The following is a 46578-nucleotide window of genomic DNA, read 5'->3' as shown; positions in this document are numbered from 1 at the left end:
CTTGTCGGCCAAGGCGCGCCGCTCATGCGGGATTTTTACCTTGCCTTTGCGCGTCCAAACGTTGCCGCCAGTAAGGCCAAGACAGACCCCGCTGTCGGCATCCACCGCCATCATCGCATGCAACAGCACGCCGCGAGCATTGCCCTTGCCGACTTTGCCCAGCCCGCGCCGCCGTCCCGCCTGGGTCTGGAACTTGACCTCGCTCGTATCCTGGATCGCCAGCACATGACGCCCGCTGACCGCAGTCCGCGTCTGCGCGCTCCAGCCCTCAATCAATTTATCGATCGTGACTTGGGGGTTGTTCACAAACCGCCAGAACGCCATATTGGCAGCCCAATCGCCCCGGGCCATCTGGCGCAAGCAGACGCTGCGCGTGCAAAGCATAGCCCGGAGAAGCGTCGCCCCCTTTTGTCGAGACGAACGTCCCCGAACTCACCCAAAGACAAATCCGGCTGCATCGCTGGCGCTCCTTCGAATCAAAGCGCCAGTGAGAATCATACAACATGCTGCAGAGACGCCACTTCTTGCTGCACCGAGTCAATCTGTCGCGCCCCAAAACCGTGTAGAGACGCTAGTGCTTTCGCAGGGACCCATACGCTGCGGCGGGCGTTACAGACGGGACTCGCCGTTCCAGCATCGCGTAACAATTTGCATTTGTGGTTATGGGTCCCTGCTTTCGCACTAGCGTATATACATATCCTCCGCAGTCTTTCCGGAGTCTTCTCAAAGAGTTGGCCGAAAACCGCAGAGAACTTACTCATCTGCACTAGGGTTGCGCCCGCCGATTTCGGCTCTCGCCTAGTAGCTAACCCCTTGATGATGAGTCGGTTTTCTAGCCTCGAAGAGATGTGTAAATGCCCTAGTGCTTTCGCAGGGACGACGGCTGGAAATAGTTTGCGCTACAGCAGCATTGCGACGAGCGGCAGCGAGCTGTCTTCGCGCAGACGCGCCGCGCCTACTTCACCGCCGAGAAGCGGGTGTCGAACGAGTTGGTCTGCACCACAGGCGCGGAGCCGGTGAGTTGGGTCGACGACGTCGGGGCCGGCGCGGCTGCGGCGGTGGTCACTGGCGGCTTCGGTGCGGGCTTGGCGGCCTGCTTCGGCTCAGCCTTGGGGGCGACGCGAACCACCGATTGCGGCTTGGCCTCGGCGACCTTCGGCTTGGCCGGGGCGGCAGCGGCCGGAGCCGGCGCGCTCGTCTTGCTGGCGTCGGCGGTGCCGCCGATGCCGACCTTGCGCGCGAAGCTGGAGAAGAAGCCTTCGGATTTGTCAGAGGTGGATTTGTCGGAGGCGGATTTGTCGGACGCGTTCGCCGAGGCAACGCGGGTGCTGGCCGACGACGTGGTGGACGACGTCGTCGCCACGACCGGCTCTTCCTGCTGGACCGCGAGATTTGGCTTCGGCGGATTGACCGTACCGGGGATCGTGCCGGGCGCGCGTGCCAGCGACATCGATGCCAGCGCCTGGCTGTCGCCGCCTTCGGAGAGGCCGGTGTTTCCTTCCGGAATCTTCGAGGCGAAGATCGCGTTCATGCCGCCGTCGATGCCGGTGTTGAGGCGCGCAACGGGCGTGCCCTTGGATACCAGCTTGGCGGTCTCGGCGGCGTCCTTCTGCTCCTTCTCGTGCACCGCGCTCGCGATCTCCTCGGGGATCACATAGGCCGGGCACTTCGCGGAGGCGTCGAACACCGGATCGCGTGTCGCGCCCGGCGCCTTCACCGCGTCGAACACATACTTCTTCTCGCAGAAGTCGACCTTCGGCTCCTGCTTCGTCACCTCGAAATGATCGTAGCCTTCCTTGATCATCTTCCAGAACGGCATGTTCGGATTGTTGCGGTGCTTGGCCATGTTCACCGGCGTCATCCGGAACGGATAGGCCTGCAGCTGGAACGCCTTCTGGCCGCCGAAGAAGGATTCGCGGCCGAGCGAGTAGATCTCCGCGATCTGCTCGTCGGTCATCGCGTAGCAGCCGCGCGAGGAGCAATCGCCGTGCACCATCAGCTGCGAGCCGGTGCGGCCGAGCGCCTTGTCGAAGGCGTTGGGATAGCCGGTGTTGAACGACAGGTAATAGGCCGACTGCGGGTTCATCTGGCTCGGGTTGATCGAGTAGAACCCTTCGGGCGCCTGGCGGTCGCCTTCGCGGACCTTCGGACCGAGGTCGCCCGACCAGCGGCAGATCGGATAGGTCTTGAGCAGCGCGAACTGGCCGGAGCGGTTTTGCTTCCAGACCTCGAGCTCGGCCTCCTGCTTGAACAGCCGCACCAGGATCGGCGACTGCATGTCCATGTCCTTTTCGGTCATGGCAGCGACGAGCTTTGGCGGGACCGGCTGGTTGGCCTTGGCGTTCTGCGCGAGCGAGATCTGGTCGCTGTCACAACCGGCGAGCATGACGCCTGCGGCGAGGACCGCCGAGGTCAGAAGCGCGCGTACGAGCGTGCGATGAGTCAAGTCCGAGCTCCACACCCACCGGGCGATTTTCGCGACCCCAACACGGCGAATATGCCCTGAAGCCATTGTCTAAAATATTAGCCTTCGACGACCCCTGCTCGCAACCTGAACCGGGGCGGACAGCCCTCACGGTAGCAGGCATGGTTCAAGGAATGTTAAAGACCCGGCTCGGGGCCCAATTACGGCAAAATTGGTCGATTTGGACGAAAAATCGGGCGGTTTGGCCGTCTCAGCCGAGCTTACGGCCGATATCGAGAAACTTCTGGCGCCGCTGCTTGCGAATCGCGTCCGGATCAAGATTTCGTAGGTCGTTGAACGCTTGGGCGACCGCGTCGCCCGTGGTCGCGATCATCGCGGCGGGGTCGCGATGAGCGCCGCCCGATGGCTCCTTCAGGATCTGGTCGATCACCCCGAAGCGCAGCATGTCCTGGGCGGTGATCTTCATGCTGTTGGCGGCTTCCTGCGCCTTGGTGCCATCGCGCCACAGGATCGAGGATGCCGCCTCCGGCGAGATCACGCTGTAGATCGCGTGCTCCATCATCAGGACGCGGTTCGCCGTGGTGATGGCGATGGCGCCGCCCGACATGCCTTCGCCGGTGACGATCGCGACATTGGGCACGCCGAGCGACAGGCAGGCGTCGGTCGAGCGGGCGATCGCCTCGGCCTGGCCACGCTCCTCGGCGCCGATGCCGGGATAGGCGCCGGCGGAATCGACGATCGACAGCACCGGGATGCCGAACCGGTCGGCCATCTCCATCAGGCGCACCGCCTTGCGGTAGCCTTCGGGGCGCGCCATGCCGAAATTGTGCTTGATGCGGCTCTCGGTGGTGGCGCCCTTCTCCTGGCCGACCACGCAGATGCTCTCGCCGCGGAAGCGGCCGAAGCCGCCGACCAGGGCCTCGTCGTCGGCGAATTTGCGGTCGCCGGCCATCGGCGTGAATTCGGTGATCAGGCCGCCGATGAAATCGGTGAAGTGTGGTCGCTGCGGATGCCGCGCCACCAGCGTCTTCTGCCACGGCGTCAGATTGGAGTAGAGTTCGGTGAGTGCCTGCGCCGCCTTGTCCTCGATCCGCGCGACCTCGTCGCCGATGTCGCTGCCGCTCGCGGCAAGCGCACGCAACTCGTCGATCTTGGATTCAAGCTCGGCGACGGGTTTTTCGAAGTCGAGATAGCTGCGCATCGGGTCGGGCATCAACTCAATATAGGAAGGAACGGTGCGAGGGGCGAAGCGGTTTCGGCGTCGGAAAGAGAAGCTTTGTAACTTCAAACGGTTAACGCGCATCCGGGTGGAATGCACGCTTCGGGATCGCAAGCAGGTGACGCTCTTTCTGCGGAGACGAAGCGGAAGTCAAGGCGGATCAGATGAAGGTATCGAGGTCTCCGGGCTACGGACCGCTACGATTTCTCCGCCAACGGATGCAGGTCGCGGACCAGGCTCTTCAGCCGCTCCTCGACCACATGGGTGTAGATCTGGGTGGTCGAGATGTCGGTGTGGCCGAGCAGGGTCTGCACGATGCGCAGGTCCGCGCCATTGTGCAGCAGATGGCTGGCAAAGGCATGACGCAGCACGTGCGGGGAGACCAGCCGCGGCGCAAGGCCGGAGGCGCTCGCAAGCTCCTTCAGATCGCGGGCGAAATGCTGCCGGGTCAGATGGCCGCTCTCGCCGGAGGACGGAAACAGCCATTTCGACGGCGCGGCCTTCTTCGCCTTCGGCTGCATCACCTCCAGCGCCGCGAGATAGTCCGCCATCGCCTGGCGCGAGGCGTCGTTCAGCGGCACCAGCCGTTCCTTGTTGCCCTTGCCGCGCACCACGATCATCCGCGCATCGCGCCGCGCCGCCGAGACCGGCAGCGACACCAGCTCGGAGACGCGCAGGCCGGTGGCGTAGAGCACCTCGAGCAGGCAGTAGAGCCGCAGCGCGCGCAGCCGCTGCGCCGGCGAGACGTCGGTCTGGGTTAGCTCCTTGGCCCGGGTCAGCATGCGGTCGACGTCGGCGATCGACAGCACCTTGGGCAGGCCGCGGCCGCGCTTCGGGCCGGACAGGATCGCGGCCGGATCGTCGGTCCGGATCCGCTCGTTGAGCAGGAAACGGTAGAGGTGCCGCATCGCCGACAGCCGCCGCGCCACGCTGGTCGACTTGAAGCCGCGGGTATCGAGGTCGGCGAGGTAGCCGCGCAGGGTCTCGGTGTCGGCGCTGGTGAAATCGGCGCCGGCATGGGCGAGGTAGTCGGAGAAATCGGTGAGGTCGCGCCGGTAGGCGTCGAGCGTGTTGGCGCCGGCGCCCTGTTCCGCGGCGAGCATGTCGAGGAACAACGCGGTCAGTCTGGCGTCGGAGGACTTGGCGAGGGTCTTGGCGGGATTTTTGGCAGCAGCGGGCATGCCGGAATCATAGCGTCTATTTCTTGAGGAACTTATCCGGTGGGATGGTCACCGTCATTTCCCGCGGTTTCGGGTGCACGAAATTGGCCAGCGCGAAGACGATGCCGTAGCCGATCCCGAAAATCACGGCGACGACCGTCAGGAAGCGGAACAGGCTGGGCATGGAAGCGACTCGGGCGGCGAATTAACCAATGAAATCATCCAACATGTTCCCCGCGCGGTTGCAAGAGTCGCTGGTAAGGGTGTCGCCGGGGGTAGTATAGGTGGCTCGAATTCTGAACAATTCGTCCCAATATCCGAGCTTTTTGATGTCCGACGCAGCCGTCCCGGCGCCCACCCACCCGACCCTGGAGGCCGACATCGCGGCCGCGCTGGGGACGCGGTCGATCGTGCTGGTCGGCATGATGGGGGCCGGCAAGTCGACCATCGGCCGGCGGGTGGCGGCGCGACTCAAGCTGCCGTTCACCGATGCCGACACCGAGATCGAGGCGGCGGCGGACATGACGATCCCGGAGATCTTCGAGAGCAAGGGCGAGCCGTATTTCCGCGACGGTGAGGCGCGGGTGATCGCCCGCATCCTCGGCAATGGCCCGGTCGTGCTGGCGACCGGCGGCGGCGCCTTCATGCGTGAAGAGACCCGCAACCGGATCCGCGACCGCGCGATCTCGATCTGGCTCAAGGCCGACAGTGATATCATCATGCGCCGGGTGCGCCGCCGCGCCGATCGTCCGCTGTTGCACACCCCCGACCCGGAGGCGACCGTCAACCGCCTGCTCAGCGAGCGCGAGCCGGTCTACGGCACCGCCGATTTGACGATTGCTTCGCGCGACGTGCCGCACGACCGCATCGTCGACGAATGCCTCGAGGCCCTGCATGCGCATCTGTGCGGTGCGCGTCCGGCCGACGAGCAACCACCTGTGATGGATTGAACGCGACCTCATGACTGCGCCCTTGAAACATTCCGCCTCAGTTACCGTCGACGTCGCGCTCGGCGACCGCGCCTATGACATCGTCATCGGCCGCGACGTGCTGCAGTCACTTGGCGAACGTGTCGCGGCGCTGCGGCCCGGCGTGCGCACCGCCATCGTCACCGACCACACCGTCGCCAAGCACTGGCTGGAGCCGACCGAGGCGTCGCTCGCCGCCGCGGGGGTGCCGACGTCGCGGATCGTCGTCGAGGAGGGCGAGGGCTCGAAGAGCTATGCCACGCTGACCGAGGTCAGCGAAGCGCTGATCGCGGCGAAGATCGAGCGCAATGACCTCGTGATCGCGCTCGGCGGCGGCGTGGTCGGCGATCTCGCCGGCTTCGCGGCCGCGATCCTGCGCCGCGGCGTCGATTTCGTGCAGGTGCCGACCTCGCTGCTGGCGCAGGTCGATTCCTCCGTCGGCGGCAAGACCGGCATCAACTCGCCGCAGGGCAAGAACCTGATCGGCGCATTCCACCAGCCGGTGCTGGTCATCGCCGACACCTCGGTGCTCGACACGCTGTCGCCGCGCCAGTTCCGCGCCGGCTACGCCGAGGTCGCGAAATACGGCATCCTCGGCGACGAGGCCTTCTTCGCCTGGCTCGAGAAGAACCACACCGACATCTTCGCCGGCGGCGCCGGGCGCGAGCACGCGATCGCAACCTCCTGCCGCGCCAAGGCGGGCGTCGTCTCGCGCGACGAGCGCGAGACCGGCGAGCGGGCGCTGCTCAATCTCGGCCATACCTTCGGCCATGCGCTGGAAGCCGCAACCGGCTTCTCCGACCGGCTGTTCCACGGCGAGGGCGTCGCGGTCGGCATGGTGCTGGCGGCGGAATTCTCGGCGCAGCTCGGCATGATTTCGTCCGACGATGCGGGGCGCATCGCGCGTCATCTGTCCGCGGTCGGATTGCCGACGCGCCTGCAGGATATCGCAGGCTTCGCGCAGGAAGGCCTTGCCGACGCCGACGCGCTGCTGGCGCTGATGGCGCAGGACAAGAAGATCAAGCGCGGCAAGCTCACCTTCATCCTGCTGGAGGCCGTCGGCCGCGCCGTGATCGCCAACAATGTCGAGCCGCAGCCGGTGCGCGACTTCCTGCAAGCCAAGCTGAAGGCCTAGACCGGGATGCCTCTCCTTCGGATCGTCATCCCGCTCTATCTTTTTGATTTGAGCATGATCTTTTCGGAAAACCGCTACACACTTTTCCGGATCATGCTCTAGCCACGGATCAGTTCAGTGGGATGGTTCACCTTCTCGATCGTGCTGCTCTGCCTGTTCATCTCGGCGTTTTTCGCGGCGAGTGAGACCGCGCTGACCGGCGCCTCGCGCGCCAGCATGCTGCGGCTGTCGAAGCAGGGCAACACCGATGCCGGTGTGGTCTCCAAGCTGGTCAACATGCGCGAGCGCATGATCGGCGCGCTGCTGCTCGGCAACAACATCGCCAATATCGGCGCCTCGGCGCTGGCGACCGGCGTGTTCACCGCCTGGTTTGGCGACGTCGGCGTGCTCTATGCCACCGCTGTCATGACCGTGATGGTCGTGGTGTTTGCCGAGGTGCTGCCCAAGACCATCGCGATCAACGCGCCCGACCGCATCTCGCTTTTGGTCGCGCGGCCGATGCGGCTGACGATCTTCGTGCTGGGGCCGCTGCTCACCATCATCGAGACCATCGTGCTGGCGCTGATGAAGCTGCTCGGCATCAAGGTCGGGGCGCATCAGGCGGTGCTGTCGCCGACCGAACGTCTGCGCGGTGCGGTCGATCTGTTGCATCACGAGGGCAAGGTCGAGAAGCAGGATCGCGACATGCTCGGCGGGTTGCTGGATCTCAGCGAGCTGCAGGTCTCCGACGTCATGGTCCATCGCACCGAGATGACCATGGTCAACGCCGACCTGCCGCCCGAGGAACTGGTGCGCGAGGTGCTGGCGAGCGAATACACCCGCATCCCGCTGTGGCGGGAGAAGCCGGAGAACATCGTCGGCGTGCTCCACGCCAAGGACCTGCTGCGCGCGATGCGCGCCAACGAGGGTGACATGTCGGCGATCGATGCCTCCGCGATCGCGCTGCCGCCCTGGTTCGTGCCGGAGATGCGTCCGGTCTCCGAACAGCTGAAGGCGTTCCGTCGCCGCAAGACCCACTTCGCCCTCGTGGTCGACGAGTATGGCGAGGTCGAAGGCATGGTGACGCTGGAGGACATCCTGGAGGAGATCGTCGGCGATATCTCCGACGAGCATGACGTCGTCGTTGCCGGCGTACGGGCGCAGCCGGACGGATCCGTGGTGGTCGACGGCTCGGTGCCGATCCGCGATCTCAACCGTGCGATGGACTGGCGCTTGCCGGACGAGGAGGCGACCACCGTCGCCGGCCTCGTGATCCACGAGGCGCGCTCGATCCCGGAGCGCGGCCAGAGCTTCACCTTCCACGGCTTCCGCTTCCGCGTGCTCCGCCGCGAGCGCAACCGCATCACCGCGCTGCGCATCGTCGCCGTCCCGCGCGAGGCCGAGCTGGAGGAGAAGAAGCCGAAGCGGGCGGGGACGGCGTTCTAGTTCGAGTTGGCCAGTCTCCTAGCACCGTCACCCTGAGGAGCGCGCATCGCGCGCGTCTCGAAGGGTCGACGGCCCGGCCGGTGGCCGTGCATCCTTCGAGACGCCGCTTCGCGGCTCCTCCAGCGACAAAGGCGCAGCCTTTGCGCGGGGATGACGGATCAGGCAGCGGCGTGGACCTACTCGATATCGATCGAGATGCCCGACAGCTTCCAGGCGCCGTCGGAGGGGATGAAGCCGAGCTGATACTTCACCTGCTTGGGCGTGGTGTCGAAATGTCCCTTCAGCCGCAGCACGCCCTTGTCGTCGATCTTGGCGTCCTCGTCGAGAACGATCGGCTTGGCGACTACGGCGTCGAACACCGCGTGCTTGTCGACCAGATCCTTGAAGATGGTCTTGAGCTTGTCGGGTGGAAACTGGTCGCGGAACGGCTTTGAGATCTTGGCGTGGAACACGGTGAAATTGTTCGCCGCCACCGCATCGTTGAGCGACACCAGGATGCTCTTGATCAGCACCTCCTGGACGAACGGGCTCGGCATATCCAGCGCCGAGGCCGGGCGCATCGCGCAGATCAGGAGCAGGCCGGCGGCGGTGACGATCGACCGGAAACGTGGCCAGCTAGGGATCATCAATGGCCCCATATCATGCGTGGCGGTGCAATCCGTAGTTTCACCTGCTCACGCAGAGAGCAGGTCCATCCTGTTCTCATAGAGGAAAACCGCCGCTTCGTCTTGAGGCAAGCGCGCACTAGCGCGGCTTTTCCCCGGGGCCGTGGGCGTGGATCGCCAGCGCATGCACCGAGCCGGCGAGTTCCTGCGCCAGCGTCGCATTTATCATGCGATGGCGTTCGATCCGGCTCTTCCCTTCGAAGGCCGGAGACACAATATATACCCGAAAGTGCGTCTCCCCGCCTGGCCTGTGGCCGGCGTGGCCCTCATGCAGATGTGACTCGTCGACGACGTCGAGGCTTTCCGGCAAGAAAGCTTCACGCAACTTGTTTATGATAGCGTCTTTGGTGCTCATGGCGGCGGAGTTAGGTTCGCGACAGCTTTTCGTCAATGGTGCAAGCGGGAAACGAGGTCCGCGCAATGTCAAGACTTGAAGATTTGTGCATTGCGTAGTCAAAGAGAACATGCCGATCGATTCATCAAAATTCTTCGACTCCATTCGCATCAAGCCGACCAAGGTCAGTGCGAAGCGCCAGGCGCAGGCCGGCGAGCAGGCCGTGACCTGCGAGTGGGCGGGTTGCCAGAACAAGGGCGCGCATCGCGCCCCGAAAGGCCGCGAGAATTCGCGCGAGTATTGGCACTTCTGTCTCGACCACGTCCGCGAATACAACCAGTCCTACAATTTCTTCCAGGGCATGAATCCTGACGACGTCGCGCGCTACCAGAAGGACGCGCTGACCGGCCACCGTCCGACCTGGAAGATGGGCGCCAACAACGGCAAGAAGGGCGAGAGCGGTCTCGATGCCGCCTCCGATCCGTTCCACGTATTCTCCGAGCTCAACGGCCGAGGCCGCTGGCGCCCCGGACCGGGTGGCGCGGAGCCCAAGCCCGAGACCCGCAAAATCATGAACGCCGAGCGCAAGGCGCTGCAGGTGATGGGGCTCGGGGCCGAGGCGACGCTCGAAGACGTCAAGTCGAAGTACAAGGCGCTGGTCAAGCAGCACCATCCCGACGCCAATGGCGGCGACCGCTCCACCGAGGATCGCCTGATCGAGATCATCAAGGCGTACAATTATCTGAAGACCGTGGTGCGCGAGGCCTGAAGTCTTGCCTCCGTCGCCCCTGCCTAGTGCGCAGTTGCGCACGGGAGCAGGGGCCCATAACCACCGGCCGTTATCGTTTGCACAAGATGTCTGCCCGATTGCCCTATTGATGGGCCGCGGCGTATGGGTCCCGGCCTTCGCCGGGACGACGGCGGAGTGTGTGGCTCCGCCGTCGCAAACGTTGATACGGCTTGGTTCTCACCCTTTCGGCACCGCCCCGACATAGGACGAGCTCGGCCGGATCAGCCGCCCGGTGCGCAGCTGCTCCAGCGCGTGCGCGGTCCAGCCGGCGGCGCGCGCGGTGGCGAAGATCGGCGTGAACGCCTGCCGCGGGATTTCCAGCCCGTCGAGCAGGATCGCGGTGAAGAACTCGACATTGGTCTCGAGCGGCCGCTCCGGATTCTTTTTCCGCAGCGCCTCGCGGATGTAAGCCTCGACCTCGCCGGCAAATGGCAGGTCGGCACCACTGGCCTCGAGGCGCTCGATCGCGACCTTCAGCACGTCGGCGCGCGGGTCGCGCACGCGATAGACGCGGTGACCAAATCCCATCAGCCGTTCGCCGTGCGCCAGCGCGCCGTCGACCCAGGGCTTGATGCGCTCGCGTGTGCCGATCGCGTCCAGCATTTCGAGCACCGGCTCAGGTGCGCCGCCATGCAGCGGGCCGGTCAGCGCGCAATAGCCGCCGGTGATCGCCGCGAACAGATCGGCCTGCGTCGAGGCGATCACCCGCGTGGTGAAGGTCGACGCATTCATGCCGTGGTCGCAGACCGTGACGAGATAGGCGTCGAGCGCTGCGACCTCGCGCAGCTCGACCTTGCGGCCCAGCAGCATCCGCAGCGTGTCGGCGGCGTGGCCGGCATTCGGGTCCGGCGCGATCGGGTCGTGTCCCTTGGCGTGCTGGACCAGCGCGCCGGCGATCACCGGGAAGGCGCCGACGATGGTCGCCTCGTGCTCCAGCCCGTTCTCGCCGCGGAGGCCTGCGATCGCGGCCCGGAAGCCGTCGACGATCGACATGCCGCGCGTCGCCGGCAGCAGGTCCGGCAGGCGGGCGAAGGCGCGTTCGCGGGCGGCGCCGAGGCTGGCGCGGACATTGGCTTCACTCAGCGACTTGCCGGTGGCGCCGCTCCACAGCCGCGCCGTGACGCCCTCGAAGCTCGACTTGCCCGCGAGGTCGGCGACGCGCTCGCCGGCGATGATCAATTCGCCGCGCTCGCCGTCGACATGGCTCAACACGGTCTCGGCGGCAGGAACGCCGTCCAGACCGATCTGGCTCTTGGTGAGATGCATATTCATGGCCTGATCTCCTTGCTTCACCCTCTCAAGGTCAGGCCTCTCGACGAGTTGATCAATCTTGATTATATAAATCAATATGAAAAAATCCGCCGAGCTTTACCTCTCCGCTCGCGAAGCCGCCGCCGAGCTCGCGATCTCGCCGGCGACCCTCTACGCCTATGTCAGCCGCGGGCTGATCCGCTCCGAGCCGTCACCGGATTCGCGCAGCCACCGCTACCGCGCCGAGGACATCAGGGGGTTGAAGGAGCGCCGCGTGCCGTCGCCGGAGCCGCGCGGCTTCCGTAATTTCGACGCCGATCTGCCGGTGATGGATTCGGCGATCGCGACCATCACCGAGCAGGGCCCGATCTATCGCGGCGTCAACTGCGTCGAGCTCGCTGAGCGCGACACGCTGGAGCACACCGCGACGTTGCTGTGGGACGTCACCGGCGTCGATCCGTTCGCGCCTGACAATTGTCCGCACGTCTCGGACGAAATGCGCGCGATCGCCGAAGCCGCGCGCCGCGCCCAGCCGATCGACCGCACGGTCGCGGTGCTGGCGCTGGCGGCAAGCGCCGATCCCGGCGCCTTCACGCGCGCGCCCGACGGCCGCGCCATGGTCGGCGGCCGCATCCTGCGGCTGCTGGTCGCGACCATGCTGAATGCTGTGCCGTCGAACGAGCCGCTGCACGAGCAGGTGGCGCGGGTCTGGACGCCTGACAACAAGCACGCGCCCGACCTGATCCGCCGCGCGCTGGTGCTGCTCGCCGATCACGAATTGAACGCGTCGACCTTCACCGCGCGCTGCGCGGCATCGACCGGGCTCAATCTGTACGACGCCGTGATCGCGGGTCTCGTCGCGTTGAAGGGACCGATGCATGGCGGTGCCGGCGTGCTCGCCTCGCGCCTCGTCAAGACGATGCTCGACAATGACGTTGCGCCGGTGGTTCGCGAGCGGGTCGCGCTTGGCGAGCGTTTTGCCGGCTTCGGGCACGGCGTCTACAAGAAGGGCGATCCGCGTGCGATCTCGCTGCTCGAGGCGCTGACACGGGCCGGCGCGCCGCGCAAATTCACCAGGGAAGTACCGGAGCGGATCGCGGAGGCGACCGGCGAATTCGTCAACATCGATTACGCGCTGGCGGTGCTGGTGCATGCGCTGCGGATGCCAGCTGGCAGCGAGCTTGCGCTGTTTGCGATGGCGCGCAGCGTCGGCTGGATCGCACATGCCAGCGAGCAGCTTCAACTCGGCAAGTTGATCAGGCCTCGCGCGCGCTATGTCGGACCGGCGCCCGGGCGGGCGGGAACGACCAACAGCATCTAGCGCATGATCCGGAAAAGTGGAGACCGGTTTTCCGAGAAGATCATGCGCAAGTGAAAGGAATTATTTGGCCGGCTTGGCCGGTTCGATCAGGCTGCCGCCGTGCCGGCGGCGGATGGTCCAGACGGCCAGCGCCAGGATCACGGCGCCGCCCGCGACCGCAAACATCCACAGATGCTTGCCGACATGGCCATGATGCGGCAGGCCGGCATAGTCATGCAGCGCGGTGACGGCGAGCACGCCGGGCAGCACATGCGCCGGCGCCCAGAGCAGGATCGCGGGGATGTTGACCGCGTAGAAGCGCACCGGCGGCATGTCGAGCGCGCCGGCCGTGATCGGCACGAAGGCGCGGATCGGCGGCACGAAGCGGGCGAAGAACACCGCGAGCACGCCCCAGCGATTGAAGAACGCCTCGCTCTGCGCCACCACGCGCGGATAGTTGGAGAGCGGCCAGGCCGACAGGATCTCGCGCTGGCTGCGGTGGCCGATCAGGTAGGCGGTGCCGTCGCCGAGCATCGCGCCGGCGGCCGCCGCGGCGAGCACCGGCAGCAGCTTCAGTTCCCCGCCCGGCACCAGCGCGCTCAACGCCAGGATGATGGTCGACCCCGGCACCAGGGAGCCGACCACCGGCACCGCCTCCAGCAGAGCGGCCAGAAACAGCGTCAGATAGGCAAGCCAGGCATGGGCCGAAACGAACGCGATCAAAGGGTCAAGGAATGAAGTCACAAAATTCCCATGTGGCGGTGTTATCGATTTGAGAGCTAACAACTCCCCGCCGGCCTGAAAAGTGCCCGGCCCGGGCCGGCCGTCGTGGCGCTGCGGCAAAAGTACGGCGGGATTTGCAGGGCAGCCTTCCAAAAACCGAGTTTCGCTCCTATCTTTATGATAGAACAACGGAACTTTGATTTGCTCGCGGGCTTCTGCCAACCGTTGCTCTCTGCTAGGCTTATGCGAAGCACCCCATCCGCAGCCAAACGATTAATCTGGTTTCGGGAACGCCCGGGACCTCGGAGGATGAATGACGACCGCCGTCCAGACCAAAGCTCAGGAACCCGTCGGCTTGCCCGACATGAAGGTGTCGGTCCGGCAGGTCTTCGGGATCGATAGCGACCTGGAAGTTCCCGCCTATTCCGAAGTCGATCCGCATGTGCCGGAAGTCGACAGCGACTACCGCTTCGACCGCGCCACCACGCTCGCGATCCTCGCCGGCTTTGCCAAGAACCGCCGCGTGATGGTCACCGGCTATCACGGCACCGGCAAGTCCACCCACATCGAGCAGGTTGCGGCCCGCCTCAACTGGCCCTGCGTGCGCGTCAACCTCGACAGCCACATCAGCCGTATCGACCTCGTCGGCAAGGACGCCATCGTGGTCAAGGAAGGCAAGCAGGTCACCGAATTCCGCGACGGCATCCTGCCCTGGGCGCTGCAGCACAATATCGCGCTGGTGTTCGACGAATACGACGCCGGCCGCCCGGACGTGATGTTCGTGATTCAGCGCGTGCTGGAAGTCTCCGGCCGCCTGACGCTGCTCGACCAGAACAAGGTGATCAAGCCGCATCCGGCGTTCCGCCTGTTCTCGACCGCCAACACGGTCGGCCTCGGCGACACCTCGGGCCTCTATCACGGCACCCAGCAGATCAACCAGGGCCAGATGGACCGCTGGTCGATCGTCACCACGCTGAACTACCTCGCCCATGACGAGGAAGTGGAGATCGTGCTGGCGAAGGCGAAGCACTATCGCACCCAGGAAGGCCGCGACATCGTCAACAAGATGGTGCGGCTTGCGGATCTGACCCGCAACGCGTTCGCCAATGGCGACCTGTCGACGGTGATGAGTCCGCGTACGGTGATCACCTGGGCCGAGAACGCCGACATCTTCAGCGACATCGGCTTCGCGTTCCGCGTCACCTTCCTCAACAAGTGTGACGAGCTGGAACGGCCGCTGGTCGCCGAGTTCTACCAGCGCTGCTTCAACGTCGAGCTGCCGGAATCCTCGGTCAACGTGGCGCTCAGCTAATCCATGCCGAAAATCTCCGTCGAGCGCACAGTCACACAGACGAAGAAGGCGGTGCTCGGCGGATTGCTCCACTACAACAACGAGAAGATGGGGAAGCAGAAGTACAAGCGCTTCGCCATCTCGCTGCGGCAAGGCGACGAGATTGTCGGCGGCATCGTCGGCGAGGTCTGGACCGCGGTGTTGTTCATTCAGTTGTTCTGGATGGAGCAGAAGTTTCGCAACAAGGGCTTTGGCGCGAAGCTGATCAAGGCGATCGAGGACGAGGCGCGGCGCTTCGGAGCGACGCGATCCTATCTGGATACGATGAGCTTCCAGGCGCCGGGCTTCTACCGCGCCAACGGATATAAAGAGTTCGGTTCGATTGAGGGGTATCCCGGCGGCGTAACGCGCCATTGGTTTACGAAATCGCTATGACAACCTCCAACATCAAATTCCGTCCCGGATCCAAGGAAGCGCCGACCGAGCCGTTCAAGCGCTCGGTGTCGGCGTGCCTGAAGGCGATCGCCAAGAAGCCGGAGCTCGAAGTCTCCTTCGCCGCCGAGCGCCCCGGGCTCGCGCCCGGCAAGGCGCGGCTGCCGGAGCCGGCGCGCAAGATGACCAAGCGCGATGCGGCGATCGTGCGCGGCCACGCCGATTCGATCGCGCTCAAGATCGCCTGTCACGATCCCAAGGTGCATCGCAAGCTGATGCCGGGTAACCCGCAGGCGCGCGGCGTGTTCGAGGCGGTCGAGCAGGCGCGCGTCGAGGCGATCGGTTCGCGGCGGATGGCGGGCGTCGCGAAGAACCTCACCGCGATGCTCGACGATCATTTCCACCGCGGCAAGTATGACGAGATCACCGATCGCGCCGACGCGCCGCTGTCGGATGCGCTGGCGATGCTGGTGCGCGAACGTCTCACCGGCATGGCGCCGCCCGCGGCCGCCAAGAAGATGGTCGATCTCTGGCGTCCGACCCTGGAGGACAAGATCGGCTCGCGGCTCGACAAGCTTAGCCGTTTCACCGAGGACCAGGCGAGGTTCGGCGACCTCGTCCATGATCTGCTGTCGGCGCTCGATCTCGGCGACGACCGCAACATGGATTCGGACGATGACGACGACCAGGACGAGAACCAGGACGGCGAGAGCGATCAGTCCGGCGCCGAGGGCTCGCCCGACTCCGATGCCGCGCAGGAGATGAGCGCCGACCAGGCGCAGACGTCAGCGGAAGAGATGAGCGAAAGCGCGATGGAGAGCGCGCAGGCCTCCACGTCTGATACGTTCGACGACGGCGAGCTCGGCGACGACGAGACGCCGGGCGAGGCGACGCGGCCGAATGCGCGCGGACAGAACGAGCCGCGCGGTCCGGAATATCACGCCTTCGCGCCGAAGTTCGACGAGGTGATCGCCGCCGAAGACCTCTGCGATCACGACGAGCTCGAGCGGCTGCGCTCCTATCTCGACAAGCAGCTCGCGCATCTGCAGGGCATCGTGGCGCGGCTCGCCAACCGCTTGCAGCGCCGGCTGATGGCGCAGCAGAACCGGGCCTGGGATTTCGATCTCGAGGAGGGCATCCTCGATCCGGCGCGGCTTTCGCGCGTCGTCACCGATCCCTATCATCCGCTGTCCTTCATGCATGAGAAGGAGGCCACCTTCCGCGACACCGTGGTGACGCTGCTGCTGGATAACTCCGGCTCGATGCGCGGCCGCCCGATCACGGTCGCCGCCACCTGCGCCGACATTCTGGCGCGCACGCTGGAGCGGTGCGGCGTCAAGGTCGAGATCCTCGGCTTCACCACGCGCGCCTGGAAGGGCGGGCAGTCGCGCGAGGCGTGGCTCGCGGCCGGCAAGCCGGCCAATCCGGGCCGCCTCAACGATCTCAGGCACATCATCTACAAGTCGGCCGACGCGCCCTGGCGTCGCGCGCGGAAAAATCTCGGGCTGATGATGCGCGAGGGCCTGCTCAAGGAGAACATCGACGGCGAGGCGCTCGACTGGGCGCACAAGCGCCTGCTCGCGCGCCCCGAGCAGCGCCGCATCCTGATGATGATCTCCGACGGCGCGCCGGTCGACGACTCCACGCTGTCGGTCAATCCCGGCAATTATCTCGAGCGGCATCTGCGACACATCATCGACGAGATCGAGACCCGCTCGCCGGTCGAGCTGATCGCGATCGGCATCGGTCACGACGTGACGCGCTACTATCGCCGCGCCGTGACCATCGTGGACGCGGAAGAGCTCGGCGGCGCCATTACCGAAAAGCTCGCCGAGCTGTTCAGCGAGACTCACGGCTCGGCGCCCGCGCCGGGCATCCGGCGCCGCCTCCACTCGTGAGACATGCGCTCATCCCCTAGCCGCCGCCGTTTCCTCCAGGGTATGGCGGCGGGGCTGTCAGCCGCCGCATTGCCGCGTCTGGCGCAGGCGCAGAGCGCGACCCAGCCGCCGGCAACGCCGAGGCCGGCTGCGAGGCCGAGCCCCTACCGGGTCAACGAACCGGTTTCGATCGACGTCAACGCGCGGCCGCTGCCGTCGTTCGATATCCGCGACCGCGCGCGCACGCGGTTCGGCGCACTGGAATATCGTAGCGGTCTGATCCTGACCTCGTCGTTCTCCGGTTTCGGCGGCCTCTCCGCGCTACGGCTCGATGCCAAGGGCGAACGCTTCATCGCGGTCAGCGACCAAGGCAGCTGGTTCACCGGTCGCATCGTCTATCGTGGCCGGGAGATGGTCGGGCTCGACGACGTCGAGGCGGCACCGCTGCTCGGCGCCGACGGCAGGCCGATCACCGCGACCCGCGGCTGGTATGATTCGGAATCGCTCGCGCTCGACGGCTCGTTCGCCTATGTCGGGCTCGAGCGGGTCAACCAGGTGCTGCGCTTCGATTTCGCCAAGGGCTTTACCCGCTCGCGCGGCGAGGTGATTGCGCTGCCGCCGGCGGCACGCAAGCTTCCCAACAACAAGGGGCTGGAGGGCCTCGTCTTCGTGCCCAAGGCTACGGGCCAGCCGCTCGCCGGCACGCTGATCGCGTTCTCGGAACGCGGGCTCGATGCGAGCGGCAATTTGATCGCCTTCCTGGTCGGCGGCAAGACTCCAGGCCAGTTCAGCGTCCGCCGCAGCGAGAATTTCGACATCAGCGACGCGGTCCTGCTGCCGTCGGGCGGCCTGTTGATTCTGGAGCGGAAATTCTCCTGGTTCGGCGGCGTCGGCATCCGCATCCGCCGTCTCGCGCTGTCCGATATCGCGCCCGGCGCCGTGGTCGACGGCCCCGCGATCTTCAATGCCGATCTCGGCAACGAGATCGACAATATGGAAGGCATCGACGCCCATGTCACGGAGGAGGGCGAGACCGTGCTGACCATGGTCTCCGACGACAATTTCTCCCTGATCCAGCGCAATCTGCTGCTGCAGTTCACGCTGGTGGACTGAGGGCGCCGGCCCGGAGGGACCCCGTCAGGACATTGCTGATCTGCGCCCCGGCCTGCGCGGCCTTCCGGACGGTTGGTGATCGGCCGTGCTGCCTCTATCTTAACCGGGCCCTCTCCCCGATCCCGGATATCCGCCGCATGAGCACCCTGTTCTCCCCGATCGAACTGCGCGACCTGAAACTCTCCAATCGCATCATGGTCTCGCCGATGTGCCAGTATTCGGCCGTCGACGGCTCCGCCAACGACTGGCACTTCACCCACATCAACATGCTGGCCCTGTCGGGCGCGGCGATGTTCTGCATCGAGGCCACCCATGTCGAGGATATCGGGCGGATCACGCCCGGCTGCCTCGGTCTTTACAACGACGCCAACGAGGCGGCGCTGAAGCCGATCCTGGCCTCGGTGCGCGAGCATTCGAAAGCGGCGGTCGCCATGCAACTCGCCCATGCCGGCCGCAAGGCGTCGAGCCAGCGCCCCTGGGAGGGCGGGCAGTTGATCCCGATTGCCGAAGGCGGCTGGCAGACGGTCGGACCATCCAACGTCCCGCACAAGGAAGGCGAGGCCGCGCCGGTGGCGCTCGACGACGCCGGCCTGACGCGCATCCGCGAGGCCTTTGTCGCGTCGGCAAAGCGCGCCGACCGGCTCGGCATCGATGCGCTCGAGCTGCACGGCGCGCATGGCTATCTGCTGCACCAGTTCCTGTCGCCTATCGCCAACAAGCGGACCGACCGCTATGGCGGCTCGCTGGAAAATCGCATGCGCTTTCCACTGGAAGTGTTCGACGCCGTGCGCGCCGTATTCCCGGATCACAAACCGATCGGCATGCGGGTGTCGGCGACCGACTGGGTCGAGGGCGCCTGGGACCTTGCGCAGACCATCGAGTTTGCCAAGGAGCTGAAGAAGCGCGGCGTCGACTGGATGGATGTCTCCTCCGGCGGCGTCTCGCCGTTGCAGAAGATCCCGCTCGGGCCGGGCTATCAGGTGCCGGCGGCGCTGGCGGTCAAGGAGGCGACCGGCGTTACCACGATGGCGGTCGGCCTGATCACGGAAGCGAAGCAGGCGGAGGAGATCGTCTCGTCCGGCAAGGCCGATATGGTCGCGCTCGCCCGCGGCATGCTCTACGACCCACGCTGGGGCTGGCACGCCGCCGCCGAGCTCGGCGGCGAGGTGAGCGCGCCGCCGCAATACTGGCGCTCGCAGCCCTCGACGCAGAAGGCGCTGTTCGGCAAGACCACGTTCGGGACGCGCTGACAGCGCACCTCGCTTGCGAGATCACTGCATGGCGGGCCCGAACCAGCGCGTCAGCGCGGTGTCGAGGCCCGTCGTGTCGGCGTCGTCGGCCGCCCAGGCGATGCAGGCATCCGGGCGGATCAGCAGCGAAGCGCCGCTACGTCGCGGCACGCATCGCACGAAGATATCCCAGCGTGCCGCGATCGCTGACGCGGCTCCATCAGTCGCATCGACCAGCACGGCCCTGCCGTCCTCCATCTGATCGAACAGGGTTGTTTCCGCGCCGTCGTCGCCGAGAGCAAAATTGCCGGAGAGCCGGCCGACCGATGGATGGTCGCTGCCGAGATCGTAACGGATCCTGATGCCGCTGATCATTTCGCCGAAGTAGCGGGTGCCCTCGTCGAGGCTCATCAGGTCCGCGACGATCTCGCGCAAGGCGTCCGTCATGACGTCAGGCCGCATCAAGGCGACCTGGGCGCGGGTGTTGGCGAGCACTTTTGCCGCGATCGGATGCCGCTCTTCCGTGTAGCTGTCGAGCAGGCTTTCGGGCATGCGATCGCACACGACCGCCGCAAGCTTCCAGCCGAGATTGACCGCATCGAGCAGGCCGAGATTGAGGCCTTGTCCGCCGAATGGCGAGTGTACATGCGCCGCATCGCCCGCCAAGAGGACGCGGCCCCTGCGATAGCTGTCGGCCTGCCGCGCATTGTCGGTGAAGCGCGTAGCGGTCTTGACGGCGGTGACGCGAACGTCGGCCCCGCTGATCCGGCGCAGGGTGGTCTCGATCTCCTCGCGCGTGACCGGCGCGCTGCGATCGGCCGGCGGTCCATCGAACTCGGCCAGGAACACCCGGCCGGGAATCGGTCCATACGCCATCATGCCGACCGGCGTCCGTCGCCAGCCGACCGGCAGAAGGCGATCCGGATGATCGAGATCGACGATGGCCTGGTGTCCCGTGAGGGTCGGTTCGGTGCCGGGGAATGCGAAGCCCGCGCGCTTGCGCACGGCGCTGTGTCCGCCGTCGCAGCCGACCAGATAGGCCGCGTGCAGCGTGGCATCGCCGGACGCGTCCCTGGTCCGCGCCACGACGCTATCGCCGCGATCCTCGAAATCAATCAGCTCGCAGCCGCGCCTGATCTCGATGCCGAGCGCGTGGGCGCGCTCGGCGAGCATCGTTTCCAGGGCTTGCTGGTTCACCCCGCGCAACCGCCGGTCCGGCTCGCGCTGACGCGTCTGGTCGATCAGGAAAATGCCCGAGAAGTGACCGCCGAATTTCTTGAACGGCAGGTCGCTCGCATCGCCCGCGCCCTTCATGAGCCTGGACATGCTGTCCGCCATGCTGCGTTCGACCACATTCATCGCGTCGCCGAGGCCGCGGCGCTCCAGAGCCTCGCCTGCCAGCGCGCCGATCGCGCCGGCCTTGATGGTCTGGTCTGGCTCGGTCAGCCGCTCGATCACGATCACGTCGGCGCCGCCCAGGGTCAGTTCGATCGCCAGCAGCAGTCCGGTCGGCCCGGCACCGACCACAACCACATCGGTTCGTTCACGCGTCACGCCGTCACCATAAAGTTGTACTCAGTATAATATTTACTATGGTACAAATTCCCGCATGTCAAATCAGGGCGGATTGCGGGAGCGGAAGAAGGAGGCGACGCGCCAGGCGATCTCGGATGTCGCCACCGAGCTGTTCCTGGAACGCGGCTTCGACAATGTTTCGGTGGCCGAAGTCGCCGAGGCCGCCGAGGTCTCCCGGATGACGGTGTTCAATTACTTTCCACGCAAGGAAGACCTGTTCTTCGACCGTGAAGAGGAAAGCCGGCAGATGCTGCGGGCCGCCTTTGCCGAGCGTCCGGCCGGCGAGGCGCCGATCGCGACACTCCGCAAGCTGGTGCACAGCCTGGCGGATCGCGTGCATCCGTTCGCGAAATTCACCGACGCAACGGCGAAATTCTGGCGCACCGTCGCCGAGAGCCCGGCGCTCTCGGCGCGGGCGCGCGAGATGCGTGACGAACTGATCGATGATCTCGCGAGCGTGCTGGCGGCAGCCATCAAGCGCCCGCTCGCCGATGCCGATGCCCGGCTCGCCGCGTCGATGGTGGTCACGGCGCTGACCGTCGCCTATGCGGAAGGGCTTCGCGAGCACAAGGCCCGCAGGTCGGCTGCATCGTCACGCGAGACCTTCCTGCGGATCATGGAGCGAAGCTTTTCCGGTATCACGATCATGCTGAAGGATACGCCCTACGCATAGATCCGGGCCGAGCTGATGCGACAAGGCCATTGTTCTGCCGCAGCCCGGGCAGGTACTCTCGAAGCGCGTGCGAAAGACACGCATCGAACAAAGAGAGGAAACCCATGGAACTCGGATACTTCGCGATGCCGTCGCATCCGCCGGAGTGCGGATTGAAGGAGGGCCACGACTGGGACCTGCAGACGCTGCGCTGGCTCGACGAGCTCGGCTATCAGGAAGCCTGGATCGGCGAGCACCACACCGCGCCCTGGGAGCCGCATCCGTCGCCTGATCTGTTGATTGCGCAGGCGCTGCTGCAGACCAGGAATATCCGCATCGGGCCCGGCGGCTTCCTGCTGCCGTATCATCACCCGGCCGAGCTCGCCAACCGCGTCGCGATGCTTGATCACCTCTCGAACGGGCGGCTCAACTTCGGCGTCGCGGCCTCCGGGCTGCCGAGCGACTGGGCGATGTTCAATGTCGATGGCATGTCAGGACAGAACCGCGACATGACCCGCGAGGCGCTCGAGATCATTTTGAAGATGTGGACCGAGCCGGCGCCCTGGACCCACAAGGGCAAGTTCTGGACCGTGACCAAGCCGGACACGATGTTCGATTTCCTCAAGCCGCACATCAAGCCTCAGCAAGCGCCGCATCCGCCGATCGGCGTCGCGGGGCTCTCCAAGAATTCGGATACGCTGAAGCTCGCCGGCGAGCGCGGCTTCATTCCGATGAGCCTCAACCTCAACCCTGCCTATGTCGGCAGCCACTGGGATTCGGTCGAAGCCGGCGCGGCCAAGACCGGCCGCACGCCGAGCCGCAAGGATTGGCGAATGGTGCGCGAGGTATTCGTCGCCGACACCGATGAAGAAGCATGGAAGCTGTCGACCGGCGACATGATGGGCCGAATGATGGGCGAGTACTTCCTGCCGCTGCTCGGCCATTTCGGCTTCAAGGACTATCTGAAGCACGCGCCCGACGTGCCGGACAGCGACGTCACGGTCGAATATTGCGCGCGCAACAACTGGATCGTCGGCTCGCCCGCGACCGTCACCGAGAAGATCGAGAAGATCTACCAGGAGGTCGGCGGCTTCGGCGTGCTGCTGGTGTTCGGCTTCGACTACAAGCACAAGCCGGAAGCCTGGCACAATTCGCTGCGGCTCCTGAAGCAAGAGGTGCTGCCGCGGCTGAAGCATCTCGACGCCTCGGTCGGCCGCGCGGCGTAGGTTTGGCGGTGAGGATAACAAGGGACAGCGGTAACGCTGCCCCGCGTTCATGACGGATCGCCGGCGTCAGGTGGTGCCGAGCCAGAACCGCGTTTCGGTTTCCGCCCAGCCCTTGCCGATGCGGTTGCTCAGCCAGGTGTCGCTGCGCTTCAGACCCTTGTCCTTCAGGCCCTCCGGCGTGTTGCGCCAGGCCTGCCAGCGATACTGGCCGTAGATGCTGACGATGCGCGCCGCATAGGTCAGCGCCAGCTGCGAATCGCCCCTGATGATGACGAGGTTGTCGTCGTTCTTGGTGCTGGCGCGGTCGGAGAAATTGTGCGAGCCGGTCATGACCACCGGGTTCTTGCCGGCCGGATCCAGCACGATCACCTTGCTGTGCACGGCGATCATGAATTTGCCGGTGTTCTTGATCTCGTGCTCCCACCAGTCCGCGGTCTTGTCGATGCCGGCGGGCCGGATCACGTCGGCGATCTGCTTGCCCTTGAAGACCTGCTGCTGTCCGTCGCCGGCCAGGAGCTGCAGCTGATCCTTCGGGCTGTCCTTGCCCTGCGCCGGGAAATTGTTGAGCACCCCGCGCACATAAAGCTTCTTGTCCTGCGCCTTCTCCAGGATCGGGCCGAGCAGGCCCTTGTTGCCGGGATTGAGCATCAGGCACACCGCGCCATGCTCGGTGTCCTCGATCATCCTGGTGGCTTCCTTGAGGTCGCCGCTCCTGGTGGTGGGCGTGAACCAGACGCTGAGCTTCGACTTGCCGATGGTGAAGGGCCATTCGTGATCGCCGGCCACGGCCAGCGCCTTCGGCGACTTGCTGCCGTCGGCATAGATCGCTTTCCAATGGTCGTGATAGGCCGCCGCGACCTTGTCGTCGGTGATCTCGAGCCCGTTGTTGTTCTGGGTGCACAGTCCGGTCCGGGTCCAGTTGGTGCTGCCGGTCCAGACCACCTTCGGCTTCTGGGCGCCGTCGCAGAACACCGCGAACTTGTTGTGGGCGTAGCGGCTCGGCGCGATCTTGCGGCGGACGATGTCGACGCCGGCCTTCTTCAGCACGCCGGCGTTCTTTTCGGTGTCCTTGGCGGTGGCGTCGGACTTGCCGGTGCTGTTGCCGAGCACGACGTGCGCCTTGCCCTTCATCGCGGTCAGCGCGGCGATCAGCTCGGGGTCGTTGAGCTCGTAGAGCGCGAGATAGACGTCGCGCTTGCTCTTCTTGGCTTCAGCCAACAGCGCCAGCAGGCGGGCGCCGAGCTGGCCCTTGAGGAAGTCACGGATCTTGTTGCCCTTGGTCGAGATCGCCTTCTCCAGGGTTTGCGCCGGCTTCTTGTCCTTGCCGATCGCGCGCGACAGCCATTGCGCCGAGATCGTGCCGCGGTTGAACCATGGCTTGAGCGGGCCCGACGGCATTGCGGAGACGTATTCGGTCCATGTCGCTGGCGCACTGTAGGCGGGCTTCACCTTGGTGGCGCCGTCCTTGAGAACCGGAACGACGCCATAGCGGACCGGCGCGTCGGTTGGCGCCAGGAAATCGGTCCAGTTGGTCTTCTGCACCGGCCATTCGGTGCTCGGCCGATGTTCGCCCGGCTTGTGATCCTGCGCCTGGTCCTCGAACCCGACCCAGGTGTCGACCACGGTTGCACTTTTGCCCTGCTGCTGACGATACAGCGCAAAGCCGAGGCAGTCCGGGATCATTGCCGCGACCTCCCAGACCACGAAGATGCCGTCGGTGGTCGGGAACGCCTGAATTGTGGAAATCATGGTGATGCCTCCAAATCGCGGCTGAGAAATATCCGGTCGACATGAACCTGGCGCGTCAACGTCGCCCGGCGATCCCTGAAGTCGGGTCGGATCGTTCCGGGCGTTGGGGCAGCTGATCTAGCAAGGAGAGTATGCCAGACAATCTACAACCTGGTCTGTCGGCAGGATCACAGATCGATCACGCCGTGCGCACCCGTTGGGCCGCGATGCTGTGGGCCCGATCGCGGCTCCCTACAGCAACCGCACCGTGACCATCGCCTTGCCCTTATGGTCGCCGTAGAACCATCCGCAGACCCAGGGCAGGCTGATGACGGCCTGGTTGACGTAGAGGAAGATCTCGCCGCTGCGATCAGCGGTGAAACGCGCCTTGTAGACCTGCGGGTCGGTGTTCGACACCGGCAGGGGGTCGAGGAAATACTCGTCGACGCCGGTCTCTCCGACCCGTGCGATCAGCCTGAACCATGGCCGGAACAGGATCCGCCGCAGGAAGATCGCAAAATAGCCGCGCAACTGCTTTGTGCCTTCGATGGTCGAGGTCCGGTACCCGATCGGCGTCACCGCGCGGCCGGCGTCCTCCCAGGGCTCCGACATCGTGATCGCGATCTCGTACTTGAACCCGGTGCGGACCTTGAGACCGGTCGGCGCGCAGATCGCGCCGGTGTCGAAGTCGGCGGCATCCTGCGGGATGCCCTTGTCGACGGCGACAAGCTTGTCCGTCGCAGTGCCCTTGCAGAATGCCCCGGTCGAATCGGCGAGATTGAACAGGAAGTGGCTGACCAGCGTCGCGCTGAACCAGACCAGCAGGGCCGTGAGCAGGAAAGGGACGACATGCCGCTTTCCGACATTGAGAATCCACTGATAGACCGCGCTGGTACGGAATCGATAGATCGCCTCGTGCATGAACCCGGAGAGTGGCGTCGGCTTCGCGCGGTCACGCCAGATGATCCGCATCCTGTCGCTGATCGTCGCGCTGAGCGAACTGCCGGCACCCATCAGCACGATGACAGCAAGGATGCCGCCGGCGAACCATTCCGGATTGCCGGCGTACCAATCGGTCCACCAATGAAAGGAATCGGGCAGGAATGATTGAACGAAGCGCACCAGCTCCGAAATCATCCTGACATAGGAGCTGAACTCGTGCTCCTTGTGCTGGTTATGGAACAGCCAGAACGCGGCCAGATGCAGCGACGCCGCCAGCGTGGCGAAGTAGGCGATCCGCCGCAGCCAGACGTAGTTCCACAGCTTCTCCTGCGCGGCATAGCGCGCCGGTGCGCCCGCGGGCGTCTCAAACGTATTGGCGCCGAGCGGGGTGATCTGGCCGCTGCGCGAGACGACCACGTAGTTCGGCGGAAGTCCGATCGGGGCATAGGCATTGGCGCCGCTGTCGATCCGCTCGAACACGCTCTCGTGAATCTTCGGCATCGGCACGCTGACGCCGGCATAGGGATCGTTGCAGAGGTCGGCGACCTTGCGCGGACCGTACCGGTAGTACGCGCCGAGGCCGGCCCGGGAATCGTAGAGGCGGCCATCCTTGTCCTCGGAGGACTTGATTGACTTGATCGCGTCAGGGTCGGCGATCGGTGCGCTCTTGAATGCGAGGCCGCGCTTGACGGCTTCGTCGACCAGCCAGGCCAGCGGCACGAATGCGACAGCGTCGTCCGGATAGCCGCCGCCGACATTGGCGTGCATGCCGACGAACCAGACCTGGATGAGGCGCTCGCCATCGATGCTGGTCGGCACGGCCGGTGCGGGCTGTCCCGGCTCTTGCTCGGTCCAGAGCACCGGATGAAAGGTCGTGCGCTCGTCGTCGAGCGCCAGCGCGTGTCGCGCGCACTTGACCTTTGGGCTGAGAATCCGGTTCGGCAGTTCGAGCGGCCACACCCAGTTGGAGATGCCGCGCGTCATCTCGTCGATCGGCAGGCCATAGGCCGCGACGGTGTCCCAGATGCCGATGAATTCGATCGCTGGCACCGGCTTCCGCGCGATCCTTGCATACGGCTTGTTGCCTCGAAGGCGATCCCACAGCGGCACAAGAACATAGTCGCGCAGCGCGCGGAACAGCACCTCGATGCGCCAGATCGAGTGGTAGCCCTCGGCCCGGTATGCGCGATAGGCCTTCACCGCACCGTCGTGCAACTCGGATTCGGTGTCCGCGACGATCAAGCCCTGATCGAGGATGAGTGCGGCAAGCGTGCGTGCGGTGAATGCGCCGCGGCTGAATCCGAACAGGTAGATCTTCGAATCGTTCGCGTGGTCGTAGTTGCGGCAGATGAACTTGTAGGCGTCGAGGATGTTGCGCTTGAGACCGTAGCCGAAGGCGCCGCCGAGGATGGCCAGCGGAATGAATTTCGACGTGCCGACGCCGTCATCATACTTGGCGGCCTGCGTATTGCCCTGCAGATCCAGCGACTGGAATATCCGCCAGACATTGGTGCGCCAGACGCTGGAAGCGGCATTGCCGGTGCCGTCGGACAGAATAATGATCTTCGGACTCGGCATTGAAAGACGCTCGCTGAAACGAATGAAGCGGGTTGCGCAGCGTAGCAGGGACCGGATCGATTGCTACCTTTGATCGCTCTTTAATCATTCCATGCCGCGATAGGTGTGAACTAGCGCACAAAGCGTCACGTGGTCGCGGCCATGTGAGAGGTGACCGCTTTCGCGTTGCTGCGAAAAGGCCTAGCCTAATAGCGGCGCAATTCATTGATGAGGCACAGCCATGCGCAGCCACGTCAGAAAATTTGCCCACGTCCTTGAGCGCTTCGGCCTTGCTTTGGCGGGAGCCGCAAGCGGTCTGTTTGTCGCCATCCATGTCGGCTCGAGCGTCTCGGCGCTGACCTCGCAGGCGTTCCTGCTCGTCATGATGCTGGGCGGAGCGATCGGCTTCTATCTCGGCATCGATACACCCCCCAAGCTGTTCCATCCGAAGGATACGGCGTCGATGCGCAAGATCGACGCGGCGGAGCTGCTCGGCGCGATCGGGACCTTCCTCGCGACGATGGTTGCGTTCTTCTCGGTTGGCGTCGTCGTCCTGCGCAGCGAGCCGGACATCGGCTGGACCGCGGCCATCATGGCGGGCTGGGTGCTCGGCGTTGCCATGCAGATCGTCGGCGGCACGATCGCGCGGGCGCGCGCCTGAAGCGTCGGAGTGGCGTTGGACGAGGCTGGTTTGCTGGCTCGGGATCGGTCGTGTTGCAGGGGGGATGGTCTGAACGCAAGTCCTGTGTCGGCCGTCACCCGCTACGCCGGGACACCGCAAAGGCCTACGCCAAGCCGGATCAGCTGCTACTCCGCCTCCCTCATCGGTTCGCGACCTTGGCGGGGTCCTTGACCGCCTTGAACGTCTCCTGCTCGACGCTGTAGAGCTCGCCGCCGACCTTCTCGACCCTGCGAATGTAGATGTCGTGGACGACCTCGCGCGTCTTCGGGTCGATCGACGTCGGACCGCGCGGGCTTTCCCAGGCCATGCCCTTCATGGCTTCGACCAACGCATCGCCATTGGTCTTGCCGCCGGTCACCTTCAGCGCCTCGTAGATCAGATGCATGCCGTCATAGGCGCTGACGCTGATGAAGTTCGGTCGAACATTCGCGTTGGCCTTGCGGAAAGCCGCGACATAGTCGCGGTTCAGGTCGGATGGATGCGCGGCGGAGTAGAACCCCGCCGTGATCATGCCGATCATCGCATCGCTCATTCCCGGCAGGTCCTCGTCGTCGGCGATGTCGCCGGGGCCGATCAGCTTGATCCCGCTCTTGTCGAGCCCGCGCTCGACAAACTGCTTGGCCAGGATACCGGCCTGGCTTGTCGGGACAAAAATGAACAGGATGTCGGGATTGCCATCCCGCGCGCGCTGCAGGAACGGCGCGAAATCGGGGTCGGCCAGCGGCACTTTCAGCGCTTCGACGATCGTTCCACCTGCCGCGGTGAAGCTCGCCGAAAATACGCCGGCGGCTTCGCGCCCAGGTGCCCAGTCGGACGCGATGATGGTGGGCCCGTTTCGATCCGTTCCTCGCCGCCCAATCCGCCAGCACGCTGGCCTGCTGCGCGTGCGTCCAGCTGGTGCGCACGAAGTAAGGCGACCGTTCGGTCACGATCGAGGTGCCCGATACCATCACGACGGTTGCCGTCTTGCTCTCATTGGCCAGCGGCGCGAGCGCCAGCACGCTCGGCGTCAACCCGCCGCCGAGGATCGCCACCTCGTCGTTGACGATCAGCTCCTGCGCAATGCGCTTGGCATTGTCGGGCACGCTGGCATCGTCCCGGACGATCAATTCGATCTTGCGGCCGGCGACCATGTCGCCGTGCTGCGCCATGTAGAGCCGCGCCCCGGCGACCGCCTGTTTGCCGACCGGCCCCAGAACGCCGGTCAACGGCATCACCAGCCCGACCCTTACGACGTTCTGCGCCTGGGCGTGTCCCGGTCGCACCGCCGCAAGCGCCAGAACGGCCCCGACCAACATGGCAAACCGGGTGCTCGACATGGCCAACCTCCCGCGAGCCCGGAGATGATGCCGGGCCGGTTCGCGACTATCGGCTTCGCGCCAGGGAAGTCCTGATGAAGAAGTGACAGAACGGCGAATTTACTGCTAAATTTTCCCGATTGGTGCCGTCTGTGGGCATGGAGTGACTTCTATGGACCCGGCGACTGATTCCGTTTTGATATTTGATTCCTTTGAGCTTGATCTCGCCCGCGGCGTAGCCCGCGTGGATGGCGTCGATCTCGATCTCAGGCCGAAATCATTCGCGGTGCTCGGCTATCTCGCCGGCAATGCCGGGCGGTTGGCATCCAAGCAGGATCTGCACGAGGCGGTCTGGGGTAACGTCGCGGTTTCCGACGACTCGCTCGTCCAGTGCATCCGCGAGCTGCGCCTGAAGCTGCGCGATGACGACCACCGCATCATCAAGACGGTGTCTCGCCGCGGCTATCGCCTCGACGCCAGGCCGGTGCCGCCGCCGCACGATCATGGATCGCAGAACGTCTCGCGCCGAACGTCCGCTCCCCGCGGCATCGCGGCACGCTTGGCCGCACTTCCCCGATGGTTGCTGATCGCCGGCCTGTCGGTGATCGCCTTCGCATCATTCGCATCCGCGCCGCCGATCGCCAACGGGATGTGGCATCCTCTGGCCGAATTGGCGCACTGGCTTGTGCCGCAGGATCACGGCATCGTGCCGGAGCAGGATGTCGAGCGGATCGCCGCGCTGGCCGCCGAGAAGCAGCTGCCGCTTCCCGCCTATCGCGTTCGCGCGCCGGCAAGTGACGTACCGGACAATGTCCGCCGCTTTCTCGGCGTGTGGGTGAGTGACCAGGGATGGATCAATTCGCACCGCCAATTCATGATGATCGTCACCAATGTCGATCGGGACGGTGTCGCGACCGGCTATCTCGTGAACGGCCCGGCGATGCCGCACAGCCGTGTACCCGGGCCGGGCTTTTCCGGCGGCTTCACCGGATATGTCCTCGACGACGTCTTGCGCTATGACGGCAATACCGGACTGCATTCCGCCTCCATCACCGCGGATGGGCGGATCGAGTTCAAGCTCGTCTTCCGTGAGGGAGGTACCAGTGTCGTGTTCCTCGAACCGCTCTGGACCCTTGCCCACCCAAGCCCCATTGCACGCAATCAAACCTGATCGAAGCGCACCCGGTGTGATTACGCGCGCCGCGAAACACCGAGCCCTGCCAGATGCGTGTCGACGAACTGCGCGAGGCGCTCGCGCAGCATCTCAGGCGGGACCGCGACCATGCGCTCTTCGAGGCCGAGCGAGATGATGCCGTGGACCGCGGAGAACATCGTCCGCGACAGCAACGCGACATCGTCGGGATCGCGATCGGGCAGCAGCCGGAGCAGCGGCGCATGCATCAGCGCGAACGCATCCATCACCATCGTGAGGATGTCTTCCGGAAACGGCCGGTCGTCCTCCATCCGGTGCTCGAACAGCGAGCGCAGCAGATTGGCGTGCTCGGTGGCGAAGCCGAGATAGGCGTCGGCAAGTCCATGCAGCTGGTGCAGGGGATCGTCGGCCGGGACCGCCTTGAGCCGCGTGGTCAGCGCGTGAACGGTCTCCCGGTTCACCGTCAAGATCAACCCGTCGAAGTCGCCGAACTCATTATAGACACTGCCGATGGAGCAGCCGGCGGCCTCGGCGACATCACGAACCTTGAGTGATCTCAATCCCTTAGTGGCGATTGACCGGCGCGCGATCTCGATCAGCAAGGCTCGCCGCTGAAGTTTTTTTCGGTCTCGTCGCGATTCTTCTTGAACAATGTTCATTTTCATACTACTAATTTGAGCGTTGCTCAAGTTGGCATAGGAGGCCACTCAAATGCAGACCCTAGCACTTCAATTGACCACCACCCTTGTCGATGACGCGATCGAGCTCGTGAAGGGCTTCGGCCGCGCCGTCCTCAATCTGGCGACCGCGCCGATCGAGCGGATTGCCTGCGCCTGCGACGTCGCAGGCGTCCTGGAGCAGCGGCGCGCGGATCGGCGCGCGCCGCGCCAGGCGGCTGCGAGCGGAGGCCGCTGCAAGCCGCGCAACTGCCGATGGTCGCCGTTCGGCGGCTTGAGTGAACTGACCTGAAGTGCGCGGGCCGCAATTGTCGGCGAAACCTCAACAAAGCGCTCACCATGTCCTCTGCGAGCCGGTCCGGCGTCGATCAACCCCAGGTCTGGATAAGGTCTCGTACATCTCTGGCGGGCAATGTCGCGACGTCCCGGTGCGCCCGATTTTGCGCGCCTTCGAACCGATACGTTGCGGAAAAGACTAAAGGCTGCGGCATCCCCGTCATTTTCTCCACGCTCACCATTCTCCGCCACCCGAATTCGCAGACCTGCCAGCGCCGTGCGCGCTAACCCAAGGAACCGGTCATGATCAAGGAATTGATGACGTCCCGCCGCTTCGCGCCGCTGTTCTGGTCGCAGTTCTGCTCGGCGTTGAACGACAACGTGCTGAAGAACGCGCTCGTCATCATGCTGCTGTATGGCGTCGCCAACGAGCAGGGGCCGGCGCTGGTTCAGCTCGCGGGGGCGGTGTTCATCGCTCCGTTCTTCGTGCTGTCGGCGCTCGGCGGCGAGCTTGCCGACCGCTACATCAAGTCCGTCGTCGCCCGCCGGCTGAAGTTCTTCGAGATCTTCGCCGCGGCGTTTGCCGCCGCCGGCTTCTTCACCCATTCGATCCCGCTGCTGTTCATCGCGCTGGCGCTGTTCGGCATCGTCGCTGCGCTGTTCGGCCCGGTGAAATATGCCGTTCTGCCCGACCAGCTGTCGGTGTCCGAACTCGCGACCGGCAACGCGCTGGTCGAGGGCGCAACCTTCATGGCGATCCTGATCGGCACCATCGCGGGCGGCATGTTCGTCGCGGACGCCAGCCACATGGGCTGGATCTGCGCCGCCGTGGTCGGCCTGTCGGTGCTGTCCTGGGGCTTTGCGTCACGGATCCCGGTGACGCAGCCGTCCGCGCCGGATCTGCCGATCACCAAAAATCCCTGGACCTCGACCGTGCGCCTGTTGAAGTCGCTCTATGCCGAGCCACGGCTGTGGGACGGCATGGTGATCGTGTCCTGGTTCTGGATGGTCGGCGCGATCGTGCTGTCGCTGCTGCCCGCGCTGATCAAGGAAGGCGTCGGCGGCACCGAGGGCGTGGTCACGCTGTGCCTCGCCGTGTTCGCGATCGGCATCGCCGCCGGCTCGCTGTTCGCGGCGCAGCTGAGCCATGTCCGCCCGAACCTCGCGCTGGTGCCGATCGGCGCCATCGTGATGGGCGTGGTCGGCCTCGACCTCGCCTGGGCGATCGCCACCACCTCGCTCGGCAAGGACGTCACCGCGGCCGCGTTTGCGACCTCGTTCGGCGGCTTCCGCATGCTGGCCGACTTCTTCCTGTTCGCCTTCGGCGGCGGCCTGTTCGTGGTGCCGTCGTTCGCTGCCGTGCAGGCCTGGACCGCGCCGTCCGAGCGCGCCCGCATCATCGCCGCAGGCAACATTTTGCAGGCCGGCTTCATGGTCGCCGGCGCGGTGTTCGTCGGCGCCCTGCAATATATCGGCCTGCCGATCGCCTGGATCTTCTTCGGCCTCGCCGTCGCGAGCTTCGGCACCGTCTGGTTCGTGCTGAGCAAGTGGGGCAAGGAGGGCGTGCGCGACTTCGGCGCGCTGCTGTTCCGGGCGCTGTTCCGCGTCGAGGTGCGTGGCATGGAGAACCTGCCGCCATCGGGCACGCGGATGCTGATCGCGCCCAACCACGTCAGCCTGGTCGACGGCCCGCTACTGCACGCCACCTTGCCGATCGATGCGAGCTTCGCGGTCGACACCGGCATCTCCAAGGCGTGGTGGGCCAAGCCGTTCCTGAAGATGATCAAGCATTACACGATGGACCCGACCAAGCCGCTGGCCGCGCGCGACCTGATCAAGCTGGTCGCCGCCGGCGAGCCGGTGGTGATCTTCCCGGAAGGGCGCATCACGGTCTCCGGTTCGTTGATGAAGGTCTATGACGGCACCGCGATGATCGCCGACAAGGCCGATGCGGTCGTCGTCCCGGTCCGCATCGAGGGCGCGCAGCGTTCGCATCTCAGCTATCTCAAGAATGGCGAGATCAAGCGTTCCTGGTTCCCCAAGGTGACGATCTCGATCCTGCCGCCGGTGAAGCTGCCGGTCGACGAATCGCTGCGAGGCAAGGCGCGCCGCAATGCCGCCGGCGCCGCGCTGCAGGACGTGATGATCAACGCCATGGTCCAGAACGCGATGCTCGATCACACGCTGTTCGAGGGCCTCGGCCATGCCTATCGCGACCGCGACACCGGCAAGCCGATCATCGAGGACGCGCTCGGCACCAAGCTGACCTACCGCAAGCTGATCCTCGGCGCTCAGGTGCTGAGCCGCAAGCTCGAGCAGGGCACCGCGGTCGGCGAGAATGTCGGCGTGCTGCTGCCGAACTCGGCCGGCGTTGCCGTGGTGTTCATGGCGCTGCAGACCATCGGCCGCGTGCCGGCGATGCTCAACTTCTCGGCAGGTCCAGTCAACGTGCTGGCGGCGATGAAGGCGGCGCAGGTGAAGACCGTGCTGACCTCGCAGGCCTTCATCGAGAAGGGCAAGCTCGACAAGCTGATCGCGGCGCTCGCCGGCCAGGCGCGCGTCGTCTATCTTGAGGATGTCAGGGCCGGCATCGGCCTCGCCGACAAGGTCGCGGGCTTCCGCGCGGGCATCGCGCCGCGCGTCGCCCGCAAGGCCAACGATCCCGCGGTCATCCTGTTTACCTCGGGCTCGGAAGGCACACCGAAGGGCGTCGTGCTGTCCCATCGCAACATCCTCGCCAACGCGGCGCAGGCGCTGGCACGGGTCGATGCCAATGCCAACGACAAGGTGTTCAACGTGCTGCCGGTGTTCCACTCGTTCGGTTTGACCGGCGGCATGATGATGCCGATCCTCGGTGGCATCCCGATCTTCATGTATCCGTCGCCGCTGCATTACCGGATCGTGCCCGAGCTGATCTACCAGACCGGCGCGACCATCCTGTTCGGCACCGACACCTTCCTCACCGGCTATGCCCGCTCGGCGCATGCCTATGACTTCCGCACGCTGCGGCTCGTCATCGCCGGTGCGGAGGCGGTGAAGGAGCGCACGCGGCAGATCTACATGGAGCGCTACGGCATCCGCATCCTCGAGGGCTATGGCGTCACCGAGACCGCGCCGGTGCTGGCGATGAACACGCCGATGGCCAACCGCCAGGGCACCGTCGGCCGGATCTCGCCGCTGATGCAGTATCGCCTCGATCCGGTCCCCGGCATCGAGGAAGGCGGCCGCCTGTCGGTGAAGGGCCCGAACGTGATGCTCGGCTATCTCCGCGCCGAAAATCCCGGTGTGCTGGAGCCGCTGCCTGAAGGCTGGCACGACACTGGCGACATCGTCACGGTCGACGCGCAGGGCTTCATCGCGATCAAGGGCCGTGCCAAGCGCTTTGCCAAGATCGCCGGCGAGATGGTCTCGCTGTCGGCGGTGGAGGCGATCGCGGCTGCGATCTGGCCGCAGGCGATGTCGGTTGCGGTCACGCTGCCCGATCAGCGCAAGGGCGAACGCATCGTGCTGCTCACCACGCAGAAGGACGCCGACCGCGCCGCGATGCAGCGCCAGGCCAAGAGCGTCGGTGCCTCCGAGCTTGCGGTGCCGGCCGATATCCGCGTCGTCGACAAGGTGCCGCTGCTCGGCACCGGCAAGACCGACTATGTCGGCGCCACTGCGCTGGCCAAGGAAATAGCAGCGGAACTCGCCGCGGCGCCTGCGCCGCAGGCCGAGCCCGCCGGCGATGAGGGCGAGGCCGAGCCGGCGCAGCTGGCGCAACACGTTGCATGAGGCTTGGCATGATGGTTGTGCTTTTCGGGAGCATGTTGTCAGATAGACGGCAACTGCTCCCGAGAAAGCACGATCATGCTGGACAAACTGAACCCGGCTACGGAGGACGCGCCTGAACTTGCCGCCGAGCAATGGATCGGCGCACTGGATGCGGCGTTCGCGAGCCGCTCCGCCGAGGCTCTATCCGCATTGTTTGCGCCGGAGAGCCACTGGCGCAATATCTTCGGCATCTCCTGGCAGTTTGCGACCTTCAGCGGGCGGCAGCTCGTCGTGGCCGAGCTGCTTGCACGCGCTGAAGCGGTCGGCGCGAGCGGATTTCGTCTCGATGACCGTGCCTTGATACCGCGGCAGGCCGTGGTGGCCGGACGCGAGGCGATCGAGGCTGTCTTCACCTTCGACACATCGAATGGCCCCGGCACCGGCGCGGTGCGGCTGCTCCACGATGCTGACGGAAATTCCGCGGCGTGGACGTTCTCCACGATGCTCGACTTCAACCGCATCTGCGAGGCGCGCACCGACGGCGCTGCCGAGCAATCCCACGCGCGCGATTTCGCCGCACCCGACTGGCTGGAGCAGCGACAGGCCTCGCGCGCCTATGCCGACCGCGAGCCCGACGTGCTGATTGTCGGCGGCGGCCATGCCGGCATCGCGGCCGCGGTCGAGTGCAAGCGGATCGGGCTCGATGCCCTGATCGTCGATCGCGAGCGGCGCATCGGCGACAATTGGCGGCTGCGCTATCGCGGGCTCAAGCTGCACAACAAGACGCCGGTCAATCTGTTTCGCTACCTACCGTTCCCGCCGAGCTTTCCGGACTACATCCCGAAGGACAAGATCGCGAACTGGCTGGAAAGCTATGTCGACATCATGGAGCTCGACTTCTGGACCGAGACCTCGTTCGAGGGCGCGCGCTATGACGACACGGCGCAACGCTGGACGGTGACGCTGCAACGGACCAGCGGCCCGCGCATGCTGCATCCGAAACACATCGTGCTCGCGACCAGCGTCAGCGGCACGCCGAACATTCCCAGGATCGACGGCATCGGGAATTTCGAGGGGAAGGTGCTGCACTCCAGCGCGTTCGCGGCCGGGCGCGAATGGGCAGGGCGTTCGGTCGTCGTGTTCGGCACCGGCACCAGCGCGCATGACATCTGCCAGGAGCTGCACGCCGCGGGCGCCGACGTCACCATGGTGCAGCGCAGCCCGACCATGGTGGTCAATGTCGAGCCGGCGCAGCTCTACGACAAGATCTATCTCGGCGACGGCCCGCCGATCGAGGTGCGCGACATCCTCAATTCCGGCGTGCCGCTGCCGGTGATGAAGGTCGCGCACAGGATCATCACCGACGAGGTGAAGCGGCTCGATGCGCCCTTACTGTCGCGGCTGGAGCGCGCCGGCTTCCGGCTCGAATTCGGCGAGGACGGCACCGGCTGGCCGTTGAAGTTTCGCTCCCGCGGCGGCGGCTACTACTTCAATGTCGGCTGCTCCGAATTGATCGCCGACGGCAAGATCCGCTTGATCCAGGCCGCCGACGTCGCTGATATCACCGCCGCCGGCCTTGCGCTGAAGGACGGCACGTCGCTCGGCGCCGAGCTGTTCGTGCTTGCCACCGGCTACAAGGGCCCGGACCATCTGGTCGGCAGCTTGTTCGGCGAGGACGTCGCCGCGCGCGTCGGCCGCGTCTGGGGCTTTGACGATGCGAGCCAGGAGCTGCGTAACATGTGGACGCGCACGCTGCAGCCCGGCCTCTGGTTCGCCGGCGGCGCGTTCTCGCAGGCCCGCATCTACAGCCGCTTCATCGCGCTGCAGATCGCAGCGATCGAGGCCGGTACGCTATCCAAGCAACTCACCTGAACTCCACGCACTCGCACTAAAGGATTCCCATGCCGCTTCCGCTCGACCCCGTCATTGAGAAGATCATCCCGCTGCTGCCGCTGCGCGATCCCGACACCATGACGCCGCAGAGCTGTCGCGATTCTCTCCGGGCGCTGGCGGAGGCGCGCAAGGCGGTGCCGCCGCCGCCGGTCGACGTGGCACGCGATATCGAAGTGCAGGGCGCCGCCGGCAAGCTCCGTGCGCGGCTCTATCGCAACGGCCGCGGCACGGCGCCGACCGTGATCTTCTTCCACGGCGGCGGCTGGGTCGCCGGCGATCTCGAGACCCATGACCGCCAGGCCCGCAACCTCGTGATCGACACCGGCGCTGTCGTGATCTCGGTCGATTACCGCCAGCCGCCGGAGACGCGCTTTCCCGGCGCGTTCGAGGATGCGTTCGCCGCGATCCGCGACGTGGTCGCGCGGATCGCCGAATTCGGCGGCGATCTCGCCCGCGTCGGCGTTGCCGGCGATTCCGCAGGCGGTAATCTCGCCGCCGCCACCGCGCTCGCCTGCCGCGACGCCGGCATCAGGCTCGCCGGGCAATTGCTGGTCTATCCCGTCACCGACGTGGTCGGCAATTTCGCCGATGCGGGCGAGAACGCCAAATTTCCGTCACGCGCTGAGAATGCGGACGGCTACTTCCTGACGCGGGCGACGATGGAGTGGTTCTGCGGGCACTATCTCGCCGGCAAGGCTGAGGGCGCCGACTGGCGCGTCTCGCCGCTGCGCGCGAAGAGCCTTGCCGGTGTCGCGCCGGCGGTGGTCACCACAGCCTGGTTCGACCCGTTGCGCGACGAGGGCCATGCCTATGCCAGGGCGTTGCAGGCGGCCGGCGTGCCGGTGAGCTATCATTCCGGCGAGGGCCTGATTCACGGCTACTTTGGTCTTGGCGATGCCTCGGAGGCCGCACGCGCCGAGGCGCAGCGCGCGCGGGCGGATTTCAAGGTGTTGTTGGAGCGGGGAGTCTAACCTCCTTGCGTCGTCCCGGCCGTTGTTGGCGAAGGGAGTCTAACCTCCGCCGGGACGACGATGTGGAGGTGCGTTGCCAAAATATTGAAAACAACCCCATGCAAAGTAGCCGGCGGTGGCCGGCGTTCGACCAGGCGACTTGACGCGTCGGGCAACTCAGGGATATATTTCCAATATTCCGAAATCGATCATGCGTATGCCCGCACCAGGGGGCAAGTGGCATTTCGCCGTTGTTGACGGGGAGCTAACCCCGTCGTCGTCCCGGCGGAGGCCGGGACCCATAACCACCGCAGCCTGTTATTGCAGCCGGCCGCGGCCCCAGCGTCGCGCCACGCCATCCAGTCGGGGTAATGGGTCCCGGCCCCCCGTGCGCAATTGCGCACTAGGCCGGGACGACGATGTGGATGGGTTTGCGCCCAATTTTACCTTTCCTCAATCATTCCCGATCGTGTCGCCGAACAGCTGCCAGGTCTCGCCGTTGAACTTCTGCAGCCGCATCGCTTCGACCGGGAAGTAGTCGGTCGGCGAGGTCTTCACCTTGATGCCGGGCAGGAACATCGGCAGCTCGATGTCGAGATTGGCGGCCTGCTTCATGATGTTCTCATGGGTGAGGTCGTCGCCGCATTGCTTCAACACCTGCACCGTCGCCTCCGCCACCACATAGCCGTAGACGATCAACTGGTCCTGCAGATTGCCGTCCGGAAAATACTTCTTCATGAAGTCCTGCCAGGCGATCACGTCCGGGTCCGCCTTCCATTGCGGATCGTTCGGATCCTTCAGCGAGTAGGACGAGATGATGTCCCTGGAATATTCGAAGCCGGCCGGCTTCAGCACCGAGGACACCGAGGTCGAGGTCGCCGCGAGGAAGAACAAATCCGGCTTCCAGCCGATCTCGCCGATCTTCTTGATCGCCTGCGCCGCCTGCTTGGGGATCGCGTGCATGAACAGCACGTTGGCGCCGGAGGATTTCAGCTTCACGATCTGGCTGTCGACCGTCGGATCGGTCGATTCATAGGTCGTCTCCGCTACCACCATCTTCGCGGTGTTCTCCGGCCCCAGCCCCTTCTTGAAGCCGTTGCCGTAATCCTTGCCGGCGTCGTCGTTCTGGTAGAACAGCGCGATCTTCGCGTCCGGCTTGTTGGTCAGCGCATACTTGGCGTAGACCGCGGTCTCGGCCTGGTACGACGGCTGGAAGCCGATCGTCCACGGATAATGCGCGTAGTCGCCCCACAGCGTGGCGCCGGCGCCGACGAACAGCTGCGGCACCTTCTTGTCGTTGAGATATTTGCGCACGGCCAGGCCCGTCGGCGTGCCCAGCGGATTGAGGATCGCGGCGACCTCCTCCTGCTCCACCAGCTTGCGGGTCTGCTCCACCGTCTTCGGCGGCGAGTAGCCGTCGTCGAGCGTGATCAGGTTGATCTTGCGCCCGTTCACGCCGCCCTGGTCGTTGATCATCTTGAAGTAGGCTCCTTGCGTCTTCGCGATCACGCTGTAGGCCGACGCCGCGCCGGAGAATGGCGAGGTCTGTCCGAGCTTGATCTCGGTGTCGCTGGCGCCCGTGCCATATTTCTTCTCGGCGGCGTGAACCTGCGTCGCGAGCGCAAGCGCGACTGTTGCCGCAATGGCCTTCCAGATCATCGTGAGCCTCCCTGTGGCTTTTTGTTTTGTTCGCGAGGGAGAGCTTATGCAGGTCGGGGGAGGCAGGCTTGTGGCGAGACGCCAGGGCAGGGATGCGAAAATGCGGCGGGCGGCAACTACCGCTGTCGTCCCGGCGAAAGCCGGGACCCATAACCACTAAAATGTGCCGTTAGGCGGAATGTCGTCCCAGCGTTCTAACCAATAAACAGCCGGGGTAATGGGTCCCGGCCTTCGCCGGGACGACGATGATGGATAGAGCGCCCCTTAACGGTAGCGCACGCTGCCGGTCGTCACCGGATCGGTCGGCAGCACGGTGGCGCCGGCTCTGCTGGCGGCGGCGGAGGTGATCATGCCGGGCTCGGCCGCGGCCTGCACATTGCGGGGCGGGTTGAATTCGAGGATGACGAGGGCGGCCGTCGCGAGCACCGCCACGGCGGCGGTTGCAATCGCAGGCACCAGTCTTCCGCGCGGATCGGCTGCGCGAACTTGCATCGAGCAATTCCTTTATCGGGGTCGTTCTTTGGACGTGACATAGGAACGGCCAGGCTTCTTCCCAAGAGTGCGGCGCACTTGCCTCACAATCAGTTGTGCTGGCCGTGATGTCCCTCACGGTCTTCGAGACGATGCGGCGTACCGCGTCGAATCGCATTCGTGTCGGATGGCTTGTTTGCACACTAATATCTGGAAGAGATCGTGGCGTTTTGCATGCGCCTCATGCGCTCGTGATGATGCGCAGTGATGTTGTGATTAACGGGTGCAGGAGAAGCCGCTTTTGCCTTTATTTCTAGGCTTTCTTGGTTGGTTAAGACGCGGGCGTTAAGCGTTTCTTCACGCCCGAACCGCGCATCAGAAGAGATTCGCGCCGCGGCGAGCGATGACACCGCTATCATTGGCGGCAGCTGTCAACAGACTTGCCGCAGCCTCGGACGAAGCGTCATCGCGAGGAACGAGGCGACGACGCAATCCATCTCTCCATGCCGACTGCGGTGGATTGTTTTGCTTCACGCGTAATCACGCAAAGAAGAATTCACTCGCGCGCCTCCGCGCCCAACGTCCGTGATGATCGCGATACGCCCCTCCCCGAGGAGGCGAGACGCGGTGCATATACTCGCGAGTTGGGTGTCTTGGGGAAGAGGAATATTTTCTTTGAGAGGACTGGACAGGGCGTGTCGCATTGTAAAGGTGGGAGAAATTAGGATGTTGGCGGGGGTGATCGAAGTATCCAGAGCAAAGAACGCGCCTCGCTCGGGTCCGGACGAAGTGAACGCCAACGCGTTAGCGCAAGCGATCTGATGTGACCGAAATACGCGACGTCCTCGCTGAGCACGTCATACCGACTTAGAAACGGGCAATTCTGTCTTTCGGACTCCAATCTCCGTCAAGAACGCTCGCAGATCGTCCCGCGGGAGAGGCAAGATGAAAGCACATTTGCCTCCTAAGCTACTGAATGAAGTTCCAACGGAGAAGGCCTGATCAGAATCGCTTATCCAAACTCGATCGTGAATATCATCGGTCTTGTAAGACCGCACGCGGATGCCTCTTTGCTTGAAGAGGTGATTTAATTTCTGTGCAACTGCCGGCTGACGTTTTCTTTTTCCAGAAAAAATTTCCAGCGTCTTCAGCGTTTCCGGCAACACGGAGTCTACTGCGGCAACATAATTTTCGGGTGAATGCGATTTGATCGATGTCAAAAAATAGGGATCGCAGATGACCAAATGGCGAGTGCCTGAGATACGCTGAGCTAACAGATGTATTGCCGTGGGACGTGCGGCGATACCCAATCCTGTTATGAGTTGGACCGTGCTATCGTCAGCCTCCGACCAGCGGCAAACATTCTGCGCTGAGCGATGGATTAGCTTATCGATCTTATCGTCGATTCCTATAACGAGGGCCGCGAGGAGGAGGGCAATATTATCGGATCGACGCCCCGGGATATGATCCAACTCCAGCTCAAGGCCTAAAGCTCTTATCTTCCTAAGGACGGCGGCAAGGCTTGCATCGATTTCATCATCGGATGTCATTTCAGATTCTGTCCTCTGCGGGCGATGCAAGTTCAGAAGGCAATTGCTCAGATAGAGCACCTCTAAGTAATAGTTTGGATACCACCGCTGATACCTGGTTTTCGTAGCCCATTTTCGACATCAGTCGCAGGCGGCTCTTTAGCCAATTTTCGTCCCATAGGTGCCAACCTTCCGCTTCAAACCGCGCACGGACTGCTGATCTGCTTCTATCGTTGATCTTGCCGCAGGCAAGGCACAATTCGACTTTCGGGTTCGGACGACACAGACCGCTTGAGGATAGTTGATGGGTAAGTCGACTGAAAACCGTTTCACGTAGAGTGGCATCGTTGAATAGCTTGTAGCGAGATGCCGTCTTTGAATCGAGATGGAAGTCGATGGCTTGGACACCTGGAGAATCCAGATAGCTCTTGCACTCGACGACCTGAAGTAAGTTGTCTCGGGAATTATACGCGACAATATCCAGTTCCCATCTTGGCGAGGATGGTCGTCCAATTTTCTTCTTTTCTTCTTTGGTGAGTTCTACCCTCACGGATGTGCGAACCCAGTAGCCTTCGATCCAAAGAATTTCAGCGACCACTTGTTCGAAAGCGTCCATATGTTCCTCTACGGATGACGTCGAGTCGCCCAAAGCGTTTTCAGTGAAAATTAGATGCGGGTAGTTCGTCTCAGAATTGGCAACGAATTGATCGGCGCGTGTCGATACGACTAAGAGGACCATTGGAGGACGCTGGAGAAGTTGTTGATGTTGGTCCGCGCCAACGTTAGATACTCGCGATCTCCGAGGGCGAAGCCTGCCTTCGTTAGTTCGCCTGCGATCTCCTCCGATTGCCACTTCTCAAGGATTTTCCTGCGCGACTGGTCGTCCCAAGACACGCGCCCAATAGCGCACCAGACGAACTTTCTGCCACCCTCACCAGCCAGTGCCGCAGAAAGCTCCTTTTTGTTGGTTGAGGTCGAGATGTGCGCGAGCGTCCCCAAAGTTTCGAATTCCTCGAAGAAGAGAGTGTAGTCCTTCGATGAATAAAAATAGTCGCTCGACCAGGAGCGAAAAATATCGTGCAGGTGGTCACTTAGCGCGGTCCTAAGTCGTTCGGAATTAGGCAGGAGCCTCCAAGTGTCATTTGATCCACCGTCCCAAGCATTGAGAAGCAAGTGGGCGACTACGGGGATCGTGCGATCTCGATCAGTCGTCAGCCTGGTAGCGAAGAGCCGGAACAAGTCGGCGTATCGTCTTGCTGCAAGTAGTCCGAGACCGTGAGCGTATAAGAGAAGGACGGCAGGATATGAACGCAAATTAATGAGGGCGACCGTTCCACCAGTCGGTTCTTTCACCCCAAATTGCGCAAGAAGGTCGATCACTACACGCAGTTCTGCATCCGCACCCCACCGGCCGAGAACGCTAACAATGCGCGCTAACGGTTCTGTGATAGCCTCGTACCGGCCGACGATCCGTGGGAACGTTTGTTTTGAGACCTCGCCATTTGTTGCAAAGCCGGCTCCCGTCAAAGCACGTTCCAGCTTTCTAGCTTCCTCTCCCACAAGCTCGTCTAGCTGGATTCGAAACTCGGGCTTTGCGAGAAATCGTTTGGCACTGGCGACCATCAGTTCGACAGTACTCGGATTTTGCCGCCGCATTTCTGATTGAGTGCTGACCTGTTGCTCCAGCCGCTCAAAGAAGGTGTCGGCGCTTTCGATGCTGATAACGCGCCCAGCTCGTTGAGTGATTAGGTCAACCGCGACTTTGCTCGGCTCCCCCCTAGCTGCCCAATACAATGGATAACGCCGATTCGGAGCGCGCATTATGGCGGCCCTCAAAGCGGGGTCCCAGTCACCCGACCAGCCACAAATAATCAGGCCATGTTCGTCAACGATACGATCGAGCAACGTATTCATCGGCGCCGTGTATGCGCTTAGTTCTAATTCGGTGTTTAAGATGCGAGTATCGAGGTAGTCGCCATGCAACTTCAGAACGTAGCAGCGGCTATGAATAAGCGGCACCGCACCCTTCAGACCATCTTCTGAACCAATGACGGTGGGTTCGACACCAACGTCGCGCAGGGCATTCTCCATGAGCCGGTCGAAATTAGTGGTAAGGATTACCCTTACGTATCCGGCCTGAACCAGCCTAGCGATTGCACGATGAGCCTTGGTTGGTACTTTCCTTCCTGCAGAGACGTCACTTTCGTCAGGTTCAATGTAACTGTGTAGAATGGAACGTCGTTCGTCGGATGTTGTAGCTAGTTGATCGAGCAGGTCGGAATAGCCGGGCTCTTTCCCGTGAGCTTCCTTGTACCAGGCTGCCCAATTAACCTGATCCTTCACACCTTCAAGACTTGCTACCCTTTGGACTAAGTCGAGCGTGATTTCCCATCCCGTTGGAACCTCTGCCCCTCGCGAAACGCCCGAACCTAAGAGCACGCAATATACGGCTTTATTTTCGTAAACGGAGAACGCAAGCGCGTCGGATGGGTCGATCATGAGGTGCCTCAATCGTCTAAGGACGAGGCGCCCAAGCTATCGCGATTCTCTCCTATCGAGGAGCCATCGGCCGCGTCGATAGAGTGCCGCAGAGCACTCGTTGCGGGAGACATGATGGTTCAACTTGTCCGTCCCAAAACAAAAACGGCCGGGTCATCGACCCGGCCGTTCAAAACTCTCTCCGCGAATTCGCGTGTGTGGCGCTCTCGTTCAGCTCGCCTTCTTCACCGGCGCCGGCTTGCCGACCTTCTTCTCGATCGCGCGCTTCAGGTCGAGGGCGCGGGGCGAGAGCACGTCGGCCTTGGCCTTGAGCAGGTAGGCGTCGAGGCCGCCATTGTGGTCGACGCTCTTCAGCGCGTTGGTCGAGACGCGCAGGCGCACGTTGCGGCCGAGCGCTTCGGAGATGAAGGTGATGTTGGCCAGGTTCGGCAGGAAACGCCGCTTGGTCTTGATGTTCGAGTGGCTCACCTTGTGGCCCGTCTGGGGGCCCTTGGCCGTCAGTTCGCAGCGCCGGGACATCTTACAAAATCCTTATTGCATCCCCGCCGCTCGAAGGGCGTGCAATCACACGGCCCGCGCGGGGGTTTTGAATTCGCGTCCATTTTCCAGGAACCGCGGGTGTATAGGGGGAGAATACCCGAGCGTCAAGATTATATCGCCGCATGCGGGGCACCGGAAATGCCGGTTCATAAGGTCTTCCAGCCACTTAACGGCGGATATGGCAACCATATAAAGGGCGTATTCGGCTGCAAGTCTAGGTTCCATACAAGATGCGCCTTGTTGTCCGGCCGAATTGAACGCCGAAATGGACAACGGATAGAGCGCCGATAGCAGGACCGTCAGGTAGGTTAAGTGACCACCGCCATTGCCATTTTGCCCCCGCTCGGCCGGCTGCTCGGCCTGTGCGCGGGCGCATTGCTGCTGTTTTGCGCCGAGCGCGCCAGCGCGCAGGGTCGGCTCGACGCCCAGTACGAGGCGACTCTGGCCGGTATCCCGGTCGGCAAGGGCAGCTGGACCATCGAAATTGGCGACGACAGCTTCTCCGCCTCGGCCCAGGGCGGCACTGCTGGGCTGCTGAAGGCGTTTTCCGGCGGCTCCGGCACCGGCGCCTCGCAGGGCCGCGTCGTCAACGGCGCGCTGGCCGCCTCCTCCTACACCGCGACCACCACCACCTCGAAGAAGTCGGAGACGATCCGGATGGTGCTCGCCAATGGCGGCATCAAGGAATCCGCGATCGAGCCGGAGCCGCCGGTCGATCCCGACCGGCTGCCGGTGACCGATGCGCAGAAGAAGAACGTGTTCGATCCGATGACCGGCTCGTTCCTGCGCGCGCCCGGCAATGCCGAATTGATGAGCCCGGATATCTGCCGCAGCGGTGCCGGCATCTTCGACGGCCGCATGCGCTACGACCTCAAGCTCGATTTCAAGCGGGTCGAGATCGTCAAGGCCGAGCGCGGCTATCACGGCCCGGCGCTGGTCTGTGCGCTCTATTTCGTGCCGATCTCGGGCTACATCCCGGATCGCCCCGTGATCAAATATCTCGCCGCCCAGCGCAACATCGAGATCGCCTTCGTGCCGATCGCCGGCACCCGACTCCTGGTGCCGTTCCGCATGACGATCCCGACCCCGCTCGGCCAGGCCATGCTGGAAGCGACCTCGTTCGTCACCACCGCCGCGCCGCCGCGCGTGGCGAAGACGCAGTAACACCCTGTCGTAGCCCGGATAAGCGAAGCGCCATCCGGGGACAGTCGTCCCGCATATCGCTTCGCTCATGCGGGCTACGCGGTAGCCAGACCGTCACCCTGAGGCGAGGGTAAGAGTTCTTCCCTTCTCCCCTTGTGGGAGAAGGAGGGATGAGGGGTCTCTATCCGCTGAGACAGACCCCTCACCCGGCGCCTGCGGCGTCACCCTCTCCCACAAGGGGAGAGGGTACTTCGGAGGCGCTACGCGGCGCGCGGAATGCAACGAACGTCACCGGAATCCGGTTGACTCTTGTCCGCTTCTGATTCGACTCGGTCACCCCTGGAACTTAAGGAATTCAGTCCGCATATCCTGTGCTTGTGGAGCCCTCTCAAACTTGATCTAGTGCCGCCGCCGTCAGCCTACCCGAGATGTTGCGGTGAACGTATCAGGCCCCCCAATCGAGTCAGCGATTCGGCCGCGATTCGTTCTAGAGTCGTTCCAGAGCTTAAGCCGGGCGCAGAAAGCGTCGCATTGTGAGACAGATTTCGCCGCAGATGGTGTCGATGATCGATCAGTTTCCGGATTTCAGCGTCATTGCGAGGAGCGAAGCGACGAAGCAATCCACTATCGCGGCAAGCGGTCCGAATGGATTGCTTCAGCGGAGCCTGTCATCGGGCGCGCGACCCGTTGGCTCGCAATGACGGCTAACAGCGGCGCATCGATCAAAAGAAACACCTGCAAAATATGGCTTTCTCAACTTCGTTCGGAAATGACCGCGTGCCCGGTGCAGGCGTCACCGCGGTGCTCGGGCCGACCAACACCGGCAAGACGCATCTCGCCATCGAGCGCATGCTGGCGCATTCGTCCGGCCTGATCGGGCTGCCGCTGCGGCTGCTCGCGCGCGAGGTCTACAACAAGATCGCGGACCGTGCCGGCGTCGACAACGTCGCGCTGGTCACGGGCGAAGAGAAGATCAAGCCGAAGGCGCCGCGCTTCTGGGTCTCGACCGTCGAGGCGATGCCGCGCGATCTCGATGTG

At 64.1% G+C, this 46578-nt stretch carries 38 protein-coding genes and 2 pseudogenes (1 of these 40 cut by a window edge); 20 read left to right on the top strand and 20 right to left on the bottom strand.

The features are described 5' to 3' along the window. The 5 genes and pseudogenes from J6525_RS26870 to J6525_RS26850 all read right to left on the bottom strand — a co-directional run. Window positions 1-351, bottom strand: a pseudogene (locus J6525_RS26870) (IS4 family transposase); the annotation flags it as partial. A gap of 604 nt (window positions 352-955) precedes the next feature. Further along, window positions 956-2446 (bottom strand): L,D-transpeptidase family protein, encoded by a 1491-nt coding sequence (locus J6525_RS26865; RefSeq protein WP_249796191.1) that lies wholly within the window; start codon window positions 2444-2446, stop codon window positions 956-958. 229 nt (window positions 2447-2675) lie between these two features. Continuing rightward, the gene (locus J6525_RS26860; protein WP_225646914.1) at window positions 2676-3638 is read right to left on the bottom strand and encodes an acetyl-CoA carboxylase carboxyltransferase subunit alpha; all 963 of its coding nucleotides are present in this window, start codon (window positions 3636-3638) and stop codon (window positions 2676-2678) included. Window positions 3639-3841: 203 nt separating this feature from the next. Beyond that, window positions 3842-4825: a site-specific tyrosine recombinase XerD gene (gene xerD / locus J6525_RS26855; RefSeq protein WP_225646913.1), complete on the bottom strand. Its 984-nt coding sequence runs from the start codon at window positions 4823-4825 to the stop codon at window positions 3842-3844. 16 nt (window positions 4826-4841) lie between these two features. Beyond that, window positions 4842-4988: a hypothetical protein gene (locus tag J6525_RS26850; protein WP_016843561.1), complete on the bottom strand. Its 147-nt coding sequence runs from the start codon at window positions 4986-4988 to the stop codon at window positions 4842-4844. Between the two features lie 145 nt (window positions 4989-5133). Between J6525_RS26850 and J6525_RS26845 the strand changes: the two genes are divergently transcribed. The 3 genes from J6525_RS26845 to J6525_RS26835 all read left to right on the top strand — a co-directional run bounded on the left by J6525_RS26845 (window position 5134) and on the right by J6525_RS26835 (window position 8332). Next, the gene (locus J6525_RS26845; RefSeq protein ID WP_076824827.1) at window positions 5134-5754 is read left to right on the top strand and encodes a shikimate kinase; all 621 of its coding nucleotides are present in this window, start codon (window positions 5134-5136) and stop codon (window positions 5752-5754) included. A 10-nt stretch (window positions 5755-5764) separates the two neighbouring features. Next, window positions 5765-6907, top strand: a complete 1143-nt coding sequence (gene aroB, locus J6525_RS26840) for a 3-dehydroquinate synthase (RefSeq protein WP_225646912.1) — start codon at window positions 5765-5767, stop codon at window positions 6905-6907. Between the two features lie 117 nt (window positions 6908-7024). Next, a complete protein-coding gene (locus J6525_RS26835; protein WP_057015543.1) occupies window positions 7025-8332 on the top strand; it encodes an HlyC/CorC family transporter in 1308 nt (435 codons plus the stop codon). A gap of 176 nt (window positions 8333-8508) precedes the next feature. Here J6525_RS26835 and J6525_RS26830 read toward each other — a convergent pair whose 3' ends face one another. Both J6525_RS26830 and J6525_RS26825 read right to left on the bottom strand, forming a co-directional pair. After that, complete coding sequence (locus tag J6525_RS26830) at window positions 8509-8958, bottom strand: hypothetical protein (protein WP_092083131.1); 450 nt, start codon at window positions 8956-8958, stop codon at window positions 8509-8511. 118 nt (window positions 8959-9076) lie between these two features. After that, a complete protein-coding gene (locus J6525_RS26825) occupies window positions 9077-9352 on the bottom strand; it encodes a BolA family protein (RefSeq protein WP_028338206.1) in 276 nt (91 codons plus the stop codon). A 109-nt stretch (window positions 9353-9461) separates the two neighbouring features. On the opposite strand from J6525_RS26825, the gene J6525_RS26820 reads away from it, so the two are divergent. Further along, window positions 9462-10100 (top strand): J domain-containing protein, encoded by a 639-nt coding sequence (locus J6525_RS26820; RefSeq protein WP_225646911.1) that lies wholly within the window; start codon window positions 9462-9464, stop codon window positions 10098-10100. A gap of 198 nt (window positions 10101-10298) precedes the next feature. On the opposite strand, the gene J6525_RS26815 is transcribed toward J6525_RS26820, so the two are convergent. Further along, window positions 10299-11393: a citrate synthase/methylcitrate synthase gene (locus tag J6525_RS26815; RefSeq protein WP_225646910.1), complete on the bottom strand. Its 1095-nt coding sequence runs from the start codon at window positions 11391-11393 to the stop codon at window positions 10299-10301. 76 nt (window positions 11394-11469) lie between these two features. Here J6525_RS26815 and J6525_RS26810 point away from each other — a divergent pair, with 76 nt between their 5' ends. Further along, the gene (locus J6525_RS26810; RefSeq protein WP_225646909.1) at window positions 11470-12693 is read left to right on the top strand and encodes a citrate/2-methylcitrate synthase; all 1224 of its coding nucleotides are present in this window, start codon (window positions 11470-11472) and stop codon (window positions 12691-12693) included. A 60-nt stretch (window positions 12694-12753) separates the two neighbouring features. Here J6525_RS26810 and J6525_RS26805 read toward each other — a convergent pair whose 3' ends face one another. Beyond that, window positions 12754-13416 (bottom strand): DedA family protein, encoded by a 663-nt coding sequence (locus J6525_RS26805; protein WP_225646908.1) that lies wholly within the window; start codon window positions 13414-13416, stop codon window positions 12754-12756. Window positions 13417-13708: 292 nt separating this feature from the next. Here J6525_RS26805 and cobS point away from each other — a divergent pair, with 292 nt between their 5' ends. From cobS to J6525_RS26780, 5 genes are all read left to right on the top strand, one after another. Then, window positions 13709-14707, top strand: coding sequence for a cobaltochelatase subunit CobS (cobS, locus tag J6525_RS26800; protein ID WP_057015539.1), 999 nt, complete (start codon window positions 13709-13711; stop codon window positions 14705-14707). 3 nt (window positions 14708-14710) lie between these two features. Next, window positions 14711-15121, top strand: a complete 411-nt coding sequence (locus J6525_RS26795) for a GNAT family N-acetyltransferase (protein ID WP_028343272.1) — start codon at window positions 14711-14713, stop codon at window positions 15119-15121. Beyond that, window positions 15118-17016, top strand: a complete 1899-nt coding sequence (gene cobT / locus J6525_RS26790) for a cobaltochelatase subunit CobT (protein WP_028343273.1) — start codon at window positions 15118-15120, stop codon at window positions 17014-17016. Before J6525_RS26795 ends, cobT begins: the two co-directional genes overlap by 4 nt. A gap of 3 nt (window positions 17017-17019) precedes the next feature. After that, complete coding sequence (locus J6525_RS26785; protein ID WP_225646907.1) at window positions 17020-18108, top strand: esterase-like activity of phytase family protein; 1089 nt, start codon at window positions 17020-17022, stop codon at window positions 18106-18108. A 137-nt stretch (window positions 18109-18245) separates the two neighbouring features. Further along, window positions 18246-19358, top strand: coding sequence for an NADH:flavin oxidoreductase/NADH oxidase (locus J6525_RS26780; protein ID WP_225646906.1), 1113 nt, complete (start codon window positions 18246-18248; stop codon window positions 19356-19358). 21 nt (window positions 19359-19379) lie between these two features. On the opposite strand, the gene J6525_RS26775 is transcribed toward J6525_RS26780, so the two are convergent. Continuing rightward, a complete protein-coding gene (locus tag J6525_RS26775; RefSeq protein ID WP_225646905.1) occupies window positions 19380-20891 on the bottom strand; it encodes an FAD-dependent monooxygenase in 1512 nt (503 codons plus the stop codon). Between the two features lie 55 nt (window positions 20892-20946). Here J6525_RS26775 and J6525_RS26770 point away from each other — a divergent pair, with 55 nt between their 5' ends. Both J6525_RS26770 and J6525_RS26765 read left to right on the top strand, forming a co-directional pair. Continuing rightward, the gene (locus J6525_RS26770; RefSeq protein WP_225646904.1) at window positions 20947-21585 is read left to right on the top strand and encodes a TetR/AcrR family transcriptional regulator; all 639 of its coding nucleotides are present in this window, start codon (window positions 20947-20949) and stop codon (window positions 21583-21585) included. 104 nt (window positions 21586-21689) lie between these two features. Further along, window positions 21690-22790 carry an LLM class flavin-dependent oxidoreductase gene (locus J6525_RS26765; RefSeq protein WP_225646903.1) on the top strand — a complete coding sequence of 367 codons (1101 nt, stop codon included), beginning with the start codon at window positions 21690-21692 and terminating at the stop codon, window positions 22788-22790. Window positions 22791-22856: 66 nt separating this feature from the next. Here the strand turns inward: J6525_RS26765 and J6525_RS26760 are convergent, their stop codons facing one another. Together J6525_RS26760 and J6525_RS26755 are read right to left on the bottom strand one after the other, a co-directional pair. Beyond that, window positions 22857-24539: a phospholipase D-like domain-containing protein gene (locus J6525_RS26760; protein ID WP_225646902.1), complete on the bottom strand. Its 1683-nt coding sequence runs from the start codon at window positions 24537-24539 to the stop codon at window positions 22857-22859. Between the two features lie 231 nt (window positions 24540-24770). Continuing rightward, window positions 24771-27038, bottom strand: a complete 2268-nt coding sequence (locus tag J6525_RS26755) for a T6SS phospholipase effector Tle1-like catalytic domain-containing protein (RefSeq protein ID WP_225646901.1) — start codon at window positions 27036-27038, stop codon at window positions 24771-24773. 220 nt (window positions 27039-27258) lie between these two features. On the opposite strand from J6525_RS26755, the gene J6525_RS26750 reads away from it, so the two are divergent. Then, window positions 27259-27678 (top strand): hypothetical protein, encoded by a 420-nt coding sequence (locus tag J6525_RS26750; protein ID WP_057015532.1) that lies wholly within the window; start codon window positions 27259-27261, stop codon window positions 27676-27678. Between the two features lie 160 nt (window positions 27679-27838). On the opposite strand, the pseudogene J6525_RS26745 reads toward J6525_RS26750, so the two are convergent. Next, window positions 27839-29018, bottom strand: a pseudogene (locus J6525_RS26745) (ABC transporter substrate-binding protein). A 151-nt stretch (window positions 29019-29169) separates the two neighbouring features. Between J6525_RS26745 and J6525_RS26740 the strand changes: the two are divergent. Beyond that, window positions 29170-30168 (top strand): winged helix-turn-helix domain-containing protein, encoded by a 999-nt coding sequence (locus J6525_RS26740; protein WP_225646900.1) that lies wholly within the window; start codon window positions 29170-29172, stop codon window positions 30166-30168. A 20-nt stretch (window positions 30169-30188) separates the two neighbouring features. Here the strand turns inward: J6525_RS26740 and J6525_RS26735 are convergent, their stop codons facing one another. Further along, entirely contained in the window at window positions 30189-30809 is a 621-nt protein-coding gene (locus J6525_RS26735) for a TetR/AcrR family transcriptional regulator (protein WP_225646918.1), read from the bottom strand. Between the two features lie 52 nt (window positions 30810-30861). Between J6525_RS26735 and J6525_RS26730 the strand changes: the two genes are divergently transcribed. From J6525_RS26730 to J6525_RS26715, 4 genes are all read left to right on the top strand, one after another. Beyond that, the gene (locus J6525_RS26730; protein ID WP_225646899.1) at window positions 30862-31119 is read left to right on the top strand and encodes a hypothetical protein; all 258 of its coding nucleotides are present in this window, start codon (window positions 30862-30864) and stop codon (window positions 31117-31119) included. A gap of 287 nt (window positions 31120-31406) precedes the next feature. Then, complete coding sequence (locus tag J6525_RS26725) at window positions 31407-34877, top strand: acyl-[ACP]--phospholipid O-acyltransferase (protein ID WP_225646898.1); 3471 nt, start codon at window positions 31407-31409, stop codon at window positions 34875-34877. Window positions 34878-34952: 75 nt separating this feature from the next. Beyond that, window positions 34953-36728 (top strand): NAD(P)-binding domain-containing protein, encoded by a 1776-nt coding sequence (locus tag J6525_RS26720; protein ID WP_225646897.1) that lies wholly within the window; start codon window positions 34953-34955, stop codon window positions 36726-36728. A 29-nt stretch (window positions 36729-36757) separates the two neighbouring features. Next, window positions 36758-37720, top strand: a complete 963-nt coding sequence (locus J6525_RS26715) for an alpha/beta hydrolase (RefSeq protein WP_225646896.1) — start codon at window positions 36758-36760, stop codon at window positions 37718-37720. 432 nt (window positions 37721-38152) lie between these two features. On the opposite strand, the gene J6525_RS26710 is transcribed toward J6525_RS26715, so the two are convergent. The 6 genes from J6525_RS26710 to rpmB form a co-directional block, all read right to left on the bottom strand. Next, window positions 38153-39358, bottom strand: coding sequence for an ABC transporter substrate-binding protein (locus J6525_RS26710; RefSeq protein WP_225646895.1), 1206 nt, complete (start codon window positions 39356-39358; stop codon window positions 38153-38155). Window positions 39359-39622: 264 nt separating this feature from the next. Beyond that, window positions 39623-39850, bottom strand: a complete 228-nt coding sequence (locus tag J6525_RS26705) for a hypothetical protein (protein ID WP_016843499.1) — start codon at window positions 39848-39850, stop codon at window positions 39623-39625. Window positions 39851-40686: 836 nt separating this feature from the next. Then, on the bottom strand, window positions 40687-41379 hold the full coding sequence (locus tag J6525_RS26700; protein ID WP_225646894.1) for a hypothetical protein: 693 nt from the start codon (window positions 41377-41379) through the stop codon (window positions 40687-40689). A 1-nt stretch (window position 41380) separates the two neighbouring features. After that, a complete protein-coding gene (locus J6525_RS26695) occupies window positions 41381-41974 on the bottom strand; it encodes a PDDEXK family nuclease (RefSeq protein ID WP_225646893.1) in 594 nt (197 codons plus the stop codon). A gap of 110 nt (window positions 41975-42084) precedes the next feature. Then, window positions 42085-43857 carry an SIR2 family protein gene (locus J6525_RS26690; RefSeq protein WP_225646892.1) on the bottom strand — a complete coding sequence of 591 codons (1773 nt, stop codon included), beginning with the start codon at window positions 43855-43857 and terminating at the stop codon, window positions 42085-42087. A gap of 210 nt (window positions 43858-44067) precedes the next feature. Then, window positions 44068-44376 (bottom strand): 50S ribosomal protein L28, encoded by a 309-nt coding sequence (gene rpmB / locus J6525_RS26685; protein WP_028341882.1) that lies wholly within the window; start codon window positions 44374-44376, stop codon window positions 44068-44070. A 354-nt stretch (window positions 44377-44730) separates the two neighbouring features. On the opposite strand from rpmB, the gene J6525_RS26680 reads away from it, so the two are divergent. After that, on the top strand, window positions 44731-45561 hold the full coding sequence (locus tag J6525_RS26680) for a DUF3108 domain-containing protein (protein WP_376708565.1): 831 nt from the start codon (window positions 44731-44733) through the stop codon (window positions 45559-45561). A 723-nt stretch (window positions 45562-46284) separates the two neighbouring features. Further along, a protein-coding gene (locus J6525_RS26675; protein ID WP_225646891.1) for a helicase-related protein crosses the window boundary here: on the top strand, window positions 46285-46578 show its 5' end (the start). It continues 3240 nt past the right edge of the window; 294 of the gene's 3534 nt are visible here — the first part of the coding sequence; its start codon is at window positions 46285-46287; its stop codon lies beyond the right edge, outside the window.

The organism is Bradyrhizobium australafricanum, assembly GCF_020329495.1.
GTDB lineage: Bacteria > Pseudomonadota > Alphaproteobacteria > Rhizobiales > Xanthobacteraceae > Bradyrhizobium > Bradyrhizobium australafricanum.
Note: the sequence above shows the minus strand (reverse complement) of the source record. Positions and strands in the feature narration are given on the sequence as shown.

Bases quoted from the DNA above. Each gene is read 5' to 3' on its own strand.
- J6525_RS26770 (WP_225646904.1), top strand. From the start codon at position 20,947: ATGTCAAATCAGGGCGGATTGCGGGAGCGGAAGAAGGAGGCGACGCGC.
- J6525_RS26815 (WP_225646910.1), bottom strand. From the start codon at position 11,393: ATGAATATGCATCTCACCAAGAGCCAGATCGGTCTGGACGGCGTTCCT.
- cobT (WP_028343273.1), top strand. From the start codon at position 15,118: ATGACAACCTCCAACATCAAATTCCGTCCCGGATCCAAGGAAGCGCCG.
- J6525_RS26695 (WP_225646893.1), bottom strand. From the start codon at position 41,974: ATGGACGCTTTCGAACAAGTGGTCGCTGAAATTCTTTGGATCGAAGGC.
- rpmB (WP_028341882.1), bottom strand. From the start codon at position 44,376: ATGTCCCGGCGCTGCGAACTGACGGCCAAGGGCCCCCAGACGGGCCAC.
- J6525_RS26830 (WP_092083131.1), bottom strand. From the start codon at position 8,958: ATGATCCCTAGCTGGCCACGTTTCCGGTCGATCGTCACCGCCGCCGGC.
- xerD (WP_225646913.1), bottom strand. From the start codon at position 4,825: ATGCCCGCTGCTGCCAAAAATCCCGCCAAGACCCTCGCCAAGTCCTCC.
- J6525_RS26710 (WP_225646895.1), bottom strand. From the start codon at position 39,358: ATGATCTGGAAGGCCATTGCGGCAACAGTCGCGCTTGCGCTCGCGACG.
- J6525_RS26810 (WP_225646909.1), top strand. From the start codon at position 11,470: ATGAAAAAATCCGCCGAGCTTTACCTCTCCGCTCGCGAAGCCGCCGCC.
- J6525_RS26765 (WP_225646903.1), top strand. From the start codon at position 21,690: ATGGAACTCGGATACTTCGCGATGCCGTCGCATCCGCCGGAGTGCGGA.
- J6525_RS26690 (WP_225646892.1), bottom strand. From the start codon at position 43,857: ATGATCGACCCATCCGACGCGCTTGCGTTCTCCGTTTACGAAAATAAA.
- J6525_RS26860 (WP_225646914.1), bottom strand. From the start codon at position 3,638: ATGCCCGACCCGATGCGCAGCTATCTCGACTTCGAAAAACCCGTCGCC.
- J6525_RS26725 (WP_225646898.1), top strand. From the start codon at position 31,407: ATGATCAAGGAATTGATGACGTCCCGCCGCTTCGCGCCGCTGTTCTGG.
- J6525_RS26730 (WP_225646899.1), top strand. From the start codon at position 30,862: ATGCAGACCCTAGCACTTCAATTGACCACCACCCTTGTCGATGACGCG.
- J6525_RS26700 (WP_225646894.1), bottom strand. From the start codon at position 41,379: ATGACATCCGATGATGAAATCGATGCAAGCCTTGCCGCCGTCCTTAGG.
- J6525_RS26760 (WP_225646902.1), bottom strand. From the start codon at position 24,539: ATGATTTCCACAATTCAGGCGTTCCCGACCACCGACGGCATCTTCGTG.
- J6525_RS26705 (WP_016843499.1), bottom strand. From the start codon at position 39,850: ATGCAAGTTCGCGCAGCCGATCCGCGCGGAAGACTGGTGCCTGCGATT.
- J6525_RS26825 (WP_028338206.1), bottom strand. From the start codon at position 9,352: ATGAGCACCAAAGACGCTATCATAAACAAGTTGCGTGAAGCTTTCTTG.
- J6525_RS26755 (WP_225646901.1), bottom strand. From the start codon at position 27,038: ATGCCGAGTCCGAAGATCATTATTCTGTCCGACGGCACCGGCAATGCC.
- J6525_RS26780 (WP_225646906.1), top strand. From the start codon at position 18,246: ATGAGCACCCTGTTCTCCCCGATCGAACTGCGCGACCTGAAACTCTCC.
- J6525_RS26820 (WP_225646911.1), top strand. From the start codon at position 9,462: ATGCCGATCGATTCATCAAAATTCTTCGACTCCATTCGCATCAAGCCG.
- J6525_RS26795 (WP_028343272.1), top strand. From the start codon at position 14,711: ATGCCGAAAATCTCCGTCGAGCGCACAGTCACACAGACGAAGAAGGCG.
- J6525_RS26715 (WP_225646896.1), top strand. From the start codon at position 36,758: ATGCCGCTTCCGCTCGACCCCGTCATTGAGAAGATCATCCCGCTGCTG.
- J6525_RS26845 (WP_076824827.1), top strand. From the start codon at position 5,134: ATGTCCGACGCAGCCGTCCCGGCGCCCACCCACCCGACCCTGGAGGCC.
- cobS (WP_057015539.1), top strand. From the start codon at position 13,709: ATGACGACCGCCGTCCAGACCAAAGCTCAGGAACCCGTCGGCTTGCCC.
- J6525_RS26750 (WP_057015532.1), top strand. From the start codon at position 27,259: ATGCGCAGCCACGTCAGAAAATTTGCCCACGTCCTTGAGCGCTTCGGC.
- J6525_RS26850 (WP_016843561.1), bottom strand. From the start codon at position 4,988: ATGCCCAGCCTGTTCCGCTTCCTGACGGTCGTCGCCGTGATTTTCGGG.
- aroB (WP_225646912.1), top strand. From the start codon at position 5,765: ATGACTGCGCCCTTGAAACATTCCGCCTCAGTTACCGTCGACGTCGCG.
- J6525_RS26735 (WP_225646918.1), bottom strand. From the start codon at position 30,809: ATGAACATTGTTCAAGAAGAATCGCGACGAGACCGAAAAAAACTTCAG.
- J6525_RS26720 (WP_225646897.1), top strand. From the start codon at position 34,953: ATGCTGGACAAACTGAACCCGGCTACGGAGGACGCGCCTGAACTTGCC.
- J6525_RS26740 (WP_225646900.1), top strand. From the start codon at position 29,170: ATGGACCCGGCGACTGATTCCGTTTTGATATTTGATTCCTTTGAGCTT.
- J6525_RS26785 (WP_225646907.1), top strand. From the start codon at position 17,020: ATGCGCTCATCCCCTAGCCGCCGCCGTTTCCTCCAGGGTATGGCGGCG.